The 57671-nt window shown below is 44.9% G+C and carries 44 protein-coding genes (1 of these 44 only partly in view); 14 read left to right on the forward strand and 30 right to left on the reverse strand.

What is annotated here, in order from left to right:
- Positions 1–287: 287 nt before the first annotated feature.
- From G493_RS0123130 to G493_RS30980, 11 genes are all read right to left on the reverse strand, one after another.
- Positions 288–1715, reverse strand: coding sequence for a hypothetical protein (locus G493_RS0123130; RefSeq protein WP_028582252.1), 1428 nt, complete (start codon positions 1713–1715; stop codon positions 288–290).
- A 160-nt stretch (positions 1716–1875) separates the two neighbouring features.
- On the reverse strand, positions 1876–3207 hold the full coding sequence (locus G493_RS0123135; RefSeq protein ID WP_051309836.1) for a type II toxin-antitoxin system HipA family toxin: 1332 nt from the start codon (positions 3205–3207) through the stop codon (positions 1876–1878).
- Positions 3204–3521 carry a helix-turn-helix domain-containing protein gene (locus tag G493_RS0123140; RefSeq protein WP_051309837.1) on the reverse strand — a complete coding sequence of 106 codons (318 nt, stop codon included), beginning with the start codon at positions 3519–3521 and terminating at the stop codon, positions 3204–3206. The genes G493_RS0123135 and G493_RS0123140 overlap by 4 nt, the downstream gene beginning before the upstream one ends.
- Before the next feature lie 900 nt (positions 3522–4421).
- Complete coding sequence (locus G493_RS0123150; RefSeq protein WP_161629882.1) at positions 4422–4865, reverse strand: DUF3592 domain-containing protein; 444 nt, start codon at positions 4863–4865, stop codon at positions 4422–4424.
- Between the two features lie 325 nt (positions 4866–5190).
- On the reverse strand, positions 5191–7203 hold the full coding sequence (accC, locus tag G493_RS0123155) for an acetyl-CoA carboxylase biotin carboxylase subunit (protein WP_028582257.1): 2013 nt from the start codon (positions 7201–7203) through the stop codon (positions 5191–5193).
- Between the two features lie 8 nt (positions 7204–7211).
- A complete protein-coding gene (locus G493_RS0123160) occupies positions 7212–8765 on the reverse strand; it encodes an acyl-CoA carboxylase subunit beta (protein WP_028582258.1) in 1554 nt (517 codons plus the stop codon).
- A 639-nt stretch (positions 8766–9404) separates the two neighbouring features.
- A complete protein-coding gene (mobB, locus tag G493_RS30970) occupies positions 9405–9908 on the reverse strand; it encodes a molybdopterin-guanine dinucleotide biosynthesis protein B (RefSeq protein WP_161629883.1) in 504 nt (167 codons plus the stop codon).
- A 4-nt stretch (positions 9909–9912) separates the two neighbouring features.
- The gene (locus G493_RS32700; protein WP_051309840.1) at positions 9913–10638 is read right to left on the reverse strand and encodes a LutC/YkgG family protein; all 726 of its coding nucleotides are present in this window, start codon (positions 10636–10638) and stop codon (positions 9913–9915) included.
- Complete coding sequence (locus G493_RS0123180) at positions 10631–12097, reverse strand: LutB/LldF family L-lactate oxidation iron-sulfur protein (RefSeq protein ID WP_028582259.1); 1467 nt, start codon at positions 12095–12097, stop codon at positions 10631–10633. The genes G493_RS32700 and G493_RS0123180 overlap by 8 nt, the downstream gene beginning before the upstream one ends.
- On the reverse strand, positions 12081–12839 hold the full coding sequence (locus G493_RS0123185; RefSeq protein ID WP_028582260.1) for a (Fe-S)-binding protein: 759 nt from the start codon (positions 12837–12839) through the stop codon (positions 12081–12083). Before G493_RS0123185 ends, G493_RS0123180 begins: the two co-directional genes overlap by 17 nt.
- A 248-nt stretch (positions 12840–13087) precedes the next feature.
- Positions 13088–15394 (reverse strand): putative bifunctional diguanylate cyclase/phosphodiesterase, encoded by a 2307-nt coding sequence (locus G493_RS30980; RefSeq protein WP_051309842.1) that lies wholly within the window; start codon positions 15392–15394, stop codon positions 13088–13090.
- A 613-nt stretch (positions 15395–16007) separates the two neighbouring features.
- Here G493_RS30980 and G493_RS32705 point away from each other — a divergent pair.
- Entirely contained in the window at positions 16008–18455 is a 2448-nt protein-coding gene (locus G493_RS32705) for a bacteriohemerythrin (RefSeq protein ID WP_051309843.1), read from the forward strand.
- A 66-nt stretch (positions 18456–18521) separates the two neighbouring features.
- Here the strand turns inward: G493_RS32705 and G493_RS0123200 are convergent, their stop codons facing one another.
- The 3 genes from G493_RS0123200 to G493_RS0123210 all read right to left on the reverse strand — a co-directional run bounded on the left by G493_RS0123200 (position 18522) and on the right by G493_RS0123210 (position 23472).
- Positions 18522–19004: a PilZ domain-containing protein gene (locus G493_RS0123200; RefSeq protein WP_028582261.1), complete on the reverse strand. Its 483-nt coding sequence runs from the start codon at positions 19002–19004 to the stop codon at positions 18522–18524.
- A gap of 532 nt (positions 19005–19536) precedes the next feature.
- Positions 19537–22659, reverse strand: a complete 3123-nt coding sequence (locus G493_RS0123205; protein WP_028582262.1) for an MATE family efflux transporter — start codon at positions 22657–22659, stop codon at positions 19537–19539.
- 348 nt (positions 22660–23007) lie between these two features.
- The gene (locus G493_RS0123210) at positions 23008–23472 is read right to left on the reverse strand and encodes a methylglyoxal synthase (RefSeq protein ID WP_028582263.1); all 465 of its coding nucleotides are present in this window, start codon (positions 23470–23472) and stop codon (positions 23008–23010) included.
- 1062 nt (positions 23473–24534) lie between these two features.
- On the opposite strand from G493_RS0123210, the gene G493_RS0123225 reads away from it, so the two are divergent.
- Together G493_RS0123225 and G493_RS0123230 are read left to right on the forward strand one after the other, a co-directional pair.
- Positions 24535–26010, forward strand: a complete 1476-nt coding sequence (locus G493_RS0123225; RefSeq protein WP_028582265.1) for an HlyD family efflux transporter periplasmic adaptor subunit — start codon at positions 24535–24537, stop codon at positions 26008–26010.
- Complete coding sequence (locus tag G493_RS0123230) at positions 25991–28669, forward strand: glycosyltransferase (RefSeq protein ID WP_028582266.1); 2679 nt, start codon at positions 25991–25993, stop codon at positions 28667–28669. The genes G493_RS0123225 and G493_RS0123230 overlap by 20 nt, the downstream gene beginning before the upstream one ends.
- On the opposite strand, the gene G493_RS0123235 is transcribed toward G493_RS0123230, so the two are convergent.
- The 10 genes from G493_RS0123235 to G493_RS30995 form a co-directional block, all read right to left on the reverse strand.
- Positions 28644–29984: a hypothetical protein gene (locus G493_RS0123235; RefSeq protein ID WP_028582267.1), complete on the reverse strand. Its 1341-nt coding sequence runs from the start codon at positions 29982–29984 to the stop codon at positions 28644–28646. The genes G493_RS0123230 and G493_RS0123235 overlap by 26 nt on opposite strands.
- A 4-nt stretch (positions 29985–29988) precedes the next feature.
- Positions 29989–30777, reverse strand: coding sequence for a GspE/PulE/PilB domain-containing protein (locus G493_RS0123240; protein ID WP_161629884.1), 789 nt, complete (start codon positions 30775–30777; stop codon positions 29989–29991).
- 34 nt (positions 30778–30811) lie between these two features.
- Positions 30812–31294 (reverse strand): YchJ family protein, encoded by a 483-nt coding sequence (locus tag G493_RS0123245; RefSeq protein ID WP_028582269.1) that lies wholly within the window; start codon positions 31292–31294, stop codon positions 30812–30814.
- Between the two features lie 45 nt (positions 31295–31339).
- Positions 31340–32287 (reverse strand): cation diffusion facilitator family transporter, encoded by a 948-nt coding sequence (locus tag G493_RS0123250; RefSeq protein WP_028582270.1) that lies wholly within the window; start codon positions 32285–32287, stop codon positions 31340–31342.
- 421 nt (positions 32288–32708) lie between these two features.
- On the reverse strand, positions 32709–33602 hold the full coding sequence (locus G493_RS0123255; protein ID WP_028582271.1) for a TIGR02285 family protein: 894 nt from the start codon (positions 33600–33602) through the stop codon (positions 32709–32711).
- Between the two features lie 22 nt (positions 33603–33624).
- Positions 33625–35685, reverse strand: a complete 2061-nt coding sequence (locus tag G493_RS0123260) for a PAS domain-containing sensor histidine kinase (RefSeq protein WP_028582272.1) — start codon at positions 35683–35685, stop codon at positions 33625–33627.
- Positions 35686–35955: 270 nt separating this feature from the next.
- Entirely contained in the window at positions 35956–36336 is a 381-nt protein-coding gene (locus G493_RS34940; RefSeq protein ID WP_084813741.1) for a YkgJ family cysteine cluster protein, read from the reverse strand.
- Between the two features lie 356 nt (positions 36337–36692).
- Positions 36693–37385: a molybdate ABC transporter permease subunit gene (locus G493_RS0123270; RefSeq protein ID WP_051309845.1), complete on the reverse strand. Its 693-nt coding sequence runs from the start codon at positions 37383–37385 to the stop codon at positions 36693–36695.
- Between the two features lie 4 nt (positions 37386–37389).
- Positions 37390–38127, reverse strand: coding sequence for a molybdate ABC transporter substrate-binding protein (modA, locus tag G493_RS0123275; RefSeq protein ID WP_028582274.1), 738 nt, complete (start codon positions 38125–38127; stop codon positions 37390–37392).
- 13 nt (positions 38128–38140) lie between these two features.
- Positions 38141–38881 carry a sulfate/molybdate ABC transporter ATP-binding protein gene (locus tag G493_RS30995; protein WP_051309848.1) on the reverse strand — a complete coding sequence of 247 codons (741 nt, stop codon included), beginning with the start codon at positions 38879–38881 and terminating at the stop codon, positions 38141–38143.
- Between the two features lie 704 nt (positions 38882–39585).
- Here G493_RS30995 and G493_RS0123285 point away from each other — a divergent pair.
- Positions 39586–41334, forward strand: coding sequence for a DUF342 domain-containing protein (locus tag G493_RS0123285; protein ID WP_028582275.1), 1749 nt, complete (start codon positions 39586–39588; stop codon positions 41332–41334).
- Positions 41335–41613: 279 nt separating this feature from the next.
- Here the strand turns inward: G493_RS0123285 and G493_RS32710 are convergent, their stop codons facing one another.
- Together G493_RS32710 and G493_RS31005 are read right to left on the reverse strand one after the other, a co-directional pair.
- A complete protein-coding gene (locus G493_RS32710; RefSeq protein ID WP_051309849.1) occupies positions 41614–42372 on the reverse strand; it encodes a pentapeptide repeat-containing protein in 759 nt (252 codons plus the stop codon).
- Positions 42373–42443: 71 nt separating this feature from the next.
- Positions 42444–42797, reverse strand: a complete 354-nt coding sequence (locus tag G493_RS31005; protein ID WP_153306655.1) for a winged helix-turn-helix domain-containing protein — start codon at positions 42795–42797, stop codon at positions 42444–42446.
- Positions 42798–43495: 698 nt separating this feature from the next.
- On the opposite strand from G493_RS31005, the gene G493_RS0123310 reads away from it, so the two are divergent.
- The 7 genes from G493_RS0123310 to G493_RS0123345 all read left to right on the forward strand — a co-directional run bounded on the left by G493_RS0123310 (position 43496) and on the right by G493_RS0123345 (position 50604).
- Entirely contained in the window at positions 43496–44773 is a 1278-nt protein-coding gene (locus G493_RS0123310; protein WP_028582276.1) for a DUF2332 family protein, read from the forward strand.
- A 129-nt stretch (positions 44774–44902) separates the two neighbouring features.
- Positions 44903–45790, forward strand: coding sequence for a DMT family transporter (locus G493_RS0123315; protein ID WP_028582277.1), 888 nt, complete (start codon positions 44903–44905; stop codon positions 45788–45790).
- An 82-nt stretch (positions 45791–45872) separates the two neighbouring features.
- Complete coding sequence (locus G493_RS31010) at positions 45873–47045, forward strand: exo-beta-N-acetylmuramidase NamZ family protein (RefSeq protein ID WP_035275791.1); 1173 nt, start codon at positions 45873–45875, stop codon at positions 47043–47045.
- Between the two features lie 178 nt (positions 47046–47223).
- On the forward strand, positions 47224–48279 hold the full coding sequence (gene lpxD / locus G493_RS0123330) for a UDP-3-O-(3-hydroxymyristoyl)glucosamine N-acyltransferase (protein WP_028582279.1): 1056 nt from the start codon (positions 47224–47226) through the stop codon (positions 48277–48279).
- Positions 48280–48285: 6 nt separating this feature from the next.
- Complete coding sequence (gene fabZ, locus G493_RS0123335) at positions 48286–48741, forward strand: 3-hydroxyacyl-ACP dehydratase FabZ (protein WP_035275793.1); 456 nt, start codon at positions 48286–48288, stop codon at positions 48739–48741.
- Between the two features lie 206 nt (positions 48742–48947).
- The gene (gene lpxA, locus G493_RS0123340) at positions 48948–49745 is read left to right on the forward strand and encodes an acyl-ACP--UDP-N-acetylglucosamine O-acyltransferase (protein ID WP_028582281.1); all 798 of its coding nucleotides are present in this window, start codon (positions 48948–48950) and stop codon (positions 49743–49745) included.
- Positions 49738–50604, forward strand: coding sequence for an LpxI family protein (locus tag G493_RS0123345; RefSeq protein WP_232363824.1), 867 nt, complete (start codon positions 49738–49740; stop codon positions 50602–50604). Before lpxA ends, G493_RS0123345 begins: the two co-directional genes overlap by 8 nt.
- Positions 50605–50972: 368 nt before the next feature.
- Here the strand turns inward: G493_RS0123345 and G493_RS0123355 are convergent, their stop codons facing one another.
- The 4 genes from G493_RS0123355 to G493_RS0123370 all read right to left on the reverse strand — a co-directional run bounded on the left by G493_RS0123355 (position 50973) and on the right by G493_RS0123370 (position 54827).
- Entirely contained in the window at positions 50973–51956 is a 984-nt protein-coding gene (locus G493_RS0123355) for a hypothetical protein (protein WP_051309850.1), read from the reverse strand.
- On the reverse strand, positions 51956–52408 hold the full coding sequence (locus tag G493_RS0123360; protein WP_028582284.1) for a universal stress protein: 453 nt from the start codon (positions 52406–52408) through the stop codon (positions 51956–51958). The genes G493_RS0123355 and G493_RS0123360 overlap by 1 nt, the downstream gene beginning before the upstream one ends.
- A 102-nt stretch (positions 52409–52510) precedes the next feature.
- Positions 52511–52864, reverse strand: coding sequence for a hypothetical protein (locus tag G493_RS0123365; protein WP_153306656.1), 354 nt, complete (start codon positions 52862–52864; stop codon positions 52511–52513).
- 388 nt (positions 52865–53252) lie between these two features.
- A complete protein-coding gene (locus tag G493_RS0123370; protein WP_028582286.1) occupies positions 53253–54827 on the reverse strand; it encodes an imidazole glycerol phosphate synthase HisHF in 1575 nt (524 codons plus the stop codon).
- Positions 54828–55053: 226 nt separating this feature from the next.
- Here G493_RS0123370 and G493_RS31015 point away from each other — a divergent pair, with 226 nt between their 5' ends.
- The 3 genes in view from G493_RS31015 to der are tightly spaced (each overlapping or abutting the next) and all read left to right on the forward strand, a layout consistent with a single transcriptional unit that may run on beyond the window.
- Positions 55054–55950, forward strand: a complete 897-nt coding sequence (locus tag G493_RS31015) for a sugar phosphate nucleotidyltransferase (RefSeq protein WP_051309851.1) — start codon at positions 55054–55056, stop codon at positions 55948–55950.
- A complete protein-coding gene (locus tag G493_RS31020) occupies positions 55947–56993 on the forward strand; it encodes an aminoglycoside phosphotransferase family protein (protein ID WP_051309853.1) in 1047 nt (348 codons plus the stop codon). Before G493_RS31015 ends, G493_RS31020 begins: the two co-directional genes overlap by 4 nt.
- A protein-coding gene (gene der, locus G493_RS0123390; protein ID WP_028582287.1) for a ribosome biogenesis GTPase Der crosses the window boundary here: on the forward strand, positions 56990–57671 show its 5' portion. It continues 656 nt past the right edge of the window; only the first 682 of its 1338 coding nucleotides appear in the window; its start codon is at positions 56990–56992; its stop codon lies off the right edge, out of view. The genes G493_RS31020 and der overlap by 4 nt, the downstream gene beginning before the upstream one ends.

Below are 57671 nucleotides of genomic sequence, written 5' to 3' on the forward strand. Positions count from 1 at the left end.
ATCTGTAATCTTTTTTAAATCCGAGTTATCAGGGGTGACGAAGAAAACTATGTAACCTGTTAAGACGATAAAAGAAAGTAGACTATTTGCTTGAGTATAGGTTATTACCCATGCGATTGCCCTGGCAATGCGGCATAATCAATGCCAGGTCTTCAAAAATTAACCTTGCCATCTGAAACCTCAATGACCTTGAGGTTCACTCAAAATTAAGATTACTTCTATCAAGGCAACTTGTGGCCGATTATAGAGCTGAAAAATAAGGAAAAACAATCGTTTCTGCCCCTTCTTTACTCTTTTATTTTGTCGCGCGCTTGGCTGTTCCCCTCACCGCTTAGAAAAAGTATGAGGTCGGTTTCACTATCACCACCATTGTCATCACCATCCGGTCCAACACTCCAGAGTAAGCCCTTTTCGACAGAATAGTGAAAAGGGCCGGCAGCAAATAGATCCTGCGGTAGATCCAAAAGTATTTTAGTATCAACAAGGTGTTGTAATTGTTGTGGCCATTTTCCCAGACGTTGTTCATAGAGTAGAATAGCTGCTAAATTTTTTAGCCGATTGAGACTTGTTCGTACCATGATCGAACGTTCATAGTACGGGCTGAAATCACTGACTTCACCAACAAGCAGATACCGCCCAACAACATTATTCATCTCTCGAGTATACTTCTCAAGCCTCTGCCATGCCTTAACATGTTCAACATTTTGAAGATCAAAATCCGTAAAATGCAGTTTTTGGCCTATATCATCGCCAAATATATTTTTTTCTATACTCAAATCCTTAATCAATTTCTCTCGTAATTGAGAAATTTCTTTCTCATGCTCTCGCCATTCTTTAGGTGGCCAGATTTGCCGTTTCGCCCAAGGGCATTTCGCATTTTCGATGAAGAAAGAAAACTGCAAGTTTATAATCTTCTTCGATTCCTCTATATCAAAAATGGGTTGATAAGGCATATCCAGTTGATCCAAAACGGCATAAATCTCTTTCTTTAATTTCTCTGTGATTGGTAAAGCGAAATTATCCCGCTCACCACGCACAGCTTTGATGAACTGATCATCAGGTTGTTTCTGTACAGGAATAAAATTTAAAATTTTTACTAATACTGCCTCGTTGGGAGAATAATTGATGCAGACATCCTCCAGTCCGTTCAAAGCAGTTTTTTGTATGGCAATACCTATCATCATTGATACGAGATTACCTCGTTCAAAATCACGGAACCGGTTTCCATAGGTAACAACTGAAAGAAAATCATTCACTCCTTGAGATAAATTTCCTTTTTCTATGGCTAAACGTCCATGAGCCATTTTTATCCGTGCAAGATTTCGAGCCTTTGTAAAGCTTGGAATCGAGTTAAGGGTTTCCAGATTAACGACTGGGTGGATCCATTGTTTTTTCTGCAAGGCCTGATCAAAGATCTGCAATGACTCCTGATTGTCATTTACCCAAATTTCTAAATCGGCCAATTCTTTTTTCGTTAACCCCAGCGGTTTGACCCAGTCCTTGTGAAAAATTTCCTCTACGCCAGCATCCTCCTCTGAAGTAACCTTTTCAAATGCATTTAATATTAAATCATAACCATTTGTTTCCCCAGCAAAACCGATTGAAACACAACAAATCATATAAAACAGTACAATACAGCTGAGCATTACTCCGTTTTTACCGTAAATAGATATTCCTTGGTGTGAGGAGCTTTTTTGTGTGTTCTTTTTACTCATCTATCTTCCACTTAATCTCGCATGATGACAGTCATGTCCTTGGTACATGTAATGTCGAACGCTCGATATTTCTATTTTGTGTTGATATAACAGTGAATTGCAATACTTTTTGGCATTTGGCAACAGGTACAATAAAATCAATTTTTAGTGACACACATAATTATCGCATTGACAATCCTTGATCCAAATCCTGTTCAGAAAACATTTCATCTGCGATAAGCTGAGAAACCTCTTTTGATACACCGGCCTGTTCTGCATATCTCGGCCATCTTGATATACAGGATAAAACCTGGCTTATTACAGCCTCAGGATTTTTAATTTCCACGTTATATGCGACATCGATGAAATCATCGTATACAAAGTCCTCTCGCTGGCCATTGATTGATAGTTTGTGGCATTCCCCAAGCGGGTTATCCTGGTCCACAGAATACGTAATATCGTAGGCTGGAGCGAGGCGCCAGTTTCCGCTCGAGTCCATGGCATAACCAATATTTTTCACATGATCGTCAACGTTTCTGGTTAGCGCGTTGAACACCATACGAAGGTACAATTGTTCATGATCTGAATAGGGTAAATTCAGCATGCGGGATGTTTCAAAGGCCATTTCATAACTGACTGAGTTCACCGGGTTCCAGCCAAGGTGACCTATACAAGCTAGTGACAGACAATGTTTTTTGATATTGTGATCCCGGTCAAAACGCTTTGTCATGAAATGAGCTCTTCCACTTTCTTCCAATAACCTGCAGTCCTCCATTTCTATTCCTGCATCCTTCGCCATGAGGTAATAGGCGTACTCCACTCTGCAGTTGTTAGTGGATTTTCCAGTCAAATTATTCTCCTGGGATATGCCGTCAAATTTGATCAGCCAGTGGTCATAATCTTCCGGAACATTTGTCTGGCCTGAAATCACGTTACCCTGGCCGTTAATTGCAATTACCGCTTTAGGGACTGCGCCGCCGGCTGATACGCCTATCCGTAAAATATCCAGCAATGCAGCATCATTTTCTTTTTTGTTATCATTAAGATATACATTTAAGCGAGAACGATCCTGTAAAACAGCGCTTGCCAGGTTGACCAGTTTATCCACGTCTATCCGTGTTGTCTTATCTAAATCAGCAGGACCTAGAGCAGGAAAATATTCAAGAGCGCCCATCCCCCTGGTGCCGATATAGCAAAGTCTTTCTACTGGATTGAAAGCTGATGGTTTTCGATTCGTTCGGGTCAGCCAGGAATTAATGACGCTATTCCCGAAATCATCGGGCAGAGAATAGGCCAGCATGCCTGGCAATCCTTTAAATGTTTGCCAGTCCAATTGAGGAAATGCAAAGACTGCTCCTCTACGGGCATCTGCAAGACTCAAATGAATCGGAGACAATTCAAGCCCTTTTTTCAAGAAGTTCGGGGTGAACTCAAAAACAGCAAAATTTTTGCCTTTGATCCAGTGTACTGCACCGACAGTATCGCCCCAGAGTTTTACTGTTGCTGTGGTCATGATGTAGAGCCGCTCCGTTTTCCAGTTGCCTTTTTTCTTCTATTCTTTTCCTTCTTGACCAGAAGAAGTGGGCTCTCCTCAACTTCGGGTAAAAATAATTCCAGCGCATCCACTTCCCGGAACACACGTAATATTTTGATGATCGTCAGTAGTGTGGTTTCTCCCTTTTCTGCGCCCTGGACCGCAGTTATGGAAATTCCTGCTATCTCTGCAACTTCGCGTTGGCTGATATTTTTGTTCAACCTGCGCTGTTTAAGTCGTCCACCAATTTCTTTGGCAATAGCACGGTTGGTCAGAGCTAGATTGATAGCCATGTTTACCTTAAAATTAAGTTGTTCACGGTATATTAACAAGTCATAACTTTAATTTTAAGTCAATTTGTAAGGTTGTAAAGGGGAGGGAGGTGTAATAAGGGGCGAAAGTGCCACCTTTGACGATATATAAAACAATCGGCTCCTCGGCGTTTCGTGTGGATTTGATTAATAAAGATCAACTTCACACGAAACGTCGAGGAGTCAAAATATTCAGAACTTAAGGTGCTAATTTCATTCTCTTGAAGATATTTTGCGCTTAATAGGCAGGCAGCCCATCCATTTATTATTCCCAGATAACGCTGGGTTGTTGGGGAAAGGTCTGCATGTCGTAGATGTTGATGTCGAAATTTTTTCAAGAACCTTTCGTTGTGAGAATCAATCAGTTAAGCGTTATGTAGAGGTGAGAGGAATTTGCTGAACCCGATTCAGGGATTCCATCCTAAAAAAAAATGAAAAACTCAGCTCAAGCAGAGCGGCTCTATGATATGACAATCAATTTTGGAGGTCGAAGATCGACAAAATATGTGCTGAAATATTTCTGCGGGCTTCTGTTGGCTGGAAGAGAAGACTCTAGCTATTATGAGGTATCTGTTAAAAAGAAGTATAGATATTGGAAATCATCTTCGAAGTATCCCAAAATGACTGAAGGCTCAGCTGTAGCCAATTGTAGTGATGAAATTAAAATATTAAGAGAGATGTTCTTCGATGAACGACAAAAGCAATGATTTCAGTTAACAACGGACCAGAAAAGGCGACATTCATAATTAGATGGTAAGAAGAAAGGTATCTTGTTTAATGTGCATCTGATCTTCTTCTGCTTTCTCTTTAGTGCTCCCTTGCGGGCGGTTGAATCATACTCTGGTGTTGGTAATGAAAAGAGCGTAAAACGGAATTCTCTATCTATTGCATAAAATCCCGCAAAAAATAAAGGCTACCAAAAAAGAGTACGCAACACAGTATCCAGGCGTATAAATGCCAGTCTTGCAAACCGGGTTTGACGACGGCAATTTTGGGTGTATTTGGATTTACAAAGACATCTATTTCTCTGCCAAGATAATAGGCCTGTGTGAGAAGCAATGCATCCTCTTTGCTAAGATCGTCTATTAAAAAGTTGAAATTTTCACACTCATAGGTCTGTCCTTGAAAGGTGTACCTGTAGCGTATAGTGGGGCGATAATATTTTTTTGAACCACTTCTTGTCCAACCAGTGCCTATTTCCGATTCTATAATCTCGGCAGATATTTTTTTCCATGAGCATGATTGTTTGGCAAACATCATGTTCCTGGTAGTGACGACGACACCAATAGCGCTGATACAAGCGAAAAAAGAAATAATATAGAGCAAGTAGACGACCTTCAGCAAATCGTTTCATATTGCACCAGCGTCAATTATATCCGTGACAAATTCAGGCTGGTGAGCGATTACTTAAATCAAGGGTCATGGAAAGAATAAAGTATCCCATCTTGCTTGTCTCTCAACACAGTAACGTCATCGCGTCAATGGTTCCATACGGCCAGTATGGAGCCATTGACGCGATGACGTTACCAAACCGATATCCTACGCAATTTTTGGATATTTATTATTTTCCGTGACCCTTAACAGGCTACAGATATGTGTGAGGTCTTCTTCTCCCTCCCGGAAGAGTCGCCGGGAGGGAGAAGGGGCCTTTTTAGACCTCGAAACGAATAAGAACCTGTTCGGTTTCCACGGCCTGTCCGCTTTCAACCATTACTTCAGCCACGACACCGTCTATGGGGGAGGCAACACCGCTTTCCATTTTCATGGATTCCAGGATAACCAGATTCTGACCTTTGAATACCCGGTCACCTTTCTTGGCCTGGACATCTACGATCATGCCAGGCATGGGGCAGGTAAGGAGATCGTTGCGAACCTTCTTTTCCTTTTTAGGCATGTAGCGCAGCATATCCCACTCCCCTGGGGTGTAGACTTCAAATATTCCGGAAATGCCATTAAAAGACATGTGCAGGAATGAGTGTTCCAGACGAAGCCGGAAGCGGTAGGGTTGTCCGTTGATAATCAATTTCAGGCGCCTGCGGAAAAATTCAAATACGGGCACGTTTACTTCATACACTGTTCCATCCACTTCAATGGTCATGGTTTTACCACTGATAATCGGTCCTTTAAGGATAACCTCAAAGGAGTCATCACCTTTTCGAACTGTGTAGGTATGGAGAACACCGATGTCGTCCTTGCCGCCGATATCTGAAACCATGGGGCGAAGCGATTCCCTCACCGCAACTGTTCGAACGTGGTAGATCAGCGCTGCTGTGAGTGCACAGAGTCGAAGATGTGATTGTGACGGGGAGCGTTTGCAAATACCGCCCTCAAAGTGCTGGCTGATGAAGTTGGTGTTGAGTTCGCCTTCGGCAAATTCCTGCAGGCAGACAACGCTTGTGACAAAATCAATGTTATTTGATACGCCTTCGATATGATAGCCATTCAGCGCTTCGATTAAATTGTGGCGGGCGTCCTCACGGGTTTTTCCATAACAGATAAGTTTTGCGAGCATGGAGTCGTAATACACATCCACCCTGCTGCCGATATTCACGCCGCTGTCCACGCGTACACCAGTACCCCTGGGAGCAAAATAGCGGGTAATCAGACCTGTCGATGGCATAAAATCCCGATTTGGTTCTTCAGCGCATATTCTGGCTTCAATGGCCCATCCATTCAGTTTTACCTGATCCTGGGCCAAAGGCAGTTTCTCTCCTGCGGCAATACGCAGCTGCCATTCCACCAGGTCCAGGCCAGTGACCATCTCTGTAACAGGATGTTCCACCTGAAGCCTGGTATTCATTTCCAGGAAATAGAAGTTGTGCTGGTTGTCCATCACATACTCAACCGTACCAGCACTCACATAACCTGCCTGCCGTGCAAGGTCACAGGCTGCTTTTCCCATCTTCTCCCGAAGTTCGGGGGTGACAGCAGGAGAAGGGGACTCTTCTATCACCTTCTGGTAGCGCCGCTGCACAGAGCATTCCCGTTCACCCAGATGGATGACGTTACCGTGAGAATCAGCCAGGATTTGTATTTCTATGTGGCGGGGATTTTCAATGAAGCGTTCAACAAAAATGCGAGTGTCATTAAAGGCTTTTTGGGTCTCCTGTCTTGCTGCAGCCAGAGCATCAGACATTTCTTCGGGCTTATGAACAATACGCATGCCCTTGCCTCCACCACCTGCTGCAGGTTTAAGCAGGACCGGATAACCGATGTCTTCTGCAATTCTCAGCGCTTCTTTGTCATCTTTCAGCGCTTCAATGTGCCCGGGGATAACAGGAACCCCTGCATTTTTTGCCAATTCCTTGGAGGTGATCTTGTCTCCCATCACGTCCACCGCTTCAGCACCAGGGCCGATGAACACCATGCCGGCTGCAGCCACAGCCTTGGCAAATTCAGCGTTTTCAGACAAAAAACCATAGCCGGGATGAATAGCTTCGCAACCCGTTGATTTTGCAGCGTCGATGATTTTGTCAATCACCAGATAAGACTTTTGAGAGGCAGACTCTCCAATATGCACAGCTTCATCCGCGAGTTGGCGATGCAGGCTGCGCGTATCGGCATCGGAATAGACAGCTACTGTGTCTATTCCCAGCCGGTTGCAGGTGCGAATGATACGAATGGCAATTTCGCCTCTGTTGGCGATAAGAATTTTACTGAACATAAGCGGCCTCACAGGGGAATGTTACCATGTTTACGATTGGGACCATCGACCCGTTTACTATCCAGCATCTGCAGGGTACGGATGAGATGGGAGCGTGTATCGCGGGGGAAGATAACGTCATCAATATACCCGCGCTGGGCAGCCAGAAATGGATTTGAAAAAGCTTCCCTGTATTCTTCCATTTTTTGATTCAGCACCTGTTCAGGATCTGCTGCCTGGGCAATTTCCCTGCGATAGATGAGTTCAGCAGCGCCTTTAGGTCCAAGTACCGCGATTTCTGCTGTGGGCCAGGCATAGTTGACATCGCAGCGAATATGTTTGGAGTTCATGACCAGATATGCACCTCCGTATGCTTTACGGATGATAACCGATATACGGGGTACAGTTGCTTCGGTGAAGGCATAGAGCAGCTTGGCACCGTGACGGATGATGCCGCCGTGCTCTTGATCCGGACCTGGCATAAATCCGGGGACATCAACCAGGGAGATCAGTGGAATATTGAACGAATCGCAGAACCGTACAAATCGTCCGGCTTTGGAAGATGCATCGTTATCCAGTACACCGGCAAGCACTGCGGGCTGATTGGCTACCAAGCCAACAGTCTGTCCGCCGAGGCGACCAAAACCGCAGATGATGTTGCGGGCGAAACTTGCGTGAACTTCCATGAATTCCGCGCCATCCAAAATAGAATGGATGACCACATTCATATCATAACTTTCAGTGGAGTTCGCCGGGATCAGGTAATCCAGAGCCGGGTCTGTCCGTTTGGGGGAATCACTCAGGTCCAGGATGGGCGCTTTCTGCTGGTTATTGGATGGCAGATAGCTGAAGAGCTGGCGGATTTTTCGCAAGCAGAGTACGTCGTTGGGCATCTTGAAGTGGGCCACACCGCTTTTTTCCGCATGCATCTGCGCGCCGCCAAGGTCTTCTGCTGTGATATCCTGGTGGGTTACGGTTTTCACCACATTTGGCCCGGTGACAAACATATACGAAGAGTCTTCAACCATGAAGACAAAATCGGTGATGGATGGGCTGTATACGGCACCTCCGGCACAGGGCCCCATGATACAGGAGATCTGGGGAACAACTCCACTGGCGCGTACGTTGCGGTGAAAAATTTCACCATAAGATCCGAGTCCATCCACGCCTTCCTGAATACGGGCGCCGCCTGAATCGTTCAGTCCGATGATTGGTGCTCCAACCTTTGTTGCAAGATCCATGACTTTGCAGATCTTTTGGGCATGGGCTTCTCCAAGGGAACCGCCGATAACGGTGAAATCCTGGCTGAAGACAAATACTTCCCTTCCGTCAATGGTTCCATGGCCAGTGATAACACCATCACCCAGGTACTTTTTTTTATCTCCGATATTTCCGCCATGGCCGATCTTGAGGGCATCAAATTCTTCAAAGGAATTTTCGTCCAGAAGAAGATGCAACCTTTCTCTGGCAGTAAGTTTACCACGATTATGTTGAGCTTCCTTTTTCTCTTTTCCTCCGGCAGCAATGGATTCTGCTCTGAGCTGCTCCAAAGTTTCAAGGGTAGCTTGGTTGTGTGTGTACATATTTTTTCCTCGTTAGTACCTCTTCAGAAAGGCGGCTTGTTATTCATGCTGTATGTATGGAAAAACATTACAGGCATCTGTTTGATAGCATGAGGGTAAATTAGGGCATTTGTAAAAATGGCCCAAGAGCATTCCTGGAAAGATACTTGTTGCGGAATATTGGCCTATTGGTCTTACAAGCTAATATTCACTGTGAATACCTCTTTTCAATGCACAGATTTCGCTACACTAAGTTCGGATAGCCTAATTGGCAATACCTGGCAATGCAAAATCATAATATTAGCCATCTTTTACATTATCAATTGTAATGCTGAACTCGGTTTTTATGTTGACGTGCTAAAAGGACGTATTTGCAAGAGGTTGTAAGGCGTTCGTTTTCGAGCTCTTTGTACTGCCCTTGAGGGATAATCAAGCAGCCTATATCAGCTTTTTGTAAAGATTATAGCCTGTTGTCGTGTAGGAAAGGAGATGTTGCTTGCTATGTGTAAGGATGAGGCTGTTGGTTGTGTGCAGGAATGTTGTTCTGTTCTAGTTTTCTGTTATTTTGTTTGTATTGGTCGAGCAAGGAGTAAATTTTTTATTTTTTGTCTGACAAATTTACAGAAAGCGTTTATAGGCGCCTTTGCATGGCTACTGCCATTATAGTTTCCTGAGCTGAAAAAACTCAATAATAAAATCAGCAATCTGGCTGACCTGGTCCCGGGAAAAGATTTTGGGGTGTTGAATGGCAACATCAGCAGCAACCGCGACAACCCCGGGGACAGATTGAAACAGTGGTGTCTCATCGTCGGAACAGACTTCGATCTTCGGTATATCCGGATTGTGTTTGAATCCTTCGGCAATGACCAGGTCCATTTGGGGAAACCTGGTATCTGCCATGGTTTGAATATCAAGTCTTGAGGGCGGAGAAAAGGTTGCCATTTGATCCGGGGCAATCAACGTAACATTGTCCGCGCCGGCCTGAAGGTAGGCATGCGTATCGGTACCTGGCGGATTAAAAGGGATTCCCGTCTCCTTGGTGGATTTTATCACTGCGACCGCATAACCACGCTGTTTTAGATGGTGAACCACCTTGGCGGCCAAGGTGGTTTTTCCTGAATTGTGCCAGCCTATAAAACTGATGATCGGTGTTGTTGTTTGCATGGGTTTATTTGACATCCGATTTGACGAGTACGAGATGCATTTCCCTGGGACCGTGAGCTCCATGGACCATTTGTGCCTCAATATCAGCAGTTTTTGAAGGGCCGCTGATGAATACCAATGCATTGGGCAATTCCATTGTACTGAGCTGATCATAGACCGTATCCAGTGAGGGGACGAGTTGGGAACAGGTTGCCACTGCGATATGAATGCTGGGAACAAGAGATGTTGAGCGTGGCAGCTGTGGTTCTGATAATTGCACAATGGCTGCTGTGTCAGCAATTACAAAGCTTGGAAAGGTGATGCCTATATAACTTTGGATGGTTAGTTCCCGCAAGTCTATATCAGGAGAATCAGTCAGTGTGCATGGAAGATTATGCTCTGTAAGAAGTGCAGCCAGGCCCATCTGTTTCTCTGCTGGAGAAGGGTGGCAGATAATCTGTTTTTTTCTGGTGAATTCCAATGGTGCAGAGAGTGCCAGGTCAACAATATTCTGTGCTGCACCATGCCAGTGATCTGTTATATGCAGGTTCAGGTTAAGTGGCACACAGTTGTCTGCTAATGTCTTAAGCAGATCTGCTTGTGTTGTTGAATCTTGTGTACCTGCTACGGACAGTGGGGGGGTATGTGCGCGTGACTGCACAAGCTCCTTAAATGATGGAAGCCGCTTTCCCTGGCTTGAGCTTTCGCAGGAAAAGCGCAAATGATTAATAAAAGAAGTCTGGTTATTCATGCTGGTCTCCACTTTGCTGTCTGCTTGCCTTGCTTTTTGATAACTTTTCTTGCCATCGTTTTCTGAACGTTTTTTGGGCAACAGCTGGGAGAAGCCTTGTTCTGGTCCATTTGGATGCAGGACCTGGAAGGTTATCCAGCATTCCTGCACGGTTACTCCAGGCATGCTGTAAATGGCCCATCAGGGAAATAGTCGCATGATATATTCGAGGGTGCTGTATGAGCCATGCCCAGAGTGTAAACATCGTACGTTCTTGGAGCGAGGAAGGTTGTACGTCCCAGTTTTTGTCTCCATGGGCAAGCTTCTCGCGTAGAAGGGACAGCATTCTGGGCAGATCGTTTTCCACTGGGCAGATATCCTTACATGCACCGCAGAGGGTTTCCCCTTTGCAGAGGTCAGCATGTTTATTAATGCCGTCGAGCAGGGGAGTAATGACTGCGCCAATGGGACCGCTATACGGAGAATTGTATGCATGGCCGCCAATTCGACCATATACAGGGCATATGTTGAGACAAGCTCCGCAGCGGATACAGGCCAGAACTTCTTTGAAGTCCGGATCAGCCAGAATACGCGAACGGCCGTTATCCAGAATCACTAAGTGGAATTCTTCAGGACCGTCAGGACCATCCGAGGCAGCAGGACCACCCTGGAAACTCACATAGGTGGAAAGCTTTTGCAGGGATGCCCCCCGAGTGAGAAGTTGCAGCAGGGTTTTGTGTTCATCAAGGGTTGCCACAACCCGTTCCATGCCCATGATAGCAACATGAACAGGTGGCATGGTTGTGGCCATACGTATGTTACCCTCATTGGAAACCAAGGTAATATGGCCGGTTTCTGCACACGCAAGGTTGCATCCGGTCAACCCCATGTCTGCAGAGAGAAGTTTTTTGCGCAGGGTTGTGCGAGCTGCCTGGGTAAGGGTAGGGGGATCCGTGGATGCTGGAATGCCGAGTTTTTGAGTAAATAACTCACTGATCTGGTACCTGTCCATGTGGATACAGGGCGCAATAATATGGGAGGGTGTGTCTTCCGCGAGTTGGACAATATACTCACCAAGGTCTGTCTCCACCACCTCGATACCCTGGTCTTCTAGAACTTTGTCAATGCCGATCTCCGCTGAGGTCATGGATTTCCCTTTGACCACGGTTTGTACATTATGTTGTCTGGCCACTTTGGATATGTAGTCGTTGGCCTGTTCAGCTGTTGAGGCAAAGAAGACCTTACCGCCTCTGGCTTGTATTTTTTTAGCGAGTTCTTCCAGTACAAGGTCCAGGTGTTCCAGAGTCTGCATCCTGTTCTCTTTTGCCCTGGCTCTGAGCTGTTGGTCCGGCAGCTGATTCCAAAGGTTCAGGGCACCCTTTCCCAGGCGCTGCTGCAGTCCCTGCAGACTGTGTTGCAGACATTGGTTGTTGATACCGTCATTGGCCAGTTTTTTGTACAGGCTATTTATTTCCGGCATGGTCGGCCTCCCCTTGGTGCGAGAGAATTTCGGCAATGTGCACGACCTGTACTGGCAAGTTGCGCTTTTGGGCACGCCCTTGTATGTGCATCAGGCAGCTGATATCACATCCTGTAACGTATTCAGCCCCTGTGGCCAATATGGTACGAAGTTTTTCATCCACCATGGCTGTGGATATTTCAGGGTAATGAATAGAAAATGTGCCGCCAAATCCGCAGCAGGTGTCGCTGTTTTCCATCTCGATCAATTCCAGGCCGGCAACTTTGGAGAGGAGGGCGCGGGGTTGGCGGCGGATACCAAGTGAACGGCTGAGGTGGCAGGAATCGTGATAGGTTGTTTTGGCGTGAAAAGAGGCTCCAAGGTCTGTGACCCCCAGAACGTCGACCAAATATTCAGTCAGTTCGTAAGTTCTGTCGCCGATACGTTCTGCCATCTGCATGAGATCCGGTTCATCTTTGAAAAGCTGCGGATAATGATGGCGTACCATGTGTACGCAACTACCGGAAGGGCAGATAATTACTTCACTATCCCGAAATACCTGAAGAAAATGCAAGGCAGCCTTGCGGGCCGATTGACGATGGCCGCTGTTAAAGGCCGGTTGTCCGCAGCATGTTTGTCCATCGGGGTAGGTAACCGGAATATCCAATCTGTCAAAGAGGTTCACCATGGCTTCTCCGACATGGGGGTACATGTGATCCACCAGACATTGTATAAAAAGGGAAACTGTGGGTTGCTGTGTCATAAAGATATAAATGGTTCAGGGCCTCAGAAAAGATGGATTATCCAATCTTACTTGTCTCTCCTTGGATAATTGTTATTTTCTGCGACCCTTAGCTGGAAATATTCGTTGTCTCTGTTCGAGAATGAGTATTAGAATTTAAGGTTTAGGTGTTTAAAACTTACTCCAGAGGTATACCTGATATCCAAGTTTACGCTTAGCTTCAAGAGTACATTTGCATGTATACCATAAAAATTACCAGAAGAGATCATTTATGCAGAGGAACTCGTTAAACCATGCTTGAGGATGTGTGCAAAGGTCATTGCAGGGACGGGCTTGCTAAACAAGTAGCCCTGGTAGATATTGCAACCTTGTTCATAGAGATAGACCACTTCCTGTTCTCTCTCAACTCCTTCGGCAATAACATCCATGCCAAGGTTCTGGGCGAGCATGATAATGGAATCAACCAGTACAGCGCGTTGGCCCTGTTTGCCGATTTCCTGTACAAATGAACGATCAATTTTCAGGGTGCTCAGAGGAAGCTTGTTGAGATATCCCAGGGAGGAATAGCCTGTACCGAAATCATCAAGCGAAACCTTCATTCCTAACTCTCGCAGGGCCATTATTTTTTGCACATTGGTGAAGTCCGTGGAGATAATTCCACCTTCGGTTATTTCCAGGCCCAAGTGGTAAGCCGGAGCTTTGGTTTCCTGTAGAATTCGTTCAATTGTCTCCAAGAGATATGGGCTTGAAAACTCTTTGCTACTGATATTGACGGTGAAAAACTGGTTCTTTTTGATAATGCCGAGTTCATGCCAGTGTTTAACCTGGGTGCAGGCTGTACGAAATACCCATTGATCTATCTCGCTCTGCATACCTTTTTCTTCAGCGATCGGTAAGAAGTCAGATGGGGGAATCTGGCCTCTTTCGGGATGTATCCATCTGAGGAGAGCCTCACCCCCTACCAGTGAACCATCTATTGTTACCTGGGGCTGATAGTGCAGGGCAAACTCTTCAGCCTTTAGCGCATTACGGATTTCCATGTTAAGGCGTAACCTTTTATCTGCCGCATCCTGCATGCTGGGCATGAAAAAGCGGATCTCGTTTCGACCGGAGGCTTTTGCTTTGTACATCGCCGTGTCTGCCTGTTTGAGTATATCTTCAGACTGGGCATCGGCTTTGGGAAATATGGAAACACCTATGCTTGGGGTGATGTGGATGTCGTGTCCTTCAATTCGGCAGGGAAGGGAGAGCTTGGAACTGAGTTTTTCAGCAATTAATTTCGCATTGGATGCTGCTGCTGTAGCAGTTGCACCGAGCTCTGTCAGGATTAGAATGAATTCATCGCCACCCATGCGTGAAGCTGTGTCTTCATTGCGAATGTTTTCCTGTATTCTGTCTGCAACGAGTTTTAGCAGGGCATCGCCTGCGCTGTGTCCCAGGGAATCATTGATGGTTTTAAAGTTATCCAGATCAATAAACAGCAGGGCGCCAAAGGAATGATATCTTTCAGCACGTGTAATTTCATTTTCCAGGTTATGAAGCAACAGACGCCTATTTGGGAGTCCTGTCAGGGTATCATAGGTAGTGTGGTATTGGATTTGGGCTTCAGATATTTTTCTTTCCGTGAGATCCTCTATAATCCCCATACCCCCTCTGATCTTTCCGTTTCTCCCGGTGATGGCTTTCATGATGACACGGATAGGAAGTTTTTTTCGTGAAAGAATGCTCGTATACTCTCCTTCAAAGTAGCCATCGCCTTTACGGAGTGAATCCTTTACAGCATTCAGCATGCCTTGCTGGCTAATACCCGTAAACATATTTATACCAATAATTTCTGTTTTTCCGGCATTGAGCATGTGGGCCAAGGTTTCATTGCAATCAACAACGACAGCGTTGCTGTCGTATTGGAACAACCCCAATGGCGCATGGTTGAATAGGTGACGATACCGTTCCTCACTTACGCGCATTGTGCGTTCACGTTCTTCGCTGATGATCTTCAGCTCTATGTTTTCCCTCATGTTTTGGTTTATGCTATGGGAACTGACATAGGTGGAGATGTAGAAAATTACAGTCAGCAATGCCATGAACAATGCGTGGGGCGTGGCGACGAGTACCAGCTTCAACGCCAATGGGAGGAGAATCAAGGTTTGAAAAATCAGTAGTGCTTTCAGGTTGGAACTAAGCCATGTCACTGCTCCTGCAACCAGACCTGTCTGGAGCAGCATGAACACAACCATGTCCGCATCAAATTGGGGTGGTAAAAATATAAATGATGTTGATGCCCACATACTTGCAGCAGCAGCTGTGCCGATCAGAAAGCGCCTGTACCATACAATAGGCTCTGCTACGGGACTGTTGCGTCTGTATGCAAGGGTAAGGAAAAAACGGCCAAGGGTAATCAGTTGAAAAAGGCCCAGCCAGGACACAAGCAGAAGGGAAGAGAGGCTTTTGTATTTGGGCCAGCAGATCAAAACGCTGATAATAACAGAGATGAGTAAAGCAGATGGTGATTTGGCATACAAGGACTCAACTTGTTCTGCCAGGATTTTTTTTTCAAATGAAGCGTTTTTCAGCATGTGGGTATTGTCGTGAGGTTCGGATATTGTTTCGATATGGATGTGTCGGTTTTTAGAGAACGTGTAATTGTGATATACTTATGAATAAACGCTTGCATAACGAATCTTCCCTGCGTTGTATTCTTCATGGCTAACGTTTTTGGGTTCATTGTATGAATGTGCTACGATATGGTTGAGCCCAGGGACTAACAGAGCTGCATAATGAAATGTAGCTCTTGGTGTCTCGGGATTTCATTACTGATATAAAAGTATATCACATTCTATACTTTACCCGGTGTCATACTATATTCCCAAGGTCTGTGGGAAAAAAAATTATTTTGTGAAGTCTGTAGGATATTGCTCAAAAGGTGGATATCGCCCCAGGAAGTTTCTGGTGCTCCTGGAAAGTATGATTTTATAGGTGTTTGACAATAATTTCGGTTTGATCCTATAATAATATTTAAGAATTATTCTTGCTTGTTGGAAGTCGCCCGGTTGATATTGTCGTAAAAGCAACAGAGAGATAAAGCCCTGCAGTGGAGAATGCTACTCCATACGTGTTCATATTTCAGCACTACATCTATGGAGGGGCTTATACCCGCTGAGACGAGAATTCTTGAAAGTGTGAGGCATCATGAAACTGAGGACTAAACTTTTTGCTATCGGTATTGGTGGGATCACAATCACGGCCCTTTGCTCTATAGCGGCTACGTTGTATTTTTTAAAGATACAAAAAAATCAAATAATCCTCAGAACCGTAGAGACGGCCAGGCACAATTTCCAAGTGGCCATGGAGGCAAAGAAAAAGGTCTGGCAGACCAATGCACTGCAGGTTGCAAGTAATCAGAAAATTATATCAGCTTTGGTTGATGGGGACAGAGAATTAGCCCATGAGGTACTCAGTAATTTGGGGAAGGTGTTTAAAGAGAATACAGGATTCAAGAATGTGCAGGTACATCTTATCGACAGTGATCTGCGTTCTTTTTATAAGTCGTGGAATAAAGACAGCTTTGGAGAATCGTTAAATTATTCAAAGGGGTATGCTGAGGTGAAAACCACAGGAACATCTCAGGTCGCCATGGAGATGTCTTCTAAGGGCCTCAGGTTAAAGGGATTGTTCCCTGTTACATATCAGGGGAAATTTCTGGGTATTGCGAATTTTGAAGGCGGGTTGAATTCAATAAAAAGGACACTGGAACCATATCATATTGATTTCGTATATTTCATGGAGGAAAGCAAACTGAATATTGCCCCTTCCATGAAAAATAAACAAAAAATAGGCAGGTACATACTCAACCAAAAGGATGTGGATGAGCAATTTTTTAGCTATCTGCAGCGAGATGGAGTTATTGATAAGATTCTGGAAAATGATTATTTGATAGACGATGCTTATTTGACTGTCAGTGATAAATTTCAAGGATTTGGTGGAGAAGAGGTTGGCTTGTATATGGTTGCAATGCCTAGTGATATTGTGATGGATGATACATATCAATTACGTAATACAATTTTGAAATTGTGTGTTGGTATATTTATACTATTCTTCTTTCTTCTTGCATTTATAATATTATTTGTAGATAGAAAAGTTATAAGGTTGATCAGTAAGATTACCGAAAAAACAAATGATCTTGCTGTAGGTGATGGTGATTTGACGCAAAGGATACCTGTGCTTAGCAGAGATGAAATTGGATCGCTTGCTGAAAACTTCAATCTGTTTATGAAAAAACTCAATGATATAATAGCAAATATTGGTAAGAATTATGAAGTTCTTACTGCTGAATCTCATGAATTATTTTCAATTTCTAAACAAGTTATGGATGATTCAGAAAATCTCACCGGAAAATCGAATACTGTTGCTGTGGCTGCTGAAGAGATGAGCTCAAATATGAATTCAGTTGCCGCCGCAAGTGAACAAGTGTCTACGAATGTCGCAACTGTTAACGATGCGGCAACTGTTATGCAGAAGGGGCTGCAAGGGGTAGTTCTCCATTGTGAAAAAGCACGAGATGTGACCAACGAAGCGGGTGTGCAGGTAACTGTAACCTCTGAGCGGGTGACTTTGCTTGGTCAAGCTGCCCGGGAAATATCTCATATAACCGAAGTGATCACCGAAATCGCTGATCAGACAAATCTGCTTGCACTCAATGCAACCATAGAGGCGGCCAGGGCTGGAGAGGCTGGAAAAGGCTTTGCTGTTGTTGCCAATGAAATTAAGGAGCTAGCTGGCCAGACATCTGGGGCAACCAGCGAGATTCGCCAGAAAATAGAAGAGATACAACGATCAACCAATACAACTGTTGAAGATGTACAAAAGGTGGAATCTGTTTTTAGTGAAGTGCAAAATGTTATACAGAGCATTGTTGAATCCATCGAAGAGCAGTCTGCCAATGCTCAAGAAGTTGCAGGAAATATTGAACAGGCTGCTTCAGGACTCCAGGAAGTGAATTTGAATGTTTCGCAGAGCTCACAGGTCTCCATTGGAATTGCTCAAGATATTGCAGATGTGAGGGCTTATGCTGATAATATGTATGAGAAAAGTACTATCATGCAAAGAAGCGTTCAAGGCCTGTCCGAACTTTCCGGAAAACTCAGAGAGATGATTTCTCTGTTTAAGGTAGTGGATGAATCTGCTGAGGAGAATAAGAAACAGCTTGCAGAAAAAAGGGGATCATTGCCTGATCTCGTACCGTGGGGTAAAAATCTGCAACTGGGTATTCGTGAGATTGATGAGCAGCATAAAGTACTCGTGGAGCTGATTAACAAGCTGTATCGTGCCATGAAAGTGCAGAGCGGACGTGAAGTCGTTGCCGAAGTTATAGATGAATTAACCGAATATACCAAATATCATTTCAGCTTTGAAGAAAAACAATTCCATGCATACAACTATTCGGAAAAGGATGAACATGTACGGGATCATAAAAAATTAATTCATCAAGTGACCGATTTGCAGAAGCAAATGGCTAGCGGCAAGGCAAATGTCACCATGGACTTAATGGATGTTCTTGTCGACTGGTTACAAACGCACATTCTTAAAACGGACAAACGATATGTGTCCTTGCTCAAGGATAAAAAGTTGGATAAATGAGGGGGATTTGTGGGGCAACAAGAAAACCTGGAGTTTTCTTGTTGTCAGGCCAATCTTGCTTTCTGGTTATTGTTTGAGGAAAAAATATATTTCTTTATCCTGACCGCCTGTGAAATGATCAACAAATTCGGCCCCGATGTTTCGTTTACCTACGTGCGTCACTTTGGCCTTTTTTTCAACCAGGGTATGTTTCTTGTTATCCAGGTGAAAACGGACTAGGATGGTCTCTTCTTCTCGTAACTGGGGTCCTGTAAAAACTTCAATGCCAACCCCATTCTGTGACAAGTTGTTGATTCTACATGTCGTAATGACTTTGCCATTCTGGGGGATTGCGTGCATGAGTTCCCCTATGAAATTGGTCTGTTTACGATAATTTTTACGGTGTTCAATTTCCGTGGTAAAGGTTTCACCACATGTACATTTGACTTTGAATTTCCGCTTGTTTGCAGGGAGTTTATCTGCACTGATCTGCTTGACTCGCCTGCAGTGTGGGCATTCTAAGGGGATGCAACCTGTTTGGTTGATATAAGACTTTGTTATTGCTGCCATATTTGAGTCTCCTGGATGAAAACGTTTTCAAAGGCAGAAAATATACATGGATAACTGTTAATACTGATGATCTGACGGAGATATATCCATGTGTATAAGTATAAAGCTACTCATAAAAGACCAGGTTGTCGAGTATTATTTCAGAAAACTGGAAAAATTAGTATTTGCTTGTGGTTAGATATAGTTTTGCTTTTACAGTGCCTTGGTCAGGATTTGATCTGTGAACCCGCTTTCGTTACAATTCCAGTTATAGCGGTTGGGTATTTATAACTGTCTGTCATAGTGGACTGTTTATGTGGCTGGCCTTTAGAGGTTTGAGAATTTACGAAAATTGAAAATCCGGAGTTTTTGTTGCTTTAAGGGGACATTGCTTCGTGTCTTTGACTCAGCATATCGATATTCTTCGAAAACCTAAGTGTTTACGACTGAAAAAACGTTCATTTTCCAAAAAAATCAGAAGACTGGTCAACGCGGTATAATGGCTGACGATAAGCTTTCCTTCCATGATTATGGTTACTGACAAGTTTCTGATTTATTTTTGGGAGAGTTTTTGCAAATCCTTTAAGTAGATATCATATCGGCCAAGGTAGAAACTGAGTGCTTTTGAAAAATTTTTCCCTATTAAGCCATCCACTATGATTTCACTGATTTTTCTGTAACGTTTGAGAATAAACTGCGAGCGGTAAAAGATCAGCCATTCTTCATTTGTTAATTCCTGGCGTATTTTTATAAGAGCCCTGCGGGATCTCGGTTGGTACATCCAAAAATACATACAGTCCAAAGAATTGAGGATGAAGATATTTTCCAGTTCCTGAGCTTCTTTCCCCATGGTTTTCAGCAGTTTTTTGGGTGATTGGAGCATGTCAAGGGCATCCTCGTCTGGAAAGAGCACATCCAGTTTTGAAAAGGCTGCAAAAAGCTGATGCAGTTTGGCCCTGTAATCATCAAGACGCATACGGGTGTTGGTTTGCCGATCTGCAAGGCCCTCAATTATTGCCGCGATACAGTCAGATGCAAATTTTGAAATTACAGCAGCCCATTTCTGTAAAATTATTTCAACCTGGAGGACACCGCCAGTCTGCAAACCCCAGCCAATGCCAGCATTGAACAGCATGGCAAGCGGAATGCTGAGAAGGGAACGGAACAGGTTGCCGATGGCTGCACTGCGTGGAAGGCCTCGAAACATGTTGTGACTGAAAATATAGATTCCGTTCGCAAGGGCCATGACTGAGTAGAGTATTAAAGGGCTTGTGGATGTGGTGATTCCCAGCCCTTGATCAAGAAGGAGTGTTTTAACCAGAAAATCCAGCAAAGGAACCGAGAAGCCTGTATAAAAGAGGGAATCTGCAATGCGGCTCCAGCTGATGAGAGAATTCCATGGAAGAAGGGGCGAGCGCCGAAGCCCTCCTCCACCCAAAACGGCTTGGATGATGTTGCGAATCCCGGTAATGCTGAACCATATAAAAGCGCCCAAATAGGCCAGTACCCACCAGTCTTTGGTGAGACTGAAAGTGAGAAAAGCAGGGATGAAGCCGGCAGCCACCTTGAGGACGTTATTGATGTGGGTATTGATATATCTCTTCGCTTTCAGTTTGCCTTTGTGGCCGTTGGTGTCGGTGGATGACTTTTTATCACGGAGAATTCCCAGTGTGATGATATTGCCCTGGGGTTCAGCGACCAGCTCTGTGGAGTCAAGCTTCCATTCCTGGCGTTCGTTATTCCTTTTTTGAAAGAAACCATATATTCGGTGCAGAAGTCCGTTCAGAGGTCCCGTCGAATGTCGATTTGAAAAAGTAGCGTAACGATGGTGAGTAAGGTGAGCAAATAGAGGAAGCCGTGTTCGTATTCCTTTTTCGATTTCCAGCTTGGCAGATTGCTGTTCCCTTGACGGTAATGTGTCTGTGACCACCAGACCCATGCCGAATCGATGGGTATACAGGCCCGTGGAGCCTGTACCAATGCGTGATTTTAACTCACGCTTGCGGTAGAAACCGTGGAATTCCTCAAGGTGATGAAGAATATCGACCAGTACTTCCTTTCGTTCCTCCATTTCCGACATTTCAGCCCTGAGGTCGTCCAGCGGTTTTTGTTCTTCTGCGTGACGTTGTAACTGACGGACAAGGTCAAGTCTTGCTGCCTCGAAATCCCAGATGATTGCTCTCACTGAGGCTTTAAGTGCAATCACATTATCTGTGTTTAAGGCTTTTTGCAGGTCATTTATCAGTGCATAACTTTTCAGGGGGCTGACGATGTCGACTGCTTCACCTGCAAAACCATGATTTTTGCTGGTCGCTGCAGACGTGAGTCCGTGGCCCACGTCTTTAAGGTTAAATATTTCCATATGCGTGATATGGCCACGACCAATATACAAGAGTTGTAACGTGTCCTGTACAGAGAGGTTGGACAGGTTGAGAGTTACATTGGCTCCTGCATGGATATCCTGTAACTTTGCGAGAAGTTCCTGAACGGTAAGTTGCAATAAAGAGGGTACGTCGGCACTGTCACTGGGAATCCGTGGATCTGTCAACTTCGGGTTTTGGGTGGGGAGCAGGTATTCCTGAATAATTGTTTCTGGGGAGATTTCGTTTTCAGTCTTTCCAGAGGATTGCTGGGGCTGGTCTGCTGGCAAGTCGTCTGTGCCCGCTGTGTGGAGGGTGTCATGTGCTGAACTGCTGATCTGTTGGTGGATAAAACGCGCCAGATGAAGCAATGAGGGCTGGCCACTTCCTACAAAGTTCAGGAAAGCTTCGGCTGTTATCCGGGTAAGACGCAGGTTATATTTCTTGTTGATGGTATCCAGGTGGGTGGAGTTGAACTCTTCTAGAACATCAAAGACATATTGTTGTTGATAGCGCGAAACCGTACCACCCTGAGACATCATTTCCTGCATGGGTCTTTCATGCAGAAAGTCCAGCAGGGATTGCGTCTCTGGAAAACCGCAGAGTTCCCAGGTAAATTTCACGTACTTTTGCCTGAAACGCGCTGAAAGTTCAATGCCTATTGTGGTTTGAATGCCCAACAGATCACCGGCCTCGAGAAGTTCCTCTGCTACCTGGTTGTCAATAAAATTGTAATAGACAACAGTGAGAGAACGGATGCCTTTTATCCACGCGTCCATGAGCAGGTGCGATGGAGATTTACGTCCTTTGGTGTAGGCATCATGCACTCGATCGTCAAAGGTGAGTTGATTCCATTCTTCAGGCATTTCAAAAAGATGGTACTTTTTCAACTCTTCTCTGATGAGGGCTGGACGGCCTGTGGATGCCATACGAAAATCGTGGGCAAGCCGTAGTTGTTCCTGTTCTTTTCCCTGGTGCCTGATCAGTTCTTTCATGATCTGGATCAGCACCCTGGCTGTATTCATCTTGAAATATGCAGATGAGGAAAACAGCACCTCGTCACGAAGGGCACGCAGATTGGACAATCGTTCTTCTGATGTTCCTGTTTCAAATGATTCCAACAGGTTTACTACTGCAAAGGCAATACGGAGTCCCCTGGGGGCTGACAATTCCTTAATGCCATGGGGGTGCATGTAGGCTGCCGTCAGAGTACTGATCGAGTCTGGCATTTTTCTACGCCCGAGAACCTCATTCACCATTTCCAGGAGTTCATAATCGTTCTTATCGAAAAAAATGACTGAAGGCTTTTCTTTCATACTGCGTAAACTCCTGTTTGGCTTTTTGCCATGTACAAAAAAACACTGCTTTGCGATCATCCCGCATTTCTTATGTTTTCTTTATAGGCAGGCACGAGGCAACTGGTGCCGAACACGTTGCTGACATCAGACCGCGATTGGTACTATAGGGTCACCAAATAAATAAATTATCCAATCTTGCTTGTCTCTCAACTCGGTAACGTCGTCGCATCAATGGCTCAATAGGGCCAGTATGGAACCGTTGATATGACGACGTTACCAAACCGATATCCTACGCAAATTTTGGATATGTATTATCTTCCGCGACCCATATATCTCTTGCTACTGAAAAGATGATGCCCTGTTCCTCTAAAATATTTTCCTTTCCGTGTAATTTGAATGGTCTATGACTTTACGTTCATAGCCGCCTTCCAAAAGAGGGGAAGATATGAGAAAGTCTGCAGAAGAACGGTTGGATGCTGTGGGAATGTTGCATAACACTGCTATGCGTAGCAGAGCTTTCACATCAACGTCATGGGGTTGTGGCTCCATGGGATCCCAGAAAAAGATAAGCATATCTACTTTGCCTTCTGCTATGAGTGCTCCGAGTTGCTGGTCTCCTCCCAGGGGGCCCGATTTGAGTCTTGTTACTTGCGGCCTTTCTTCACCTGCCTGCCTTTTTTCTTCCATTAATTCTTTGATGAGTTTTCCGGTTGTTCCGGTACAGACCAGGTGGTGAGGAAGAAGAATCTGGAAGTTCCAGTCCACCCACTCCATAAGATCCTTTTTTCTGTTATCGTGAGCAACAAGCGCGATTGTATTGATAGTATTCATTTTATTTTTTTGCAATGTTGAGTAAGCGTAACCAGTTACAAATATGAGGCGTGCCAATAGTTTCACACCTTGGTGAACGGTTACTTTCACAGTGGATATCCACAGAGGGCCGTCCAGCATTATATGTGGGGTGGCTGCAACCGTCAAGTGAGGAGCTGTAGGTTGAGTCTAGGTCGTTTCATGGAGGGTAAGAGTCGCTATGCCCCCTGTAATGCTGAAATATTGGCCACTTTCAAAATATAATTGTTTTCAGAGGTGTGCCGGTTGAGGTGTAGAGTAAGGGGGTTGTATCTCTTTATTGGATGTATTCTGAACGGTTGCCTGCATTAGTTGTTTTATCGAGTACCTGTCTGTGAATTTTCTTGGGGCAATCGGGTGGTTTTCCATGAGGAGAAAAGGGGAACCTGGCAGCATGGGCAGCTTACCTCCCATGATAATTCTGTAATCGTTTACGAAAAAACGGTGAGCTGGAATGTACTCACGGAGGTGTATTCGTAATCCAGAAAACATATGAGAAATCCAAGCAATAAGGGCTGCAGAAACAATAAGTTATTCGAAACTGATCACAAGCACTCCACAGAGTCTAGCGCTGATCGCTTATCTGCTCAAAATCGCGCTTGCCCAAATATGAACACCTGTGTCAGTTACAGTTCGGAGGTGAGTGAAACCAAGAAGATACATACACTGTGATTAGTTACATCTATTCAATCGTATTTTTCTCTCAATTCATTTTTCGCAAAGCATGATCACCCATGGAAACCTGTACATCCTGCTACTGGAATGATAGAAAATACAGTAGGTGCTGCTGATATTAAACATGTAGTCTATACAGAAAAAAAATCAATTGTTACAATACATAAGTAACGATACCTGGGAGGCTGGCCGAGAATACCATTTCTGCCCAGAGATCTTTGTTGAATATGAAAAAATATTATCTGCATATCAAGTGTATGTCTGTGGTATTTTTAGGTTTGCCTCGTTCTGAACGAAAATACCTGTTCCCGGACAGCCTCCTGGCAGAGCAGTCTGGTTTGACAGTGTGATTTTCAGGAGACTATTTTTATGTCAATGTTGACTCGTGAGTATAATTACTTGCGAAAATCACAGAGGGTGGATGTCCCTCTTTTGATCCAGGTCGGAACCAAAGTCTATAAAAGTTCGGACTGGTCCATGACCGGAGTGGGCATTCTCGGCTATGAGGAGGAGATCCATAAGGGGGACATTCTTGAAGGGAAACTCATTCTGATGAGTTCCGGTGCATCCATTCATGTGGATGTTGTATTGGTCTGCAGAAATATTCGCGATGATATTGTCGGTTTTGAACTGCAGAATATCACTGATCGCCACAAACGAATCCTGCGCCATTATCTTGAACTGTCCCTGGAAGGAAAAATTGATAACATTGAAGACCTCATGTCAGATTTTTCCGCTCCTCTCATTGAATCTCCCATTCAAGAAGCCATCAGTATCACGGCAGAAGAACAGGTCTCTCTGCTGAAGAAATTTCGAAGCCGGGCATTTTTGGCACTGACCGCTGGTTTTCTACTGATGGGGTATATTATTTTCACGGTGGTTTATAACCTTGTTTTTGTATATGAAACCGTTGGGGTAACTTCGACTAATTTGCTCCAGATTAAATCTGGTGTACGTGGCACTGTGAAAAAAACGCATGTCCATGAAGGCGATATAGTGCATGCGGGAGATATCTTGTTTGATTTGGATGAAGGGCGTTTACTTGAAGAATTACAGGTGAACTCCAAAAAACTTGCCCAGCAGAACAGGCTGCTTGACAATCTGGAAGGAGAACAGCCTTTTTCCACCGGCCAAAAGTCATTGTTGGTGCAACTACTTAATGAAGAATACCTGAATAAGAGCGAGGAGTATCAAAGGGCCCAGGAACTTTTCAAACAGAAGATCATTTCCATTAAGGATTATGAGTTTGTTGAAACAAGTTTTCGCCGGGCGCGTATCAACTATTTTAGAGAGCTTGAAACCGCCCAGAATAAGCGTGAACTTATCCAAGAAAAGAAAAATTTTCAGGAATTGCAAAAGGATATTCTCCTGGCTGAAAAAGAAAGCCTCCTTCAGAATCTGGAAGCCATGCGTGTTCGTGCTCCTGTGCCTGGGGTGGTGTACACTGTTGATCATTTTGCCGGTGAATTCGTTTTGGCAAGCGATACGGTTATTACCCTTGCAACCGATCAGAAACCCTTTGTCCTTTTTAAAATTCCCTCCAGGCAGAGTGGCAAGGCAAAACTGGGAATGCCTGTCAAAGTGTATTCTTTTGAGCTGGATACCGACTATGAGGGGAAAATCAGCTCTATAGGCTATAGTGCCATCAACCCCAGGGCTACTCTTCTGCAGGAGGTCAGTTTGGATCAGACTGTAATTAAAGTTGATATGCCTGATATAGCAAGAAAAATACCCCTCAACAGCAGGGTGAGAATATGGGTGAAAAAAGAAAGTGCCTCTGTGGATAGGATTTCTGAATTCTTTATGAATGTATTTGGAAAAGAGCATGCTGAAGCGATTCGGTAGAAAAGAGGGTGCTCTGTCCGTTATTGGGCCTGCTGTTTTTTATCTTGCCATTGCCTTTGCCATCGGACTCAGCAGCTGGCCCTATTTCTATTATGTGAAAAACGAAACCCTGATCACCATTGGCTTGTTTGCCGCCTGGCGATATTCATGGCAGGCAACACATTACTGCAGAGCATTGTTGTACGGTTTATTTGTTTATCCGCGACTTCGAAAGCAGGCACATCATGCTGCCCGCCAAGGGTGTTTCCCAGAACATATTTTTTTTATAATTCCCTCCTACAACGAAGAACCCTGGGTGAGTGTGGAGACCTTTTTTTCCATTCTCTCGGAACTGAATGGAATTCCATGTTCTGCGTCGCTGATTGTAGCCACCGGCTCGGACCGGGACGATGCTGTTATCAGCGAGGCGTATCGTGCTCATCCGGCATCTGAAAAGGTCGAACTGGTTCTTCAACGACAGTCACAGGGAAAACGGATAGCCATGGGGCACGCACTCAGGGCTGTTGCAAGGCGTTACAACGATAAAAGAATAAATGATGCCAATAGCGTTACCGTATTTATGGATGGCGACAGTTACCTTGAGCCAGGCATACTGGCCAAGACAATACCCTTGTTCTTTTTGAAAAAGAATTTGGGGGCTGTAACCACAAACGAACTTGCCTATATCAACACTACATCTCAGTGGTATAAAGATTGGTTTAATCTTAAATTCGGCCAGCGGCATATTTTGTTTCAGTCCCATTCCTTATCTCATAAGGTATTAACTCTGACCGGGCGCTTCTCCATTTTTAGAACAGAAATCGTTGTCCGTGAAGAGTTCATCCGTTTCCTTGAAAATGATATCCTTCTGCACTCCTTGCATGGTAAATTTCGTTTTCTTATGGGGGACGATAAAAGCAGCTGGTTCTATTTATTGCGTGATGGCTGGGAAATGTTGTACGTGCCCGACGCCATTTGTTACTCTCTGGAAAGTCGTGATGCCAGCTTTCTGGATTTGAGCACCAGCCTGCCATATCGCTGGTATGGGAATACCTTACGAAATAATGGCAGGGCTCTGGCACTGGGATGGAAAAAAACCGGAGTTTTCATCTGGTTCTGCATCCTTGATCAACGTATATCAATGTGGACATCTCTTGTTGGGATAACCGGCACCCTGATTCTCTCGATATTTAAAAACCTGGTTTATTTCCCAATATTTATAGCATGGGTGCTGATTGTGCGTACAATTCAGATGCTTGTTATCGCTTTGAACGGCCACCCTGTAAGTCTTATCACCATCCCGCTTATGCTTTTTAATCAATGGGTTGGGGCTGTAATTAAAATACGCGCGTATTTCTTTCTTTCCGATCAAAAATGGTCAAAAGGAGGTGTTATGCAAGACGCAACACAAGATAAAATCCCCATACCCCATGTGTTGGCTCGTTATATGCCGCGCTATCTTATGTTTGTTTCATATGGATTGTTTTTTTTCACGCTCTTGGTAACTGAACAGGTCATTCGGCTTCCTGATGTGTATGCTCTGCAGGCCGCTGCAGCCGGTAAGCAGGACCATGATTTTTTGGATGCACGGGATTATGGTGTTCAACCTGACGATGGCAGGGACGACAGTGTTGCGCTGAATACGTTGATCAGAGAAGTGGTGGATGGAACTGTTATCAGACTTCCTCAAGGAAAATTGGATCTCATGCATCCTCTTGTAATTGATCGATCCAACATTACCCTTGAAGGGAGCGGCCAGGAAAGAACTATTCTGCAGAGCATGGTAAAGTCTCCTGATGAAGCTGTGCTGCACATCCACGGCAGATTTGGAAAGAAACTAGGTTTTTTACAGACAGATGCCGGGGCAGGTAACTCTGTAATTGAGTTTGACGATGCGAAGAAAATGCTGCGAGCTGGCGATATATTGCTGCTGAGACAGGCAAATGACGAGGCATTTTTCGATAGTATCGGCAGTTTACGTTGGCGCGAAAAGAGTCCGATTATCAGACAGAGTATGTTTCATGTTGTAGATAAGCACAATGCCAATCTGTTTTACCTGGATAGGACCTTGGATATCGATTATAGCGCGCAAAGTACACAGCTTATACGGCCAGAGTTAGTGCAGCATGTTACAGTGCGGGATCTGACTCTTATTCAATCTGTTCCCAATGCCGATATTGAGAATGTCAGATTCAGGTATGAGAACCTCTTTCCCGAATATAGGGTGGATCTCCTGAGATGTATCTGGACTGCCTTCATTACCATCGAAAATGTGTCCCTGTTACAGGCGGGGAATCATTCCCTTGTTTTTGAAAATTCCTACGCAAATACAGCAAAGGGCGTCACCATTGTAGGTGCCTGGAACAAAGGGAAAAAAGGGAGCGGATACCTCAGGGTTGCCAGAGCGTTTAAATGTGTCCTGAAAGATTTATTTGTCAAAGACATTCGACATATTACCCTGCAGTGGAGTTCTGCACATAATACGTTTGCCAACATTTATTCCACAGTGGACTTTAATGTCCACGGTGGCTATCCCCATCACAACATAATCAATAATATTCAGTTTGCCATTCCCCCTGAGCACAAATGGCAGGCTATTACCCTGGCTCCGGATGATGCCTCCTGGGCTCCGCCAAATGGTCCGGAGAACAGTTTCAGTCAAGTGCAAATAGATCAGTAACAGATTCTGCCTGGGTTATCGCCATGCTCTCTTGAATGATTTGATACAATTTCAGCCGTGTTTTATGTGCCTCGGTCTGGGTGTCGAGCAGGTCCAGCTTCAGAAGATTCAGTTCTCTGGCTGGGTCTGTGTCCAGATTCTGAATAACATGTTCTTGTTTTGTTTGTGTTTTTTTTAGCTGGTACAACAAGAAATGTAAATCATCCTGCTGTTCTGTAAGCCTTTCCTGATGAAAAGCATATAGAGAGGAGAGCTTTTCAAGACGCTGGCGTATTCTGTGGTTGATTGCCTGTTTTTGATATCCGTAAACCCGTTTTTGAGTTTGAATGAGAGTTGAACGTTTCAAGTCCCAGGTTAAGGGAATTTCCAGCTCTATTCCTACAACAGATCGTTCCCGTTCGTAGAATTCATCTTTATATTCCGCATGCAGGTTCAGAGATGCATCATCAAGCCAGGCTGGAAGGAAATCAGCTCTTTTATTAAATATGTCTTGAATGGCAAGATCGTGTGAATGTATCTGGGCCAGTGAAGCCAGATCATCTGTTGGCCGAAGCCGGACAGCTTCCAGTTTGTTGCACAGTTCACGTTCGGGTTTTGAAAAGCCGACGTGGTCGCTTTGCTGGTAAAAAGCTGTTCTTCTCCGGGCCTTGGTCAGCTTTCTTTCAATGTCGATGACATCATCCCGGGTAACATATCCATGGGCAAGCTGTTGTTCGCGGGCAAGCAAAATTTCCTTAAGTAGTTGAGCTCGTTCAGAATGGTAATGGAGTTCAATGTGATTCTCCAGGGTAAATATCCGGTACATCTCGTCCGCCAGTTGCCGGTCAAGCATGTCGCGTCTGAGTTGGTAAAATTCGAGTTGTGTTTGCAGTATTTTTTTGGCATCTTCACGGATGGTCTCATAATAGCCGTTATTAAGGAGTTTCCATCGAACACCGGCAAGATAACGATCTTCAGCGTGCATGGAATCGTAGTCATATTCTCCTGCAGCATATAGCCCATAGGAAGATCTATGGCTTTGGAGCTGGTCCAGATATTCTGCTTCTACCTCTTTTATACCCTCAAGTATTGCCTGAATGGAAGACCTGCTCTGTTCCGGGGAGTCGCCTTCAAGGAAATCTGGCCCAAATTGTGACAGGTTAATGGTAAGCTCTGGCAGGCCATGCATAGTATATGCAGAGGCAGCTTTGTCCTCAGAAAGTTTGGAATGAATTTCTCCTGCCAGGCTGTTTGCCCCAGCATTAAACAGGGCCAATCCCATTAGGGAAATGGATATCAGAATACGATGGCGAGTTGTCCATTGTGCTTTTGACATAGGCTTACCTGTTGTTAATTACCCAGTGCAGCCATGCTGTCTGTTCCTGGGAAAGATTATTTTTTTGGGTGCTGATAAAGCCGGTTAACCCTTGGATAGAAGAAAAAGTGACGTTGTATGCTCCCTCTGCATGAGCACCGTGACCGGTGAGTGTTGTCATCCCAGACTTCCCGACTTCTACGTTCAAATGATGATGGCTGTAGATGGTTGACTGGCCGGTAATGATGGTTTGCCCGTATTTTGCAGCATGATACAGGGAATAATTAGCCCACAGCAGGGCAGCAATGATACAAATAATGACAATTGAGGTAGCTCTGCCAGAGGCGTGGTACGTTCTGGGGGTAAAGAAGCCCCTCCAGGAAAATGTACTGTGTTGCCGTATGGCGGATATGATGTCGTCCTGTGTGGCCAGACAGGGCTGTACAGCTTTGCCTGTTATTCTTTCTACGTATTCAATGGCTTCACTGTCTGACGGGTCAGACATGGCGAGGCGAAGCACACCGTTTTGGGGTGAGTGCAAAGGGAATATGCAATACTTCAGATAGTGATGTCTGGGTAAAAGTGCACAGTTATCTCTGGATATTTCGTTGCTGATATCAATGATAGGTAAGTTGAACTGTCTGGAAAGCGCCTTCAGGAGTTGATCGTTTGTTACCAGTCCCATACGCAGGAATATTTTTCCTATTCGCCGTCCCCCACCCATTTGCATGGATAATGCCTGTTCGCATTGTTCCCTTGTGATTGCCTTATCTTCAACGAGGAGCTGTCCTAAATGTTTTCTTGAGGTGGTCATGGTTTTGTCCATTGAAATATTCCCAGGGTGCCTGTCAGCGTGCGCAACATTTTTTATATTTTTTTCCGCTTCCGCAGGGACAGGGCTTGTTTCTTCCTGGCTTTTTACTCTCAGCCTGGGACGTGAGATCACCTGAATGATACACCCATTGGCTGTCGATTTTTACAAAACGACTCTTTTCGTGCAGATCAATTGATTGGTTATGTATTGTCCGGGCCAAGGCCAGGAATTCCACAGTACCATGTTCATCTTCGGCGTTTCCATTGTTTGTCGCAAGAATTTGCAGATCATACCAGTGGGGAATGGTTTCTTTGTCTATGCTTGTTGGCCGTGTTTCAGGGTGCCAGGTTTTCAGCAGATAGTCTGTGTCAGCACGTGTATATGCTGTAAAGCGTGATCGCATGAGGGCTTCAGCGGTGGGAGCATTTTCCCTGCCTTCAAGGTATGGTTCGCAGCACTGTGCATAGGAACTGGCAGAACCGCAGGGACAGGAAAGAAGGGGAGTCGTTTTACTCATTATGTGTTTAGACCTTTGATTTCATTTGCAATAGTAAGTATTCGTTTACGAGCAGGTCGGTATGGACTCAGACTTTTTAGTCTTTTTTATACATAAATTTTCAGCTTCTATATAGATACGATTGACAATGGGCAAGGCGGTTTTTATTTGAGATTCGATACGGTCAATGGCCTGTTCGATTTCATCCGGACAAAGGTCGTCTTTGAAGTGAACATCCAGGTTAACCAAGACCTGTCGGGGGCCTAGATATAGACTGAGTGGTCTGGAGAAATCTGTTATGCAGTCTTCGTTTCGCAAGATCTCCATAATAATTTCAACTCGTTCAGGCAATAATCCTTCCCCTATCAACAACCCTTTGCATTCTATGGCAAAAAACATGGAGACTGAAACAAGAAGTAGGCCAATGAGGATAGATCCCAATCCGTCAAAGATGTGAAGACCGGTTACCTGCCCTAAAAAGACAGCCATTGCTGCAATCGTAAGTCCCAGTAGGGCGGCGCTATCTTCTATAACGACGGCAAGAAGAGAGGAATCTTTACTATCCCTGAATGCCTGAAGAAATGGTTTGTCGCCTCGGTAGCGGTTGAACTGTTGTAAAGCGATCCTAAGGGCGCTGCCTTCGAAGGCCATGGCAAGGATTATAACGGCATAATTCCATACAGGAGAGACAAGGGGAGTCGGATGGCGGAGATGTTTGAATCCTTCGTATAGAGCGAACCCTCCTCCCAAAGCAAAAATCAGAATAGCTACGACAAAACTCCAAAAGAAAACTTCCTTGCCAAATCCAAAAGGGTGTAGATCATCGGCTGGTTTTTTGCTTTGTTGTATGCCTACAAGGAGGAGAATTCCGTTACCTGTATCAACCAGGGAGTGTACTCCTTCTGAAAACATAGCAGAAGAACCTGTAAAAAAAGCGGCGATGAATTTGCAGATGGCAATGGCGATATTTGCTGCTATTGCTCCATATATTGCTATATTTGAAGAAGTTTCCATGTATAAAGTGTTCCTTGCGCGCATTTATTGCCAGCTGCTGTACTGTTTACACGTGAGTCGGGAAATTACTGGCGATTGTTTCAGTTGCAAACGGAGGAGTTTTTCAGAGTCTCGCTCCTGGCTTTACCTCCCCAATTTTTACGTTATGCTCAAAATTTTATCCTCGAGATATCAGCTGGATGTCTGCGATAAAATATATCGCATGCCTCGGAGTCTACGTTTACCTAAACTTGAGCAAAAATCCATGGTTCTGGACGGATACTGAGAGCCTGGGGGAGAAAGCTCTTTTATCTATATTTGTGTTGTTTCCAGAAAATCAATACGTGCAATATCAAATATATGGCTGTGCTTGATTTCTTGAAAATGCCTTGATCTGAGAAAAAAAGCAATTCGCCGACAGACTCCTGGCGTACTCAATTGATCATTGGGTAATTTTAAGAAAAACATTTTCATACAACTTGCGAAATCCTTCCAAGCTGCTTTCATCAAGCCACCGTTCATAGGTAGAACGATATTGTTCCGAAGGTCTTTGGGCTCGTAGTACCTCATTGATTTCTGATATGACCTTTTTACCCCAGGCATTTTTTGAGCAGGCCACGTAGGTGAGCATGGCATCGTATTCATTTTGGTTCTCTTCTATCGTCAGGGTCATTATCTGATCCCGAAGATCAAGAGTTTCGGCCAGGTACATAGCCTCTTCAGGAAGACCGGGCAGGGCGTCTATACGGCCGGCAATCAGCATTTTGAACATGTTCAGCGACAGTTGAGAACCTTCATAGGAGTAGATATTGCGTGAATTTCCATAGGTGTTGAGAATGGTATCGATTGTATTCCCGTAGGAGCGGTGTTCAGGCCTGCCAATGAGATGTTGTGCTTCCTTGAGGACTTTGGTGAGATTGACAACTTTTTTGCCTCCGAAGTATTTAAAATGGTCTTTCCTTATAATAAGCACAGGAGGAAGGGTCAGCATGCTGGGAATTGAAAAAAAAGCAAATTCTTCACGTTCAGGAGTTTTATACATGGCCAGACTACATGCAGGTTCTCCATCTTGCCATTGCCGATAATGTCTCGAAATATTTGCAACTATGTGGATATGTTCATACTGGGGCAAATATTGCTTTACAATAGCTGTAATCTGATCTTCATATCCCTGTCCCTTATATTTTCCTTCATGGATGAAAAATGGAGGGGCGTCCGCTTCCATCCAGTAGATTTTTTCGCCAGCCAATGCAGCATGGGCTGTGAAAATCAGAAGTATACACAAGAAGACAGGTAAACGATGCCAGGTAACAAAAGGGGATCTCAGAAAAATCATTCTTCTCTTTGTTTGAGCTTGGTTACGAAAGTTGGAGTGCGCCGTATATGGCCTCACGTATCTGGTTCAGGGTATACGGTTTGGGGACAAAACCAGACGCACCCATATTCAAGGTGGCGACAATGTCTTCATGGTCAGCAAAACCACTGGTAATGACCGCCCGTTGTGCAGGGAATTCTGTAACGATCTGCCGGAATACTTCTTTGCCATTGGGCTGATCGTGTTCCAGCAGCATATCAAGCAGGATAAGGTCTGCCGGTTGTTTACGCAGCCTTTGCACAGCTTCATCTCCAGACGAGACAGCGTATGCCTTGAAACCGAGGGTCTGTAATATTTTTGTGGCGAGTTGCCTCTGTCCCGGTTCATCGTCAATTACCAGGATTGATCGGTCTGAAACCTCAACGGGAAGAAGTTCCTGTTGCTTTTTCGTTTGAGGAATGGGGCAAAGTGCGCTGGGAAAGAGCAGGGTAAATGTTGATCCTGATGTTGTACTGTGAACTTTTACCGCGCCTCCGTGATCCAGCATGGTGTTCCAGACAATAGCAAGTCCAAGGCCTGTTCCGCTTTTTCCCATGACTTTTTTTGAGAAAAATGGTTCAAAAATATGTTCTTTGATTTCAGCAGGAATGCCCGGGCCTGTGTCCTCTATAGTTATTTGAACATAGTTTCCGGGGGCGAGGGTGTAGTCCTTTCCAGTCTCTTTTTCCGCAATTTCTATATTGGAGCTGGTAATGCATATGGTACCTTCATACGGAATTGCCTCTATTCCGTTGTTTGTAAGGTTCATTAGACACTTGCGAAAATGGATAGGTGAACAGTTAATGTGGTGCACGTTTGGACATAGAGAGGTCGTAAAGGTAATGTTGTCAGCTTCCTTTTGTTGCTCTTTAAATTCAGGTGACGTTAAATACTCATAAATGAGTTCATTGGGAGAGCAGATTTCCTTTTCAATCACTACGCCCCGTGCAACGGTCAAAAGATCTGCAACAACTTCCCTGGCATTGAATCCCGCCTTACGAATTTCTTCCAGTGGTTCCCGTAAGGGACTGTCTTGCGGCAAGTCCAGGAGGATAAGATCCGGGTAACTAACTATTCCCGAGAGGATGTTGTTCAGGTCGTGTGCAACGCCACCCGCCATGAGACCTATGCTTTTCATTTTCTGGTCCCGTCGCAGTTTTTCCTCTAGTTGCTTACGTTCAGTTATGTCAACACCAATAGCTCTCATCCCCTTGAGTGTTCCTTGATGGGTTATGGGAGCACTTTTCAGTAGAAGCGGGAATTTTTCTCCGTTTTTATCAATTGCCGTATATTCAAACAGGGGAAGACTTTCATTGGTGATGCGTTTGTTCATGACCTCCCGAGCCCTGTCACGGTCTTCGGGTTGCATAAGGTTGAATATGTTTATGCTTGAATGTAACGGGTCTAGAGCAAATTTTTGGCAGGCCCGTTGGTTGGCATATTGAATAGTCCCGTCAGAAGTAAATTCGAAAATCATTTCAGGGAGTAGCTCAACCAGGTCCTGGAAGCGTCGTTCACTGTCAACAAGACTCTGCGAGGTGGTTGCCACTTCTTTTTCCAGAAACCGGCGTCTTTGAAACTGATGGTCGATTAGAAGAGTGAGCAACGCCAGGAGTATGTGGAGCATCAGGATATTGAGCAACGGAAAAATCACGGTCACGTATTTTTTTCCCTGCAGAGTCCCTATGCGGAGATTGTTATACATGATCTTGGCATGCATCTCTCTGGTCCAGATTAAGCCAAAGTGTTGCATAATTCTGGCCAGTCTTCCGGAGAGGTGTCCTGTAATACTCAGGAATTCCTGATTTTCGGGAATGGTCACGAGAAGAGACTGAAATTCCTCGGCATTTCTTGCGAGTTGCAGGTATGATTGAACAGCAAGCTGATCAAGGGCCCAGACGTCATTTGCCAGGATAAGGGCGTGGTTTTTAAAAGAATTCTCTTCCTCTTGTGCGTGGTTGTGGAGGTAGATTGATGAATTGATAATGTAAAATATGAAAAAAATGAGCAGATAGGTCAGATGTCGTCTGTTAAATGTATGTCTAAAAAATTTGGCGTGGCGCATAACATGTAAACAAAAGCACTTGATTGTCTAACTGGCTGAGTGGTTCGAAAAAACTATCTACGTTTGCCGGTTTCGCCACTGATTCTCATGACCGTCTCACTGGATCAATACAGCCAGTATGGCACCATTGAAAGCGTCATGAGAATGCGCCGATATCCTGCGATTTGTTTGGATAATTATTGTTTTACGTAACCCTAGGGAATGTATTCTGCGTTACTGCTCACAAGGGAGTATTCCCTGTTATTTCTTGCCTTCAAATGTAGAAAATCGTCACAGCGTAAGACCCATGCTGTGTTCTATTTTGGGCTGTATTATCGATAAGAGGTCGTCACTTTCCAGATATGGACATGATTTATTGTAAGGGAATTCTCTGCATTGACGAGGCCTTACGGTGTGTATTGAACAGCGTGCCCGCATTTTGCCATTGATTAAAAATATGCATGAGCCATCTTCCCGTACACGGAAAGTATTTCTTCCTTCAATATATCTGCTTCGAACCTCGCCATCTGAAATGTTAAAATATCTTGCTATTCGGTTTATGTCGTCATTGTCAAGATACAGGGTCGATCCAGGAAGCCGGTAGCAGCAATATCCAGGGCAGAAGTTACAGTATTGCTTGTTTCTTGAAAGGCTGTAATGTCCGGTATTCATGAAACCTCTCAAATACGGAAAGAGTAATGTTCAAAGACCCATCTATATTGTTATGTACACGTAAAACGGCGCCAAGGAAAGAAAGAATATGCGCAAAATGCAAAATAGAAAAATCTTCCCTCCATGGGCCATATGCTTGTTGTCTCTATTTTTAACCGGCGCAGTCGTGTCTTCAGTTTGTTTTTATTTTTATATCAATATCTTGACAGAGGATGCTCCGGAGTGCAGTAAAGAGTGTTGCAAAACAGTTTGTCGGGAAGATGTTTTTGGAGGCAAGGGGCTATATGTTTGTAATTATTTTACTGTTTAGCAGAAATGTGGAAGGAAATGACATCCAGCTATAGTTTCCTGTAAACTCACTCGCATCTGGCCAGGATCCTGGTAAGGGAAATGAGAAGGAGAGAGAGGGCGCCTAAAATGGCAACCAATACATACGCGCGTTCATATTCTCCTGTAAAAACAGCATTGTAAACTTCAAGGGAAATGGTGTTGGTTTTACCGCTGATGTTCCCGCCCAGCATAAGTGTTACTCCGACTTCACCCAATGAACGGGCAAAGGCTAAGGAAAGGCCGATAACGATACTGGTACGTATGGAAGGAAGTACAACCTGAATAAAGGTGGTGCATGGCGATTTGCCGAGAACGTAGGCTGACTCAATCAATTTTTTGGTATCCCGGCGGATGGCTGCCTGCACCTGTTTTACGATAAGGGGGAGGCCGGCAATAAAGGATGCCAGTACCACACTCCAAAAGCTGAATATCATATCCAACCCCAGAGTATGGTGAAGAAATCCACCAACTATGCTGCGACGTCCAAGCAGCATGAGCAGTATGAAGCCTGAGGCAATGGGAGGAAAAACCAGGGGAAGGGTGATGATGAAATCTAAAACGGAAATAAACCGTCCCTGGAATCGGCCCAATACATAACCAAGAATTACGCCCCATAATGCAAGAAGTGGTAAGACGACCAAAGCCGCCTTACCACTAAGACAGAGTGCAGCCAGTGTGGCCGGTTGTTGAATAACTGTACAGACTGTTTGCAAGAGCATGGTGTCACAACCCGTGTTTATGACTTATTTCAGCTGCTTTGGGTGTTTTCAGGAATGTCAGAAAGCTCTTGGTAATGTCTTTTTCTTCATTGTGGTTGAGTTGTTTGGCTACTATGAGAATTGGAGAATAATCTTCCTGATTCACAGGAATCAGTTGAGCAACTTTGCCCTGAAGTGCCAGTGCTTCTGTTGAGTTGATAAATCCCACGTCTACTTCACCACTGAGCACATAGGCTGAAACCTGGGGAACGGTACCTACCATCAACAATTTTTGAGCTAACTGCTCTTGATAATTGTGGCGTTCCAGAAATTGATGTGCAGCTTTTCCATATATGGCCTTTTGGGCATCAGGGTAGGCTATACGTGATATGTGGGGAGCATTGAGTGCCTCAAGTCGTACTGGTTGAACTCCTCTGGCAACGGCAGCTATCAGTTTTCCCTGGCCAATAATTACTTCTCCTTTGAATGGTAGCGCAGAGACATCTAGAATGGTTTTATCGCCAATAATACAGTCAATTTGGTCACTGGCCTTTGCCTGTGCTGTGACTTGTCCCATGTTACCGAATATTTGTTGAACTTCTCCGCCTTGTAAAGTCGAAAAGGTGGCACAGAGTTCTTTAACTAACCGTTTATAGCCTGCACCGGCTGCTATGGTGAGTTCTTCTCCAGCTGAAGCTGGCTGAAGATGATAAATCTGTGCTGCAATGAGCAACATAAGGATAAGTGTACTTTTACGTTTCATGATATCACTCCTGTCATGCAGATTCTTCCACAGGGGATTTCTGCTTAAAGTGGTTAATGGGAAAAATAGCTCTGTATCGTTCAAACTCCGCGTATTGTGTTGGTAGCCATAGCGGGTCAACCGTGCCTTGATTAATGGCTACCACATGTGCGGATTGCAAAAGGGGGTCGTGGAGGTCATGGGTGATTTGAATAACCGGTAGATTTTCTGAGTGTTGAATGGTGGTGACCAGGTTTTGAAGGATCCTTTTGTTTTCCAGATCAAGGGCTGAAAAAGGTTCATCCAGCAAAAGTGCTCTGGGGCATCTGGCAAATGTCTGGGCCAGCGCAAAACGTTGTCTTTCACCACCGGAAAGCTGGTGAGGCTTTTTATCCGCCAGGTGTGATATTTTCAGAATATCCAGGAATTGATGGGCTTTACTTTTTGATTTTGCCGCAAACATTACGTTTTCCAAACCGCTCATATGGGGAAACAAAGGATAATCCTGGGCCAGGAACCCGATCTGACGACATTGGGGGGAAAGAGACTTATGGTTGCTCTGATTGTACCAACATTCCTCTTCGAACTGGATATATCCGGTGTCGGCACTCTCCAGGCCGGCAAGGCAACGGAGGAGGGTAGATTTTCCCGAACCTGAAGGGCCTACCAGAAGTGTCGTTTCACCTGGTGGGCAATGAAAAGAGACCTGCAGGACAAAGGCAGAAAGCTGTTTTTCTATAGAACAGCTCAAGCCATGGTGGTGAAAATATTTCATGAATATCTCCTTAGGCTTAAAGGAGCTCTGCTAAAAGCTTTGCAGTCTTTTCCGGGTAGGTAATCATAGGGTAACGTCCGGATGGGATAGAATACAGTGGCCAGTCATTTGTTTTCGTCTTTTTAAGAAAAGAAATGAATTCATGAAGTTCTCCTGATGTATATTTGAGCGGGGTCTAGACAGAAAGTGATGCTGTTTGACTATGTCCTGCTCTAAGTCATTGCCGTTACTGTTATTGAACCAGCGAGTTCCCTATTCCGTTGTTTGAATAAGGAATAACGCGTACAGTGATTCTCCTGTTTCTGATTCACTGCATATATGAAGAGGAAAGAGAAAGAATGAGAAGGGAACAATCACAAGGAAAATTAATGCACGACCGCAATTGCAAGCTGTGTTCAATGTGTATTTTACGCATAATAGACAATTTTTCCTCGTTGTTCAACTTCAGAATAACGGTGGCTGCTATTTCTTGCACTTCATAGAGAAATACATTTCTCAGATTTTGAGAGTGGATCTACGGCCTGTTATCAGTTACGGTTCTTCGGATTTGAAAGGGATAAGAAAAGTAATCTGCTCTCCTCACCCTTGTCCTTTTTCCCTTTTTCAGGGAAATTGCTATAATGACTTCGTAGGCATGGCAAATTGCTTTCAATTTGATTTGATCCATCGGAAATATCGTTTTTAAACGAGGATGATTCTCGCTAATGGTTTTACCACCCGACTCACATTTCTCTTCAGCAGATTGTATTGAACCAACGCTTTGTTTTACCACTAAAAAGATGAAGATTGGCGAAAAGTATCCTCTTGAAAGATTGCCGATATCAGAATTGATAAAGGCAGATCACGTTTTGGTTGAGTTTACAGACGAGAATCTTCCTGAATCTGAACATTTCACGCGCAGGCATGTTATCAGCGGGCCTAATACATATTTTTCTGAAGACAATAACCAAATTTTTGCCTCTGTGATTGGCTATCCCCATGTAGATTTTGTGCAGGTTCAGGAAAACAGTGCCCTTGCCCTGCATGTCTGGGTCGAGCCCCTGTTTGAGTTGTCAAAGGATCGGATGAAGGCGTACCTTGTTGTGAAGCCGTTGCTTTTTAATTATGCTATTCTTTCAAGTGAAGATTTGTACAATGTGATTACAAAATCTGGAATTGTTGTTGGGGTTGACTATAAACAACTCAATGTTGCCAAAAAATGTTTGCAAAGCAAAGCTCTTGATAATGACAAGATACTTGTCGCACAGGGAAGAAAGCCACTTACTGGGAATAACGCCTATCTCAAATTTAAATTTGAAATCGGCCCCATTGCCGGTCAGTTGCTTGAAGACGGCAGAATTGATTTTCGTGAACGCAAAATAATGGTCCCTGTCTTTAAAAATCAAATTATTGCTACAAAAATGCCCCCTACCAGAGGCAAACCAGGACTGACTGTTCTTGGTGAAAGAATAGCTCAAAAACAGGGAACTGATATTACCGTTGAAACCGACGGTGATGTTGCGTATGACCCTGAACGAAACCAGGTCTGCGCTACCAGTGATGGTGTGTTGTCAGTGGTCGGCGATAACGTTATCAAGGTTTCTTCCAAACTGGAGATTTTCGGAGATATAGACTATTCAACAGGAAATATTGAATCCAGAAACAGTATTGTTGTTCACGGGTCGGTTCTGCCTGGGTTTCTTGTGAAAGCAGGAGGTGATCTGGAAATCAGGGGAAGCGTTATGTCTACGCAGGTTGCCAGCCTTGCCAATATTGTTGTCAAAGGAGGAATTACCGGAAATGTGAGTTCCTTAAGCAGTTCTGGTGATTGTGATATCCATTTTATTGAGCAGGGAATAATACACTGCCATGGTAATTGTGTGGTACGTAAACAATCCTATTACAGTAAAATCTATGCTGGCGGCAGTATTCGTTGTAAAGAGAACAGTGCTGTGGTCGGTGGAGAATTAATAGCTGAAGGGAGTATTACACTCGGAGATACAGGTGGTATTGGAGCAGAACCTGTTTTCATAGCAGCAGGTGTAGTTGCACAACGGATTTTTCATTCCAGAAATCTTGTGCAACGCTTAACTGATTATAAAAAATCAATCACACAACGCCTGAAAGAGTATAGAGGGATTACCCGGACGAAAAAACTTAAAATTTTTCAAGGGAATCTTGAAGATATGAAGTTGAGAAATTTACGGATTAATATGATACCAGGGACCGGCTTGTTTTCCAGGCCGGTGGAAGAGAATGGCAACGCTTCTTCTCCTCAGGTTGTCATTCAGGAGAGGACAGAACAGATGGGTATTGATATTAGCGCTATTGCCATTGAAGTATACGGAACCGTATTTGCCGGAACCTTACTCCAGATTGGTAATCAGACGTTGAAAATCAGTGAGAATATGTCTGGCCAGAGGTTTATGCTTGATGATACACTCAACCATATTACTGCAATCCCGCTTAAGTGATGTACGTTGTCTTACATGTAATTCTTTTTGCCTTCCCGAGAAAAATACTGCTGATAAAATAGGCCAGCAGGCATACCTGCAGGAAAGGGCCATGAGCTGCCCAGGAGAGGACACCAGTCGTTTGCTCTATCCAGCAGGTCCGCTTCTACTGTCAAAAAAGTATCTTTATGGAGTACCTAGGTTTTACCGTATTTGCTTTGTTAGTGCCTCTGTATAAATGGTCTTTTCGGAGTCCCGCTCCTCGCCTGGCTCCCCAATTTTTGTGTTATGCTCATAATTTTATCCTCGAAGGGAAGCATAGGCACCGATATCAGCTGTATGTTTTGGGTAAAAGGCATTGCATGCCCGGTACCCAGCATCTTTTGCAAAGTACATTTTTGAAAAATCCGGTGTAGAATCATCACCGAGATTCCGGGTGGTGGTCTGCAGGTTATTTATCAGAACCAACTGGATTTCAGAGTCAGCGGTATATATATCTGTAGCAGGAGGCACAGCCGCATTTTTCATTTTTGTGTATTTGCAGCCAGTTTTAGTAAAATCAGAAAGTCTCCGGTTAGCCAGGTCCAGGTCTACAGCTGTGAGATCAGCTCTGTAGAGGAAAGCCCAGAGATCGGTGCCGCTAAAATTTGCGCCACGCAGCTTGGTCCAGCTCAAATTTGTATAATAGAGATACGCTCTGCTGAAATCAGCACCGCTGAGGTTTGCTCCTCGCAAGTCTGTTCCGCAGAGATCAGCCTCTCTAAAATCTGCTCCCGATAAATTCGCCCATAGCCTGCCAGTGTTGCCACGTTTGGCCCCACTCAGGTCCAGTCCGCGTAGATTAGCGCCGCGAAAATCAGCCTTGTGAAGGTCTGCTCCCCTGAGGTAGGCGTTTTTTATATCTGCATTTCGGAACCGTACAGGTATCTTGGGGTTACGCTTTCTCCACTCGTTCCATTCGGTCATATCCTGGCTTGCAGAACACTTCATGAGAAGATCGTACTGTTCGAGGCTAAAGTGAGTGTTAAGTTTTGATCTGTGGATTTCTCTTGTAGTCATTTCAAATCTCCTTGAAAGGTTAACGTGTTACTTTTAAAACAAATTTGCTTCGCCGACAGTTTCTCTGTTCGTTAATAATGACGAGCCCTTTCTTCCAGAATGGAAAGCCAGATTGGTTCAAACTGCTTCCAATATGTTGAGACCATCTGCGCACCATACGGGGTGAGGGAGGCATGATCATCCGGGGCAGCTACCTGTGGATAGGAAACAAGGGGCTTGGTAAAGCAGCGATTCATTTCGCGGATAAGTTCCTGAGCGTGGGAATGTTCTATTTTTGATACCCTTGCAGCCTGTTTTACGGAGCCGAGAGCTTCAATCTCCTGCAATAAAACCGCTTTGCGAAAGCCGAGCCGGGCACCTTTTTCCATTTCTATCACCACGCAACATTCCGGTGGCACCATGCATGACGATCTGAGTTTTTTCATACCTTACTCCTTTGTCTGTTTGTCCATAGTCATTGAAAATCAATGTGGATTCGCTCACTTTAAAAAGACAGCCCAGCTGGAAATGAGTGAAATGATTTCCCGTTGTTCTTTTTTGGAATAACGTTATTTAAGAATTTTCAAGAATGGTGCCAGTGTCTATGTTTTTGTTATTTTTGCGTGTTTTCAGGTTTTTAGGCCTGTGAAATGTTGGGGGGGAAAGGGTACAATGGTGGTGAATTGTTCGAAAATGAAAGGTTTTATACTTAAATGTTTCTGTCTGGACAGCGCTTGATGGTGATCATGCGCTCTTGTTGAAACGATTATGAGTTCTCAGAACATAGAAACCAATATTGTTTCAAAAAATCATTTTATCTTTTTTCGGTTGCCTTCCATACTGATCCTTTGGTATGCAATGCTGATAAAAGGGTATGCACTTGCCAAAAGCCTGTATTTCTCATGACTTTTTGAATTAATACTTAACTTGTTGAAATGATAGTATTTGTCAGGCATGTGTAAGATGCTGCTTGTTTTCAGTCACCCTGCAGGGCCGAGCAGGTTGTATACTATCTACATGGTTACCGAACAGTTGCAGGTAAGCGCAGACTCCTCTAGATTACCACGGCTGCATGTCCGGTACCTTGCATCTACTGCGAAATATATCCGTGAAAAGTCCGGAATAGGGTAATACTTGCCAATCAATGAGAATACCTGTTCCTGGCAAAGGTGGATTCTTTCTTTTCGAAGTTTGTCTTTTCCACTGCAAAGCACAGGGCTCTCTGCTCAACCAGCTATATTATTTCAATACCATGTCCAACTCACCTGCCTATTCATTTGCCGAAAAGCTTTGCTATCGTTTCTGTAAACAGAGTTCATTTTGTCTGGAGTATTCACCACTATATGCTAGTATCTTTGGATGCATTGGCCGATGGTTGCAGAAGCAGACTGATTGTGGTCAATGGCTGATCAGAGCCGCACAATCCCGCACTCCATTTGAAACTCCCATGCTTATCGCTTCCGGGTTGCATTACCTGGTGCTTGAGGGGCGGTGTACTGATGGGTTAGCTTCCTTTTTCCCCACAGTTGGAGGACTAAAACTCCCCACAGAGGAAGTTTTGGATGTCATGTTGATTGAGACGGTTCAGGAAAACAGAGAGTTTCTCGAGCAATGGATCGCGACTGTGTCGGTGCAGACCAATGAAACCGGAAGAGGTCTCGGGTGGGTTCTCCCTCTTCTTTACACTCCCTGGAAATCTGTTGTCATAGTTGATCTCGGGGCAAGTGCAGGATTGAATCTGGTTGCAGAGAAACGCTCGTATCTTCTCGAATCTGACATGGCGGATACATCAGCCGTTAAGGTGGGAACAGCTGATTCTGAACAATTCATTTTTACTTGTCACGGGTGTTGGACCCCACCGCAAAGAACGACGTTTCCTGCTGTCAGTGCGCGGATTGGCTGTGACCGATTCCCTCTCCCTGTGAATGATCTTCATGATGAACGATTGCTGTGCTCTTTTGTGTGGGGTGATCAACCCCAGCGAATGCTACGTCTCCAAGAGGGGATTGCGGCTTTTCGAGAATGTTGTATGGAGAAAGGACAAATTCCAATATACAGGATAGAGCTTCCAGGGGAACTTGCTGTCTTTCTAAAGACAATTCAGGACGAAGAAGTGGCAGATCCGATGGTTTTATTCTCAAGTTATATTACAACCTATCTGCACGATAAGGGAAAATCTCTTTTTGAAATCATTCAACAGTGGGCAACCGGGCAGCAGCGTGCTATCGTATGGTTCCAGCAGGATCTGGCTGCACCGGATATAGTAGCGTGCAAACCACCGGATCTTGGCTGGGTTTTATGGAGTGCGAATGTGTGGCAGGCCGCAACACATATCTCTTTTCATTTGGCCTGGTGCCACCCCCACGGAACACAGATACAGTGGTTGCCAGGTATCAGACAGTGGCAGAAATATTGGCAATGAGAAAGCAAGATGCTACTTGTGTTGCTGTCAGCACAGGTAGAATTGCAAGTTTTGAATATATGCAGTTTGAGTTCTTTTAATTTAACCCGCTGTTGAACAGAAGATTTTTCCTCGTCGGCAGACGCATTTATGGATTTCCAGCACCCGTCCTTTATTCGTTATCAAAAAATCCTTGGTTGGCTGGCCGTTTTCGGGTCGGCTTTTTTTTTCTATCTCGCTACGGCGATAATCCGATGGGCACAACCCTATGTAAACCTTGATACTTCATTTTATGTCTTTAGTCGTTTTCTTCTCGGATTCCTGGTGGTTTGCTGCACCATGCTGGTTAACAGGCAACACCTTAAACCAAGACGGTATCATTATCTGCTTGGCAGAACAATTGCTAACAGTATCGCTGTGTTCTGTTTTTATAAAGCTGTTGATGTTACCAGTGTGGCTGAAGCCAATATTCTGAATATGACATATCCGCTCTTTGTTGCCCTGGTTTCGTGGGTATGGATCAAGGAACAGCGAGATACCGTGGCCCTGGGCATTGTAGGTGTCGCCTTTGTAGGAGTCTGGCTGATTTTGAATCCTGGGAGTCTGACGATGGTGAATGTCCATAATCTCTGGGGACTTGCTTCAGGCGGAACTGCAGCTTTTGCCATTGTGTATTTAAATATCAGTCGACGGTACCATGATTCCCAAACTATTCTCTTTTTTATGTTTGGATTGGGAGCTCTGCTGATGCTGCTCGTTTTTCACAAACAGTTGTTCTGGCCAGACCCTTTGGAGTTGTTTTTTTTAGTCGCCTGTTCCATTGCAGGCGTTATCGGTCAGTATTGTCTAACTTTCGGGTTTCTCTATGTAACGGCTTTGGAAGGTGCTATTATTTCATCAACGCGCATTTTGCTCGCGGCGCTGCTGGGGCCTCTTTTGGTGGCAGAGCCTGCCTTACACCTGTTCGGCTGGATTGGAGCCAGCCTCCTTTTCGGAGCAAATGTAGGACTTGCCTGGCGCAGGAAATACCTTAAATAGTGCCTGTCCTCGATATAATAATAACAGACGGCGTTTCTTCCGGTACGTCAGTCTTTGAACATTTCAATTGTATGGAGCAGCAATGATTTGCAATGGTCTCGAACAACTAGTTGCATCCCCACCTGGATGGATGAGGGGAAAACGTCTGGGATTACTTGCCAACCAGGCATCCACGGACAGAAATTTTATCCATGCCAGGGATCTGATAGCAGCCTCCTTTCCAGGGCAGCTGCGTTGCCTGTTTTCACCACAACACGGTTTCTTTAGTGAAAAACAGGATAATATGGTGGAATCCGGACATGTCACAGATACGATAACCGGTCTTCCCATATATTCTTTATATGGAGAAACCAGAAAACCGTATCCGGAAATGTTTGCTGATATCGACATTCTCCTGATTGACTTGATAGATGTCGGTACCAGGGTGTACACTTTTATCTGGACAGTGGTGTATTGTATGCAGGTTGCAGCTGACACCGGCGTCAGGGTCGTTATCCTTGACAGACCAAATCCTATTGGGGGAAATCTGGTTGAGGGTAATCTCCTGGAACCTGAATACAGCTCTTTTGTCGGCCTGTGTTCCATTCCCATGCGTCACGGTATGACCATAGGAGAGCTCGCCATATACTGTCGTCGGGAGTTACATATAGAGGTCGACTGCGAAGTCATTACCATGGCAGGCTGGAAACGATCCATGCAATTTGCCGACACTGGATTTCCCTGGGTTTTTCCTTCTCCCAATATGCCTGCAGCGTCAACAGCACTCGTATATCCTGGTCAGGTTATATGGGAAGGGACTTCTTTGTCAGAAGGAAGAGGAACAACTCTGCCTTTTGAAATTTTTGGTGCCCCTTATCTTGACCATCAGCATGTGTTGGACTTTTTACGTGCAGATGACTGCATAGGATGCAGGCTGCGTCCCCTTATTTTTGAACCCTGTTCAGGGAAATGGGCCGGGCATGCGTGTACAGGGTTCCAAATTCACGTTCATCAACCAGAGCTGTATAACAGTTATCGGACCAGTCTGGCTCTGCTTCAGGCCTGTATGTTGCTGTATCCTGTTGATTTTTCTTATAAGGAGCCACCCTATGAATATGAATTCGAGCGATTGCCCATGGATTTGATTTTGGGGAGTAAAGCTGTGCGTAAGGCCTTGGAGGAGGGCACTCCTGTTCAGGAATTGGAGTCGGAGTGGAGTCAGGAGTTAGATGAGTTTCATCAAAAACGTTCTGCTGTTTTACTTTACGGAGAATGAGAAATGCGCTATGGTCGAGCCGCCTGCAGGTCGGGATCGCACAGTATAGATACCACCTGAATTCGAGCAAAAAACATGTGTTTATAGACAGAAATTGCTCTGATTCGCAAAGAATAAATCTCAATACAGACGCGGAACCTGGAATCAGAAAAGACATATTTATCATGGGAGAATAGTTGTGTCACGTTCATACTCTCTTCAGGAGTTGGCTGAATATGTCGGAGGGGTCGTTGTTGGTGACCCTCTGCAACAGATTAGTGGTCTTAACGGCTTCGATCTCGCTGGCCCTGGTGAAATAACATATTTGAATACAGCCAGGCAGGTGGATGAAAAGATGCATCTTTGTCAGGCTGGAGCATGTATCATTCCAGTTGAAAGGGATTCACCACCTGTAAGCTGTATCATTATTGATCCGGTGGACATTGCTGCCGCCCGAATCCACAATCTCTTGTTGGAAACACCTTTTCAGGCAAAAGGTATTCATCCTCAAGCAGTGTTGGGAAGCGATTGTGAGGTTGCCGATGAAGTCACTATCGGCCCCATGGTGGTTGTCGGTGACAGGGTACGAATCGGCAAACGGGTGACTCTGTATCCGGGAGTGGTTCTCGGCGATGATGTGATTATCGGCGATGATACGACCCTTCATGCAAATGTGACAGTGGCAGACGGATGTACCATAGGAAAACGAGTTGTTCTTTATCATGGAGCAGTTGTTGGCAGTGATGGGTTCGGCTTTGTGACCGACAGGACAACAGGTTCCCATATCACCAAACCGCAGGTGGGGACCGTTCGTATCGACGATGATGTGCAGATAGGAGCAAACAGCTGTGTGGATCGGGCCGCTTTTGGGGTAACGTGGATTAAGTCCGGTACGCGCATCGACAACCTCGTTCAGGTTGCTCATAATGTGGAAATTGGAGAAAATTCCATTTTGGTTGCGCAGGTTGGCATTGCTGGCAGCACACGTCTCGGTCGAAATGTCGTTTTGGGTGCCAAAGTAGGTATCAATGGTCATATACATCTTGATGACGGTGTTATGGTGGCAGCCATGGGAGGGGTACATAACAGCCAGCCCAAGGGAGCCATGGTTGGTGGAGTCCCTGCCATTGAGGTAAAAAAATGGGGCAGGTCTGCCGCAGCTTACAGCCGTTTACCGGAGATGGTTAAGGAAGTGCGTCGGCTGAGAAAGGAAGTGGATCAATTAAAAGCTACCGTGAGCAGAAAGGAAAAGTAATATATTATGAAAGCGGAAAATGACATTCAACTCCCCATAGATATTCAGAAAATTATGCAACTTATCCCTCATAGGTATCCTTTTATCCTGGTTGACCGGGTGACGGATATCGTGTTGGGGCAAAGTATTGTAGCCTTGAAAAATGTATCCATGGGAGAACCATATTTTCAAGGACATTTTCCACAGGAACCGGTCATGCCAGGAGTTTTGATTCTTGAAGGAATGGCACAGGCAGGAGGTATACTGGCGTATCTTTCTGATCCTGAAATGATAGGTGAAAAGCTGGTGTACTTTGCCGGTATCGATAAAGTTAGATTTCGTAAGGTTGTGCGTCCTGGAGATCAGTTAATCTTCAAACTTGAGCTTATCAAGCATAAGGCCAGGTTGACGAAGATGGCCGGTAAAGCCTATGTGAATGATGAACTGGTTACTGAGGCTGAACTCATGGCAACCTTCGCCTGACGCTAACCTCCTGTATTCTGTTTACCTTTTTTATATCTGGTTCCAATCCATGGACACTTGCGTTTCTATATGTATTCCATGATATGGTGGCACCAGATGCAAAATTTCCGGTACAGTAAGTATATCAACATTTCATCATCGACGTAACACCAGCAGTTTTAACAAACCGGATATATAACAACTAGAATCCGGCAACAGGATTTAATATGAGTATACACACCACCGCTATAGTTGATCCCAGGGCCCAGATAGACAGTTCCGTAATTTTAGAGCCGTATGTGACCATTGATGGGCCTGTAAGCATTGGGGCCAATACCAGAGTATGCGCACATGCGGTTGTCTCCGGTAAAACCACCATTGGATCAGGCAATGTCATCGGTTCTTTTACCTCTGTCGGTGCTCCTCCCCAGGATCTGCATTACAAAGGGGAAGAGACTGAACTGATCATTGGTGATGACAATCAGATTCGTGAATACGCTTCTATCCATCGAGGTACCAATAAAGGTGGTGGAAAGACTGTTATCGGCGACCGCAATATGATAATGGCGTATAGTCATATTGCCCATGACTGTATTATCGGCAACAATGTCATCATGGCCAATGTAGCCACCCTTGCCGGTCATGTGGAGATCGGTAACCATGCCAACCTTGGCGGTCTGGTGGCGGTACATCAGTTTTGCAGGATTGGAGCCCATGCTTACGTTGGCGGCATGTCAGGCATTTCTCTGGATGTTCCTCCCTTTGTCATTATGGAGGGAACCAGAAACAGGATGAGGATTGCAGGTATAAACAAGATCGGTTTACGCAGAGCAGGTATGGACCGTGATACCATAAAACAACTGGACGCAGCCTTTAAACTGCTTTTTCGTTCACCTCATTTGCTTTTAAAAGATGCACTTGCACAGATTGAAGAAGATATGGCTGATTGTGCGGAAGTGCAGACGCTGGCGGCTTTCTTTCAGACAAGCAAACGCGGTGTAGTTAAACGAACCATTGATGATTGAAAGTGACTCTTCTGTCCCTATGTGCAATACAGATCCCATAGGACTCATCGCTGGAGGGGGCCAGTTTCCCATTCTTTTTGCCCAGGCAGCAAAAGCCAAGGGACGGAAAGTAATAGCCATTGCCCATGGTGGTGAAACAGACGCAGAAATCGATAAGTATGCTGATGTGGTTCATTGGGTCAAACTTGGGCAACTTGGCAAGGTAATCAAGTATTTTAAGCAGGAAGGTGTCAGAGAAACGGTTTTCTGCGGAACCATTACCAAAACCAGAATATTTAGAGATGTTCTTCCGGATATCAGGGGGCTGACGCTTTGGAACAAGATTGACCGGAGACTTGATGACGCAATTCTTAGAGCTGTAGCCGGGGAGTTGGAACAGGAAGGAATTCAAGTTGTCGCTTCAACCTGCTATTTGGAACACCTGCTCTTTCCCGCAGGTCTTCTCACCAGAAAAAAACCAAGCAAGGAACAGATAGAAGATATTCGTTTTGGCTGGGCTATGGCTCGGGAAGTGGGAAGGTTAGATATCGGTCAGTGTGTAATCGTACAGGGAAGAACCGTACTGGCAGTGGAGGCCATTGAAGGAACGGATGCGGCAATCCGCAGAGGTGGTTCCCTTTCGCGCCATGGTGCTGTGGTCGTTAAACTTCGAAAACCTGGCCAGGATTTTCGCTTTGATCTTCCTGCAACAGGGGAACAAACCATTATATCAATGAGAGAAGTGGGAGCTACTGTCCTTGCTGTGGAGGCCGGACAATCATTGCTTTTTGATCCGCAACAGATGATACAGACTGCTAACCAGGCAGGTATTGTCGTGATAGGGATCAGGGAGGATGAACATGGTGAAATCAGTTTTTGAGGGTGGTCTGGCTAACCCGGAAATGCGCACTATGAGGTTGTCCGAGAATAGAAATTTTCGTTCAGCTCAAGGCAAGCCTGAAAAAATACCACAGGCATATATATGATATTCCGAGGATATTTTTTCAAGTTTAACGAAGATATGGGCGGAAATAGCATTCTTGGACAGCCTCCTAGCTAGTGTCTATCCATAAGTGAAGTTTTTTGTTCAAGTGTAGGTAAGCATAGACTCCGAGGCGTGCGATAAATTTTACCACAGACATAGAGTTGATATCGGAGTTTTCGCTGACCTTCGAGGGAAAATTTTGAGCAGAAGACAAAAGTTGGGCAGATAAGCGAGGAACGAGACTCCCAAAAGACTAGACAGGCCTAACTAAGTTCTTCCCAGGCACGTAACAGGTCGTCGTAAAACTCCTTTGTACTTTCATAGAAAACATTGGCAGAAGTACTGAAGTGGAGCAGAATGTTATTGAGACTATCCGGTATATAGGGAAAGATTTTTTTGAGATTGACGACCCTGGTTTTTACCAATAATCCCATGTCATCTGGAGTGATACTCGGCAAGGCTGTCGGATAATTTTGGGATAGGTCGCTCAGGGTATAATGTTCCCTTCCTGTAAGGTACAACAGGATATTTCCAAGTTCAAAAAGATCCAGGGCAAAGGGCCGTTCAGGCAGATAAAAGTCATAGTCATAGTCTATCCAGGAAAACTCTCCACTTTTACGGTCAACAAAGATATGGTCTCGTCTGATATCGCCATGACGAAATCCCTTACTGTGTAGATAAATAATCCCTTCAACACATTTAAGGTAACGTTCCAGGATTGAAGGCAATTCATAGTAGAAGTACTCTTCATGGCTGGAACCGCTCCGGTGAATATATTTATCCAGCCGGTAGCCATTGATGGGTTCAATGACCCTTACCAGGTTGCCTACTGCATCCAGAAGCGGTCTGCCCTGCATGAAGTGCGGACGTCCTTCCACCAATTCCAGTATTTGTGCTTCTTTTTCCGGGTTACGGTAACAGGTGACCACAAACTGGCCCATACGCATATCAAATCTTTCGTGAAACACCAGCTTCACAATATATCGGCGGCTGCTTGTCAGTTCTTCAACCTTTGGGACCCATGGCTTTATTTGTTCATCAACACCAAAACGTCCCTCTTTGGTAAAAGATGTTACAAGGAAATACTCGTTTTCGATGTTGATGACATCTCCATAATCAATGGCTGTAAAATCCGTGGTATCTGAAAAAACTTTGGGTGTTCTCCTGAGCCCGTTTAAAACACGATGCTTTTTTAGACGCTCCAGTATGATCGGGGGCAGTGTTGTGATCGGAGCATGGGCAACCATCAGCCAATAACCCAGACAGCGATGTCTTTTCCATTATGGATCAGGGCACTGGAAATAGAGCCGAAAAGAAATTCTTCTGATCTGGATATCCCTCTTTTTCCAACAACTATGGTCCCGTACCCATACTCCGTCTGCAGTGCCAGGATAGCCTCACTTATGGTTTTATTTTCTGCCATAACACATTGTTGCTGGATTGATTCTGGCGAGATTCCGCAAGTTTGCAGATATTCCTGCGCCTTCTGCAGTACGGGTTGAGCTTTTGTGTTTTCCAGCTCCTTATACCCAGGAAGCAAGCCTCCTGTACTGTAGAAATCTGGAGGCGGTTCTGGGTAAATATGGAGTAGACAGAGTTGGATGCCTTCCAGTCGGCCAACCATGCTCCCCACATAATGAACGGCATTTTCAGACATCGGGGAATCATCGATGGCAACAATGATTCGTTTCCACTCCATGGGGCACTCCTTTCTCATAAACAGACGTGGCGTCGTTTTTTATACAAAAAGAATGTTCTTAGCGTCGCGCAAAAAAGCTTTGTGACATATTCCCGTTTAGGCTTATTGGGCAGGCTGACAACGGTTGAGAAATGAAAGCCATTTTTCAGAGCTGTTTAAAATTCGTGCGCCGATACGTTTGCCGCTGTGCTCTTTACGTTCCCATTGCGGACGGACATGCAAAACAGGTAATTCATCGCCTGTCTGAGAAAACAAGGTCAGATTTTCTGAATTTCTGTACAGGGTGTCCGGGAGATTCTTAAGACAGACACCGTATGCTGAGATGTTGTCAAGCAACGCTGTACAGAAAATATACCCGTCTGTGACATTTATGGTTGTATTGGGAAGAGGGATGCGTTCATGTGCTCTTTTTTCCATTTCTCGTTGTTCTTTTGAGAGAGAGATTGTTGTATCCATTTGGTCGCTCCCTCCTTTGGATCTAAAGAGAAGTTTAAAGCTTTCAGGAAATCCAATGATAACAAGAATAAGTGCTATCATAAGGGCAATCGCGAGGAGGGCAATTACGAAAAATAGATGATTGTTTAACGGGTAAACCATCTGTATCCTCCTGTAAGCTTAAAAGTGTTGGTATACGAGGTCTATACGAGGAGACACGCTTCTGATACCTGATGTTTTTTTACCCTGGTATCCGTTGATAATCGTTGTGGTGCGGACAGGATAAAAAAAGTTCACTTCCTGTATAAAGTATATATGCGTGGAGAAAGGAAGTACAGGAGAAAGAGGTGGAAAAGGAGATGGACAGGGTGTGATCCAATTCGGATAACACCCTGTATGCGTGATGTTTTTAGAGGGGTCTAATTTCTATCTTGCCCTCGAGAAAAGCTTTGACCTCTGAAATAGGTACTTCTTTACGATGGAAAATTCCAGCTGCGAGAGCTGCCTCGGCTTGGGTTTGTGAAAAAACTTCCATGAAGTGCTCCGCACAGCCGGCCCCACTTGAAGCTATTACGGGAATGGAAACCGCTGAGCGAACAGCATGTATCAATTCCAGGTCAAAGCCCGAATTTGTACCATCCCGATCAATGCAGTTCAGGAGTATTTCGCCTGCACCAAGCTGTTCACTGACTGCCGCAAGGGTTACTGCGTCCAATTCTCTCCCTTCACGTCCGCCTTTGATAGTACACTGATACCAGCAATATTTTTCACCCTCAGGGCCTGGGATGGAAGTGGCGATGACCTTGTGAGGGACATCATCGGGTGATTTGACATATACCCGTCGAGGATCAACGGAAATAACCACAGCCTGATTGCCATATACGCGGGCGATTTGTTCGATGGAACTCATCCCTGTAGCTTTACCCCGCTTGATGACGTCTTCAACAATGAGCACGGCATCCGAGCCAATTGAAATTTTATCTGCACCGCTTCTGAAGTAGGCAGATGCAACTTCCAATGCAGAGTAAGTTTTGCCGTTTCTATCGGTAAAATCGCGTATTCCGCCGCCGATTGTTAAGGGGACGAAAACGTTTTTAGAAGTACGTTCAAGCACTTCCAGCATTGGCATGTCTTCAAGGGGGAAGTCCCTGAAGCCTGTGATATTGAGAAAGGTGACCTCGTCTGCTCCCTGTTCGTAATATTCTTCTGCCAGTTGTACAGGCTTCCCAAGGTTGCGGACTTCACCCTCATCACGCACATCATACTGATCGCCCTTGGTGACCACCAGATCTCCCTGATCATTTGCACGAACGTCGAGACAGGCAATAATTCGTTTGGCAAGAGCTGTGGTGCTTGGACAGTTGGCCGGAACAATTGACTGACGGTCTCCTGCAAGAAAATTTTCCAGGAGTTTCAGCCCGGCTTTACCACTTTTTTCAGGGTGGAATTGAGTTGCAATGATATTTCCTTGTTGTATGGAACTGACAAACTCATAGCCATAGTCAGTTGTCGTCAGTGTTGTAGAATCATCTTGGGAGACAACGTGGTATGAATGTACAAAATAGAGCTTTTCATCTCCCTTGAAGCCGGCGAACAGGGAAGAGGGCTGGTGAATTTTGATACCATTCCAGCCTATGTGGGGAACAGCCAGCTCTGTATCAAAACGCTTTACGTGTCCAGGTAGATAACCAAGGCCAGGTTGATCCGGTGCTTCATCACTCCCTTCAAAAAGCGCCTGAAGCGCAACACAGATTCCAAAAAAAGGTTTCTGCGAATGCAGGTATCGCAATAATGGCTCGGTGAGGTGTTTTTCCTGCAGCACCTGCATCATTGCTCCAAAATTTCCAACTCCTGGAAAAACAAGTCTTTCAGCCCGGTCAATATCTTCCGGTTTGTTTACCAGGATAACGGTTTCACCAAGCCGTTCAATGGCATTTACCACTGAACGAACGTTACCAGCTCCGTAATCAAGAAGTGTAATCATGGTATTATGTACTCAAGTTGTTGCAACGGGAAAAAGGACACTGTACAAGGTTGTGCAGGATGAAAGCAGGATGTATGGTAACTAGTCCGGTAAAGAAGATAACTTCCGGCACGGTGTTTACTCCGGTCATACCCGCTACAGTTCATGCCGGTTGGATGTGCTTCCTGCCTGAAGGGCAAATATTTAGAAAGGATTTATCCGCAAGTCAAGTTCAATATTGAGGAATATGCAGGCTATTATACTGGCAGCCGGTTTTGGGACCCGATTGCGTCCCTATACGGAACTGCGACCTAAACCCTTGTTTCCTGTTCTGAATCGGTCTCTGCTTGAGGTGCATCTTGCCACACTCACAGCACTGGGGTGTCATCCCATTGTGGTCAATGCCCATCACCTTTCCGACCAGATTGAAAAGGTTCTGCAACACTGGCCTGGTGTGTTTTTACAGTTGGAAGAGGAGATACTCGGCACTGGTGGCAGTCTACGCAAGGCGTTGCATGTTTTTGAAAATAAGCCCATACTTGTTATGAATGGTGACATTTTTCATAACATCGACCTGAATTTGCTGTATTATCAACACAAACAGCACACATGTCCTGTAAGCATGGCTGTTCATGATCATTCTCGGTTTAACTGTATGACGGTGAGCAGAGGATTGGTCAATGATTTTTCCTGTGCACCGGATACGGCTGGGTTGGCTTTTACGGGTATTCACATAACCACTCCTGCTGTTTTGGAACGTATTCCCCAGGGATGTTTTCATCATATCATTGATCTGTATGCTGAATTGGCTGGACAACGGGAAATCGCAGCATTGAGGGTGGATGGCGCGTATTGGCATGATATGGGAACCCCTGAAGATTATCTGGATCTGCACAGGTACCTTCTGGGCCGTAAAAAGGAAAAATATCGTTGGCTCATTGACCCGACAGCCCGTCTTATGCCAGGAGTGCTCCTGCAAGGATGGGGATGTATAGGGAAAAATGTCCTGGTCGGTAAGGGGGCTATTTTGAAAAATGCTGTTGTTTGGGACAATGCAGTTATTGCACCCGGCCAGAAATACGAAAATGCAATTGTGACAGGCGTTGATTTGGAACCATCAATACATATGGAAGGCAGGGCATGAGCAGGGATGCTAAACTGGAAATTTCTGAGCTGCTGAACGATACAGAAAAATCCTGGACCCCAGAGCAGATTTCTGCAATGGAAACAGTTGTACCAGATGGATCAACACGGCAGTTCTACCGCATTGTCGGCCCGGATGACCAGTCGTTGATGTGTGTCCGGCCACAGTGCCAGACCAGCAATGAACTGGCAGAAGCCAGAGCCTTCTATCAATTGGGGGTTCACCTTTGGACACGTTCCATACCTGTACCGAAAATATATGCCTTGCAACCTGAAACAGGCATGGTTATCTGTGAGGATCTTGGTCAGACAAGGCTTTATGATCTGGTTCACGATCCAAAAGTGTCAACAGCCACCTGTGAAGCGATGTACGAGAAAACCGTTCGGCTCCTGGCTGAAATGCAGGTGAAAGGCAGCCATGGTTTTCAAACGACATGGTGCTGGGATACCCCCAGATATGACAGACAGCTTATGATTGAACGGGAGTCAGAGTATTTTTTACATGCCTTTTGTGCAGAGCTTCTTTGTCTGGATTCAGGGTTGGATGACGCGAGAAATGATTGCTTTCTTCTTGCCACAAAGGCTGCAGAGGCACCGGCAACTTTTTTTCTGCACCGTGATTTTCAATCACGTAATATAATGATAACAGGCAGTGAGCCAAGATTTATTGATTTTCAGGGAGGCCGTCTGGGACCCCTTGGGTATGATTTGGCCTCTCTGCTTATTGATCCTTATTGTGGACTGACAGAATCACAGCAGCAGCAACTTTTTGCTGTTTACCTTGATGCTCTGAGCCGGTCCATGAACTATGACGCAAAGCAGTTTGAGTATGAATATACCTTGTTGGCTCTACAAAGAAATCTCCAGATTATCGGGGCTTTTGCTTTTCTCAGCAGGGTTCGCCAAAAACAATTTTTTGAACAATTTCTGATGACCTCAATAGGGTCGCTGGCAGACCTGCTTGCCAAACCCTGCGCTGCTGAGTATGCTGCCTTGCAAAAACTTACCCATATCTGTAGAGACAGGTTGGAATACTATATATGAACGAACATTTACACACACTTGTTGCCTTGATCGGACGTCCCAATGTCGGGAAATCAACACTATTCAACCGTATGACCAGAAGCAGAGATGCTTTGGTAGATCCAACCCCCGGAGTAACCAGGGATCGGCACTACGCCCAGGTGAACTATGAAGAACATGGTTTTATGCTTGTGGATACCGGCGGAATAGATGCTGAAAAAGACATCATTACCGATCATATCCGGAAACAGGCTACCCAGGCCATGGAAGAGGCTGATATCATCTTTTTCCTTATGGATGGACGACAGGGGCTTACGCCTTCGGATATGGATATTGTCAATATGTTGAGACGGCAGGAAAAACCTGTTTTCTACATTGTCAATAAAATCGATAGCCCCGAGATTGAAACAGAATTACTGACACCTTTCTGGGAGCTCGGTGTTGAACAGCTGTGGGCGCTTTCCGCAGATCATGGATATGGCTTTAAAACCTTGATGGAAGAGCTTATTCCTCACCTTGAACAAGGAGAAGTGGAAAGCGAATTGCCGGAAAACACCATTCGTCTGGCGTTTCTTGGCCGGCCCAATGTGGGAAAATCATCCATGGTAAATGCAATTATAGGACAGGAGAGGATGGTTGTTTCCAATATTTCGGGAACAACCCGCGATTCTGTAGACACACTGCTTTCCCGTGATGCAC

This window comes from Desulfogranum japonicum DSM 18378 (assembly GCF_000429945.1).
In the GTDB taxonomy this organism is placed as follows: domain Bacteria; phylum Desulfobacterota; class Desulfobulbia; order Desulfobulbales; family Desulfobulbaceae; genus Desulfogranum; species Desulfogranum japonicum.

Excerpts from the sequence above, each read along its gene's own strand:
- G493_RS0123200 (WP_028582261.1), bottom strand. The coding sequence starts at position 19,004 with ATGGCAGCAATAACAAAGTCTTATATCAACCAAACAGGTTGCATCCCC.
- G493_RS0123240 (WP_161629884.1), bottom strand. The coding sequence starts at position 30,777 with ATGACCACCTCAAGAAAACATTTAGGACAGCTCCTCGTTGAAGATAAG.
- G493_RS32700 (WP_051309840.1), bottom strand. The coding sequence starts at position 10,638 with ATGAATAACCAGACTTCTTTTATTAATCATTTGCGCTTTTCCTGCGAA.
- G493_RS0123355 (WP_051309850.1), bottom strand. The coding sequence starts at position 51,956 with ATGGTTGCCCATGCTCCGATCACAACACTGCCCCCGATCATACTGGAG.
- accC (WP_028582257.1), bottom strand. The coding sequence starts at position 7,203 with ATGTTCAGTAAAATTCTTATCGCCAACAGAGGCGAAATTGCCATTCGT.
- G493_RS0123235 (WP_028582267.1), bottom strand. The coding sequence starts at position 29,984 with ATGTCAAAAGCACAATGGACAACTCGCCATCGTATTCTGATATCCATT.
- G493_RS31005 (WP_153306655.1), bottom strand. The coding sequence starts at position 42,797 with ATGAAAAAACTCAGATCGTCATGCATGGTGCCACCGGAATGTTGCGTG.
- G493_RS0123185 (WP_028582260.1), bottom strand. The coding sequence starts at position 12,839 with ATGACACAGCAACCCACAGTTTCCCTTTTTATACAATGTCTGGTGGAT.
- G493_RS30995 (WP_051309848.1), bottom strand. The coding sequence starts at position 38,881 with ATGAAATATTTTCACCACCATGGCTTGAGCTGTTCTATAGAAAAACAG.
- G493_RS34940 (WP_084813741.1), bottom strand. The coding sequence starts at position 36,336 with ATGAATACCGGACATTACAGCCTTTCAAGAAACAAGCAATACTGTAAC.
- G493_RS0123315 (WP_028582277.1), top strand. The coding sequence starts at position 44,903 with ATGGATTTCCAGCACCCGTCCTTTATTCGTTATCAAAAAATCCTTGGT.
- G493_RS32710 (WP_051309849.1), bottom strand. The coding sequence starts at position 42,372 with ATGACTACAAGAGAAATCCACAGATCAAAACTTAACACTCACTTTAGC.
- G493_RS0123230 (WP_028582266.1), top strand. The coding sequence starts at position 25,991 with ATGCTGAAGCGATTCGGTAGAAAAGAGGGTGCTCTGTCCGTTATTGGG.
- G493_RS0123130 (WP_028582252.1), bottom strand. The coding sequence starts at position 1,715 with ATGAGTAAAAAGAACACACAAAAAAGCTCCTCACACCAAGGAATATCT.
- G493_RS31015 (WP_051309851.1), top strand. The coding sequence starts at position 55,054 with ATGCAGGCTATTATACTGGCAGCCGGTTTTGGGACCCGATTGCGTCCC.
- G493_RS0123250 (WP_028582270.1), bottom strand. The coding sequence starts at position 32,287 with ATGGAAACTTCTTCAAATATAGCAATATATGGAGCAATAGCAGCAAAT.
- G493_RS0123360 (WP_028582284.1), bottom strand. The coding sequence starts at position 52,408 with ATGGAGTGGAAACGAATCATTGTTGCCATCGATGATTCCCCGATGTCT.
- lpxA (WP_028582281.1), top strand. The coding sequence starts at position 48,948 with ATGAGTATACACACCACCGCTATAGTTGATCCCAGGGCCCAGATAGAC.
- G493_RS0123345 (WP_232363824.1), top strand. The coding sequence starts at position 49,738 with ATGATTGAAAGTGACTCTTCTGTCCCTATGTGCAATACAGATCCCATA.
- G493_RS0123140 (WP_051309837.1), bottom strand. The coding sequence starts at position 3,521 with ATGGCTATCAATCTAGCTCTGACCAACCGTGCTATTGCCAAAGAAATT.
- G493_RS30980 (WP_051309842.1), bottom strand. The coding sequence starts at position 15,394 with ATGCTGAAAAACGCTTCATTTGAAAAAAAAATCCTGGCAGAACAAGTT.
- G493_RS0123370 (WP_028582286.1), bottom strand. The coding sequence starts at position 54,827 with ATGATTACACTTCTTGATTACGGAGCTGGTAACGTTCGTTCAGTGGTA.
- G493_RS0123310 (WP_028582276.1), top strand. The coding sequence starts at position 43,496 with ATGAGAATACCTGTTCCTGGCAAAGGTGGATTCTTTCTTTTCGAAGTT.
- mobB (WP_161629883.1), bottom strand. The coding sequence starts at position 9,908 with ATGCAAACAACAACACCGATCATCAGTTTTATAGGCTGGCACAATTCA.
- G493_RS31020 (WP_051309853.1), top strand. The coding sequence starts at position 55,947 with ATGAGCAGGGATGCTAAACTGGAAATTTCTGAGCTGCTGAACGATACA.
- G493_RS0123285 (WP_028582275.1), top strand. The coding sequence starts at position 39,586 with ATGGTTTTACCACCCGACTCACATTTCTCTTCAGCAGATTGTATTGAA.
- modA (WP_028582274.1), bottom strand. The coding sequence starts at position 38,127 with ATGAAACGTAAAAGTACACTTATCCTTATGTTGCTCATTGCAGCACAG.
- G493_RS0123270 (WP_051309845.1), bottom strand. The coding sequence starts at position 37,385 with ATGCTCTTGCAAACAGTCTGTACAGTTATTCAACAACCGGCCACACTG.
- G493_RS0123160 (WP_028582258.1), bottom strand. The coding sequence starts at position 8,765 with ATGTACACACACAACCAAGCTACCCTTGAAACTTTGGAGCAGCTCAGA.
- G493_RS0123260 (WP_028582272.1), bottom strand. The coding sequence starts at position 35,685 with ATGCGCCACGCCAAATTTTTTAGACATACATTTAACAGACGACATCTG.
- G493_RS32705 (WP_051309843.1), top strand. The coding sequence starts at position 16,008 with ATGAAACTGAGGACTAAACTTTTTGCTATCGGTATTGGTGGGATCACA.
- G493_RS0123210 (WP_028582263.1), bottom strand. The coding sequence starts at position 23,472 with ATGAATACTATCAATACAATCGCGCTTGTTGCTCACGATAACAGAAAA.
- G493_RS0123205 (WP_028582262.1), bottom strand. The coding sequence starts at position 22,659 with ATGAAAGAAAAGCCTTCAGTCATTTTTTTCGATAAGAACGATTATGAA.
- G493_RS0123225 (WP_028582265.1), top strand. The coding sequence starts at position 24,535 with ATGTCAATGTTGACTCGTGAGTATAATTACTTGCGAAAATCACAGAGG.
- fabZ (WP_035275793.1), top strand. The coding sequence starts at position 48,286 with ATGAAAGCGGAAAATGACATTCAACTCCCCATAGATATTCAGAAAATT.
- G493_RS0123365 (WP_153306656.1), bottom strand. The coding sequence starts at position 52,864 with ATGGATACAACAATCTCTCTCTCAAAAGAACAACGAGAAATGGAAAAA.
- G493_RS31010 (WP_035275791.1), top strand. The coding sequence starts at position 45,873 with ATGATTTGCAATGGTCTCGAACAACTAGTTGCATCCCCACCTGGATGG.
- G493_RS0123180 (WP_028582259.1), bottom strand. The coding sequence starts at position 12,097 with ATGCCGGAAATAAATAGCCTGTACAAAAAACTGGCCAATGACGGTATC.
- G493_RS0123255 (WP_028582271.1), bottom strand. The coding sequence starts at position 33,602 with ATGATTTTTCTGAGATCCCCTTTTGTTACCTGGCATCGTTTACCTGTC.
- G493_RS0123135 (WP_051309836.1), bottom strand. The coding sequence starts at position 3,207 with ATGACCACAGCAACAGTAAAACTCTGGGGCGATACTGTCGGTGCAGTA.
- G493_RS0123245 (WP_028582269.1), bottom strand. The coding sequence starts at position 31,294 with ATGAGTAAAACGACTCCCCTTCTTTCCTGTCCCTGCGGTTCTGCCAGT.